The sequence below is a fragment of the Caenimonas soli genome (assembly GCF_013155545.1).
GTDB lineage: Bacteria > Pseudomonadota > Gammaproteobacteria > Burkholderiales > Burkholderiaceae_C > Ramlibacter > Ramlibacter soli.
On record NZ_JABJVV010000012.1, the window covers coordinates 108,148 to 165,818 of the forward strand.

The window sequence follows — 57,671 nt, forward strand, 5'->3', positions numbered from 1 at the left end:
GCGTGCGGGTATTGGCCTTTCTGCTGGTGCGTCCAAGCGTGTGCTCGCCTACATCGAGGAGCGGCTGGACACGCCGGTGAGCCTGGCCGAGCTGGCGGACCTGGCCCGCATGAGTGTGCGGCACTTCTGCCGGGCTTTTCGTGCGAGCATGGGCTGTTCTCCCCACCAGTACCTCCTGCGCGCCAGCGCGTCGAGCGAGCCAAGTCGTTGATCGCCACACGGGAGATGGCACTGTGCGACATCGCGCAGGCGGCCGGTTTCACCGACCAAAGCCAGTTGACGCGCACGTTCCGAAAGCAGATGGGCATCACGCCCGCCGCCTACCGCGCCGGCCGCTAGCCGCCCGCCTACCCGGCCATGGCCGGATTCGGCCACCCTGGCCCGAAGCGCCAAGACTCCACGGATGCCCGCGCCTAGATTGGGGCCCGTCCGGGCATCCCGCCCGGCCCGCACGAAAACGCCGGAGACAAATTATGAAGTGCAGAATCACCTTTCACACCGCCGCCGCCATCACGCTGGCCGCAACGATCGCCGGGTGCGGCGGCGGGAGCGGGGCGGCCGCATTGAGTTGCGAAGCCATCACCAGCGCGTCGCTCGGCATCGCCGGCCTGAAGGTCGCATCGGCCGTCAGCGTGGCCGCGAAATCCGACGGCGCGACGGCAGCCGAGAACTATCCCGCGCATTGCCGCGTGCAAGGCAGCATCAACGATCGCACCGGCATCGACGGAAAACCCTATGCCATCCGCTACGAAGTCCGCTTGCCGGAGGCCTGGAACGGCAAGTTCTTCTTCCAGGGCGGCGGCGGCACCAACGGCTTTCTGGCACCTGCCGTGGGAAGCCTGGTCAATTCCTCCGAGTCCAATGCATTGAGCCAGGGCTACGCGGTCGCCAGCACCGACGGCGGGCACAACGGAGGGCAGGCCGACGTAAGCTTCGGCCTCGATCCGCAAGCGCGATCGGATTACGGCTACAACGCGGTCGGCACTTTGACGCCCGCGGCCAAGCAGATCATCTCGCGAAGGTATGGGCGCGCGCCGGACCGCTCGTACCTGATGGGCTGCTCCAACGGCGGGCGCGATGCGATGGTCGCGGCCACACGCTTCGCCGACCAGTTCGACGGCATGGTGGCCGCCAACCCGGGGTTCAACCTGCCCAAGGCCGCCATCGCCCAGCAGTGGGACACGCAGCAGTTCATGTCCGCGGGCGCAGGCCAGCTCCCGAAAGACGCCTTCCCGCCATCGGTGCTGAGCGCGGTGTCGAACCGCATCCTCGCGAAGTGCGACGCGCTCGACGGCGCGGCTGACGGCATCGTCAACAACCGCAGCGCTTGCCAGGCGGCGTTCAACCTCGACACCGACGTTCCCACCTGCACCGGCGCGCCCGATGGCACCTGCGCGACCGCGGCCCAGAAAACGGCGCTGCAGAAAGTCTTCGGCGGGGCGAAGAACGGCGCCGGCCAGGCCCTGTATGCCTCGTTCCCGTGGGACGCCGGAGTTTCCGGCGCCAACTGGCGCTTCTGGAAGCTGGACGCGGGCTTCGCACCGCTGCCGTTCAACACCTTGATCGGCGCCGGCGCGATGGGCTACATCTTCACCTCGCCGCCCGATGCCCCCAACCTGGCCGACGCGGGCCTGGGCTACCAGCTCGGCTTCAGCATGGACACCGATGCGCCGAAGATCTTCGCGAAGAACGCCGTGTTCAAGGAGTCGGCGATGGACTTCATGACGCCCGTGAATGCGACCCAGCTGTCGGCCTTGAAGAACCGCGGCGGCAAGCTGATCGTCTACCACGGCACGGCCGACCCGGTCTTCTCGCCCAACGACACCATCGCGTGGTACGACGCCCTCAACGCGGGCGACAGCACAGCGCAGGGATACGCGCGCCTGTTCCTCGTGCCGGGCATGAACCATTGCAGCGGCGGCCCGGCGACGGACCGGTTCAACATGCTGGCGGCCCTGGAGAACTGGGTCGAACGCGGAACGGCGCCCGAGTCCGTTGTTGCGAAGGTCAATCCCGCCGACCCTGACGTTGTGACCAAGGGATGGCCCGCGACCCGCACTCGCCCGCTGTGCGCCTATCCCAGGCAGGCCATGCTGAAAGCCGGGGCGACGGATCTCGAAAGTGCGAGTTCCTTCGTCTGCCAGTGAGAAGCCGCGAGGCGGGCATCGGCGTAGTCATGTATCCAGCCAGACGTGTTCGGCGAACGTATAGCCCATCATCCCGCCGAGCGGGATCGGCGTCAGCCCCTTGAGCTTCTTGCTGTGGCCGTCGATGTTCGACATGAAGAACGGGATGCCGATGCCGCTGCCCTCGTGGATCATCACCTGCATGTCGGCGTATATCTGAGCGCGCTTTGCAGTGTCGGGCTCGCCGCGCGCGGCGACGAGCAGCTGGTCGAACTTCTCGCTCTTCCACGCCGATTCGTTCCACGGCGCATCGGACTTGAAGAAGGACGTAAGGAGGACATCGGCGCTGGGGCGCGGGTTGACCGCGCCGAATCCCACCGGATGCTTCATCCAGTGCTGCGACCAGTAACCGTCCGCCGGCATGCGGCGCACGTCGAGGTTCATGCCGATCTGCTTGGCCGCGTACTGCAGCACCAGCCCGATCTCGACCGAGCTGGTCGCGGCAGGCGACACCACCATGGGCACCACCGTGCTGCCGATGCCTGATTTCTGGAAGTGGAACTTCGCCTTGTCGGGGTCGTACGCCCGCTGCTTGAGGCCGTTGAAGTAGAAGCGGTTGCTGGGATCGATGGGTTGGTCGTTGGCCACCACCCCGCGACCGATCATGATCGACTTGAGCATCTGCTCACGATTGAACAGGTACTTGAGCGCCTTCACGAAGTCCGGGTTGTTGCCGGGCGCGCTGTCCAGGCGAACCACCATGTCCGTGTAGGTGCCGGCTTTCGTCTCGAAGATCGCATGCTTGCCGGTGGCGGTGATGCGATCGATCGAGCGCGGGTTCACCGATCCGACCAGATCCAATTCACCTGCCAGCAGTGCATTGATGCGCGCCGATTCATCGCCGATTCCGACGTATTCGATCTCGTCGACGTAGGGCCGGTTCGGCTTCCAGTAGTTGTCGTTGCGGATGGCCAGAGAGCGCACGCCGGGCTTGAATTCCTTGACCTTGTAAGGCCCCGTGCCGATGCCGGCGTTGAAGTCGGTTGTGCCGTCCTTGACGATGTGGAAGTGATACGTGCCCAGGACCACCGGCAGGTCCGCGTTCGGCGTTGCGAGGCGGATCGTCACTTCATTCGGACCGGTGGCGGTCACCTCGTCAATGGGGTCGGCCAGCACCTTGGCCTTCGAGGCCGTCGCGGGATTCTTGTGGCGCATGATCGAGAAGATCACGTCTTGCGGCGTCAGCGGCTTGCCGTCGTGGAAGGTCACGCCCTTGCGCAGCTTGAACACCCAGGTCTTCGCGTCCTTCGTCGCGAACTCCTCGGCCAGGGACGGCTGCGGCGTCAGGCTGCCGTCCAGGTACGTGAGCCCGTTGTAGAACATGAACCCGCGGATGTAGTCGGTGTGGTTCGACTGCTTCGCCGGGTCGAGCGTGTCGCTCACAGCTGCGGTGGCGCCCGCCACCTTGATGCGCCCGCCCTTCTTCGGCGTTTCGGCAGCGTGCGCGTTGCTCGCCACTGTCGCAATGCCGCTCGCAAGCGCGGCCTGCATGCCGCCGGCCATCAGCATCGTGAGGACGTCGCGCCGGCTCGCCCCACGCTTCAACGCGTCGTGGATGCGCGTGCTGTCTGCCGGACCGATCAATAGATCGAGCTCTTTGCGTTCGTTCATGTCATGTCTCCGGTAGGGTTGGAGGGTTGGAGGGATCAGAAAGGCGCGAGTATCTTGTTCCTAGACGGTGATCTGGGCTTCCTTCACCATGACTTTCCAGCGATCGACTTCCTGTTTCATGAAGGCGTTGACCTGCAGAAGCGACATGTCGGGCATCAAAGGTGTTCCCTGATCCTCGAATTGCTTCACCAGGGTGGCGTTCTTCCGGCCTGCGCCGATCCCCTCATGCAAGCGAGCGACGATGTCGCCTGGTGTGCCTGCGGGCGAGGCGCTTGCCGGCTGTCGCGCCAAGCGCGCGCAACCGACCGGCGCGCACGAGCGGACCCACGACGGACCAGGAATCGACGGCGAAGGTGAGACGGCCCGCCATGACCTCCGACATGACGCCTTGCGATCCTTGCTTGAAAGGCACGTGCAGGAGGTTGGGAACGCCCAGGCGGTTGGCGAGCAGCTTGCATGCGATGTGGCTGCTCGCACCCACCCCGTTGGAGCCGTAGTTGTGGCGATCCGGAGCGGCCTTGATGCGGGCGGAGAGGTCCTGGAAGGTGCGGATGTCGCTGTCGCCACTGACCACCAGGACCGTGGGTACGCTGGTCGTCACCGCGACGGGCAGGAAATCGTGAATGGGCTGGTAGGCCAGGTCGGGGTAGATGAACGGCGCGATCGCCCAGGTGGTGGCCGTGCTGTAGAGAAACGTGTACCCATCGGGCGCCGACCGCGCGGCAGCAGTGGCCCCAATGTTGCCTCCTGCGCCCGCGCGATTATCGACGATGACCGAAGCGCCACCCAACTGCTTGCCGATGACTTCGCCCCAAATCCGTGCGGCGATGTCCGTACTGCTGCCTGGGCCGAATGGGACGATCAGCTTGATGGCGCGATTCGGATAACGATCTTGCGCCGTCGCGGCCGCCGATCCAAGGATGCCGCTTGCCGCCAAGGGCAGGCTGGCCAGGGAGCTCAAGAATTTTCTACGGGTAGCATGCATGGTCTGTTGTCCTCTGTGGATGGCTCGGGGCATGTGCGTCCATTCAACCGCAGAACTTGCGCATGGCACGCAGCCAGCTGCCGCCGAGCAAGGCTTTCAAATCGCTTTCCGAGTAGCCGCGGTCGAACAGGCCTTGGGTCAGGTTCGGAAGCTTACGAACCGACTCGACACCGATCGGATAGGACTGGCGGCCAAAGGCAGCCAGCGGCCCGAAGATGTCGGGACGGCGGGTACGCCAGGTCACGACGCTCGGCGGGGCCACCACGGTTGCGGCTTCCTGGAAGGCCTCGACATAGTCCATCCCGATACCAACGTGGTCGACGCCTACGAGCTTCACGAAGTGATCCATGTGGTTGAGCAGGTCGTCAAGGGTCGGCGTCTCGTCGGCCAGCGATTGCGGCAGGCCGCAAACGCCGATCATTCCGCCCTTGGCGGCCATCGCCTTGACGGTGGCGTCGGTCGTGTTGCGACCGTTGCTGCGCAGTTCGTCGCTGTTCGAGTGGGTGCAGACGGGTGCCCGTGCCAGTGCCGCCGCTTCCGCCCGGGTGCGATGGCCGCAGTGCGACAGGTCCAGCATCAGCGGCAGGGTATTGACCAAGGAGATCAGTTCCTCGCCCAGATAAGTGAGGCCCGCGTCGCGCTTCTCGCCGCAGCCGTCGCCGAGCGCGTTGGCCGTGGTGTAGGCGAGACCCAGGAAGCGCAGGCCCATCCGGGTCATGGCTTCAATGCGCCAGAACTGGTCCTGGTCCTCGATCATGCTGGCACCTTGGGTGCCGATCACGATGCCGAGTTTGCCTTTCTGCTTGGCGGCGAGAACGTCGTCGGCCGTCTTGCACAGCATCAGAAGTGGGCTCTTGTCGATCTTGGCCAGGTGGCGCTCGAAGTTCTGCAGCGTCTTGTCCCAGTTCTCCTCCAGCGCGAAGGTCACGTTGGCGGCGTTGACACCCCCCTCGATCGCGCGTCGGGTGAACTTCTCATCGAGCACATAGGCGATCGCCAACCCATCGAATACGAGGTTGCTCTCGTGGAAACGGCGCGCCTTGTCGTCGGCGACAAGGGATTCTGCGGGGTTGACGGTCACTGACATCGGTAAAGCTCCGGGAAGTATGTTGGGAATGCGTCAGGCAGTTGCCTGCGCAGCGGGGGAGGCGGGCGCCCATGAGGACACCGGCTGGACGGCAAAGCGCCGAATATGGAATGGCTCGATCGGCGTGCTGGTGGCGCCGGTGGCTATCAGTTCGGCCATCACGTCGCCGACCCCGGGGCCGAGCTGGAACCCGTGACCGCAGAAACCGAAGGCGTAGTACAGGCCGCTGACCCGGCCGCTGGGGCCCATGACCGGCAGCTCGTCGCGCATGTAGCCCTCGATGCCGCTCCAGGTGCGCAGCACCTGCAGCTTGCCAAGTGCGGGCGCCAGGCGCCGCAGCTCGCGCAGTTGAAGCAGGGTGTTCTCCGGCAGCACGTAGGCTCGCTTGATGTCCGGGTAGGCGGGGCCGCGCCGGCCGCCGCCGAACACGATATTCCCGCGCTTGACCTGGCGGAAATAGACCACCTCATGGGGCACCTTGGTCGACACGCCAACCACAGGGACGATTCCGTATGGCACCGGCTCGGTCACGCCCATCGTGGGCCCGTGCGGCGTCATCGGCACCGGCTCGCCAAAGGCGGCGGACAGCTTGTCTCCCCAGGCGCCGGCGCAGATGAGGGCGCACGGCGCGCGGAAGGTCCGGCCGTCGGCTGCCTGCACGCGAAAGTCCCCGCCGTCCTTGTCGACGGAAAGCACTTCGCAGTTCTCGATCACCTGCGCGCCCGCGCGCGCCGCGGCTCGACCGAAGGCCGGTGCCGCCAGCCGGGGATTCGCGTGGCCGTCGTTCGGCGAATAGGAGCCGCAGATGACGTCGGGGCCGAAGAAGGGAAAGCGGCGGCGGAAGTCGCTTCCACCCACAATTTCAAGGTCCAGTCCCCAACCGCGTGCGTCGCTGGCGTACTGCTCGACCACCGCTGCCTGCGCCTCGTCGTACACGCCACGCACATGGCCGGTGGCAAGGAACTCGGCGTCCTCGCCGATCAGCTCGTTCAGCTGGCCCCAGATGGCCCGCGAGCGGTGTGCCAGCGGCAGTTGCGGCAGGTATCGGCCCTGGCGCCGCACGTTGCCGAAGTTGACACCGCTGGCCTGCTGGCCGACCAGCCCGCGCTCCAGCAGGATCACCGAGCGGCCGCGCCTGCGCAAAAAGAATGCGCTGGCAGCGCCCATCAGGCCACCTCCGATGATGACGACGTCGGCCTTTCGATCATCAGACATTGACGCCTCCCGCGTTCTCGAGCGCCGCCATCGGCAAGGGCTTGACGGGCCCCTGTCCGCGCAGGCGGCCAACCGTCTCGATCGGGATGCAGGCGGCGTGCGCCACCACTTCGGCCGCCGCATGGCCGCAGAAGCGCCCCTGGCAGCGGCCCATGCCGACGCGGCTGAACGCCTTGGCGCGGTTCACTTCGCTGCCGCCCATCTCCTTGACCACTCGCCGCAGTTCTCCGGCCGTGATCGTTTCGCAGCGGCAGACCACCGCCGAATCAGGCAAAGCAGCAGCCTGCGCATGAGGCCAGGGAAACGCCTGGATCAGCCCACGCCGGAAACGGTCCATCTTCTCCAGCGTGCGCCGCAGCGCCGGCATGGGGTCCGGGGATGCCGGCCGACCGAGATCGGACAACACGGCGAGCGCTGCCAGGCGGCCGGCCGCTTCGGCGCCATCGGCGCCGAGAATCCGCGCTCCGTCGCCGGCGAGGTACACACCTGCGGTCGTGCTGCGTCCATCGCTGTCGATCTTCGGCAGCCATTGGCGCGACCCGCTGTCGAACTGGAATTCGCAGCGCGCCAGATCAGCCAGCTGGCTTTCCGCACGCAGGTGGTAGCCCAAGGCAACGGCGTCGCAGTCGATGTGCAGTTCGCTGCCATCACGCTTGCGCACCGTCACGCCTTGGACACCCAATGCGGCAGCACCCGTTATGCGCAGCGGCGTGACACCGCTGTGAATGGCGACACCGGCCTTCCGAAGCGCGCGGTTCAGCGCCACTCCCTTGAGCAGCAGGCCGGGCCGGGCGGCCAGAGCGGGCAGGGCTCGCAGCCGCTGCGAAAACGGCGACGTGTCGAGCACGGCAAGCACCGTGGCACCGGCCTGGACATACTGGGAGGCGACGAGGTACAGCAGCGGCCCGGTCCCCATGAAGACGACCCGCCGGCCAATGGCACACGCTTGCGATTTCAGCGCGATCTGGGATGCACCCAGGCTGTAGCATCCGGCGAGGTTCCAGCCCTCGACCGGCATCAGCCGGTCGGTGGCACCGCTGCAGACAACCAACGCATCGAACGGCAGCGTGGCCGTCTGGTTGCCGTCATGCAGCACGTGTAGCGTGTTCGCCGTCACGTTCCAGGCCAGCGTTTCGGCCCGGTAATCCACCTGGGGGCGAATGGCCTCGAAGCTGCGGTGCAGGTCTTCGGCCTTCTTTGCCTCGCTGCCGTATAGCTTGGCATAGGGACGCTTAAAGCCCTCGGGCTGGCGACGGTAGATCTGGCCCCCATCGCGCAGGCCTTCGTCGATGACGGTCGGCCTCAGGCCTGCCTCGACCAAGGCCTCGGCGCAGCGCACGCCGGCCGGGCCGGTGCCAACGACAATCACGCGCGGTTGGGCCATCTCGCCTCCAGTGGTTCGGTCGTGACGCGCAATCCTTCGCGTACCACCGTTGTGCAGGCGCGCAAGCGTTCGCCTTCTTCGGTCCAGACCCAGCAGTCCTGGCAGGCGCCCATCAGGCAGAAGCCAGAACGCACGCCATCGCCGAATTCGGAGTGCCGCAGGTGCGCAACGTTGCCGAGCAGGGCAACGAGCAGGGTGTCGCCTTCAAGGGCGGCGATCGGCTTGCCATCAGCTACAAGCTGTACCGAGGGACGCAAAGTTTCTGCCAGGCGGATGAATCGGCCGGCCGTCATTTCTTGATTCATGCAGTCGATTCTGGGCAGGACGGCCCGCTCGCGCCAATATCAAGTGTTTGGAAATACCAAACCTTTGGTTATGCTTGTGCGAATGAACGCTCGCCAGCTTGAAGTATTTCGCGCGGTCATGCGCAACCGCTCACTCACCGCCGCCGCCGAGGCGCTTCATGTTTCGCAACCGGCGGTCAGCAAGCTGCTGCGCCACTTCGAATCCCAGATCGGCTACACGCTGTTCGAGCGCCTCGGTGGCCGATTGGTGCCGACCGCGGAGGCCCAGCTGCTCTACCGCGACGCCGACCGGATCTTTCGTGAGATCGAGGTCCTCAAGGGCCTGTCGGACCGCATCCGCGACAAGCAGCTCGGGTTGCTTCGCGTCGGCGCGAGTGCGCCACCGACCTTTGCCTTGCTCCCTTACGCCACGGAGCGCTTCCGCCAGCGCAATCCTGGGCTACGTGTCGTGCTGCAGACCCTGCCTGCCGAGGCCATCGATGAACACATCTTGCTGGGCGATATTGATCTCGGCGTGACCATGCGCTGGTCTGCCGAGGCGCAGGTGCGATGCGAGTCTCTCGGAAAAGTGGGGATTGTCGCGCTGATGCGGCCGGACTCGCCGCTGGCGCGCCTCAAGGTGGTGAGGCCGGAGGATCTGGTCGGGCAGCCCCTGATCAGCTACGACGCGCATACGGCGCCGGGAAAGTTGCTTGAACAGGCATTCCGCGAGGCGGATGTGCTGCCACAGGTGCAGATCGAAGTCTCGCTGTCGATCGCCGCCTTGCCCCTTGTCCAGCAGGGTTTGGGGATTGCATTGGTAGACGGGCTGGTCCCGTGGCGCAACTTCGGCGATCTGGTGGTGCGCCCGTTCCACCCGGAAGTGGTGATGGAGATCGTCCTGTCACGCAGCGGTCTGCGGCCGCAGACCCGGTACGGGCGTGAATACGCGCGCGACCTGCGCGCCGCTGTCGTGGCGATGTCAAGCCGGACTTGATCTGACCCCGCAGGGCACAACCAGGGCGAGCCGGCCACCGCCTCGCTCAATCAAAGAAGTCGAGTGCCCGGTAATACGCACCAACGAAAGGCAAGAACCACGGCGGCCCGAAATGGCCCGGCACGCAACGCCAGCGCAGGTCACGCAGCGGGTTGGCGGCCGGATTGCCTGCAATGGTCTGCGCCATGGCATCGCCCATCAACGTCGCCAGCTGCGCGCCGCTTCCGCTGTAACCCATTGCGTAATGCAGTCCGCCGGCGCTGCCCGCACGGGGCAGGCGGTCGATCGTCATGTCGAGCACGCCGCCCCAGCAATAGTCGATGTCCACCCCATGCAATTGCGGAAACACCTTGTGCAGCGTGCGCTGCAGGATCGCGCCGCTTTTCGCGTCCGAGTCGGGGCTGGACAACGCAAAGCGGGCGCGGCCCCCGAACAGCAACCGGCGCTCCGGCGTCATGCGGAAGTAGTTGCCGACGTTCAAGGTCGTGGTTGCATTGCGATTGCCTGGCATCACCGAGGCCGCCAGTTCCGGCGAGAGTGGCTCGGTAGCGATGAGGAAGCTGCCCACGGGAATGATGCGGCGCCGGAAATAGCCGAACGGACCTCGCTGGCAGGTTCCCGCGGCGACGAGCACCTGGTCCGCCTCGACCCGGCCGTGTGGAGTTTGCAGGCGAAACCTCCCGCCCGAAGCACGTTCCAGGGCGGTCACCGGCGTGTGCACGTGGATGCGCGCTCCCTGTCTCGCCGCCGCATGGGCCAGGCCGACGCCGAAGCGTCCCATATGCATCTGCGCACTGCGTGGCCACACCAGCCCACCGTGGAATTGGTCGGACCCCACTTCGCTGCGGATCGATGCCGGCCCGACCAGGACCATGTCCGGATCGATATCGCCGTGCAATTGCCGGTGCGCGGCTTGCAGTTTCCCGAAGTGGTGAGGCCGTGCGGCGAGCTTGATCTTGCCGGTGCGCCGGAAGTCGCAGTCGATCTGCTCGCGGGTCACCAGCCGCTCGACGCAGTCCACACCTTGGCCGTAGAGCTGGTAGAGCGCACGCGCTTGCTGATGGCCAATTCGTCGCGACGCAGCGCCGAAGTCGAAAGGCATTCCGGTATTGCAGTGGCCACCGTTGCGGCCCGACGCCTCCGCCACCACTTGGCCTGCTTCGAGCACCACGACGCTGGCGCCATGCCGGGCGAGCGTGAGCGCGGCCGAGAGCCCTGTGAAGCCCGCCCCGATGACGGCGACGTCGGCACGCCGATCCAGCTCGCCGGGGCTGGCCGCCGCCTCGAACGGAGGGGCTGTTTCATGCCAGTAAGAGCTGTTCTTCATTCTGTCGTCAGCAGACGCCGCAGGAAGTCACGGGTGCGCGGGTTCTGCGGACGACCGAGCAGTTCCGCGGGCGGCCCCTGCTCGACCAGCACTCCGCCGTCGAGGAAGAGCACGCGATCCGCCACCTCCCGCGCGAAGCCCATCTCATGGGTGACGACGACCATCGTCATGCCTTCGTCGGCGAGCGCACGCATCACGCTGAGGACTTCTCCGACGAGTTCCGGATCGAGCGCCGAGGTCGGCTCATCGAACAGGATCGCGTCCGGGTTCATGCAGAGGGCGCGGGCTATGGCGACGCGCTGTTGCTGGCCGCCCGAGAGCTGCGCCGGATAGGCGTCGATCTTGGCGCCAAGGCCGACGCGTTCCAGGAGTTCGCGCGAGCGGGCGAGAACTTGCTCGCGCGGCTCCTTCTTCACGTGGATCGGGCCTTCAGCGACGTTCTCCAGCGCGGTGCGGTGCGGGAACAGGTTGAAGCGCTGAAACACCATGGCCACCCGGGTGCGGACATGGCGGATCCGGCGGGAAGCGCTCTCGACCCGCTCGCCATGGACGGTAATCTCGCCCCCCTGGTAGGTCTCCAGCCCGTTGATGCATCGCAGCAGCGTGGACTTGCCCGAGCCGGACGGGCCGATGATGCAGACCACCTCGCCCTTCTCGACCGAGAAGGAGACGTCGTGGATCACCTCCAGCGAACCGAACGACTTGCGGATGTTGCGCAGTTCGACGATGCTCATTGGGATCGCCTCATCCGCCGTTCGAGCCAGCCGTTGAACGCCGTGAGCGGCAAGCTCATGGCGAGGTACATCAACGCGACCATCGTGAACACCGTGGTGTTCTGGAAGGTGGAAGAGGCGAGAAGCTTGCCCTGCAGCGACAACTCGGCGACCGTGATCGTCGAGGCGAGGGAGGAGTCCTTCAGCAGCATGACCATCGTGCTGCCGTAGGGCGGCAGCGCAACGCGGGTCGCCTGCGGCAGGATCACGCGCCGCATCAGCAGGCCCCAGCCCATGCCGATGGACAGGGCCGCTTCCGTCTGGCCTCGATCGATCGCCTCAATGCCGGCGCGGAACATCTCGGCCATATACGGGGAGTAGGCGATGCCGAGACCGAGGATCGCCGCCTGCACTGCCGTGAGCGAGAGCCCGAAGTCCGGACCCACGAAATAGATGTAGAACAGCGTGACCATGCCGGGAATGCCGCGCACGACGACGATCACCGTGCGCGCCGTCCAGGCGAGCTGGGGGATGCCGCCCACCCGCATGAATGCCAGGACGAGGCCCAGGACGGTTGCAAGTGCGAAGGCGCCCAGCGTCACCAGCACGGTGAGGTAGACGCCATGCATCAGGATCGGCAGGAACCCCGATGCCTGGTTCAGGACTTGGGAAATGATGCTCTCCGGGGCCGGGCTCAGAGGCCCCACTTCTTCAGGATCGCGTCGAGCCGGCCGTCCTTCTGCATAGTCTCCAGGCTCTTGTCGATCTTGGCCAGGAGTTCCTTGTTGCCCTGCTTCACCGCGATGTTGATCGGCCCGATCATCCCCGGCTTGTAGGATTTGACGAGCCGCACCTGCGGGAAGTTACCCTGGGCAAGGTTGTAGGCGAGGATCGGGTAGTCGCCCACGCCGGCTTCCAGGCGGCCATTCGAGACGTCGCGCAGGATGTCGGCCAGCGAATCGTAGGCGTTGACCTGGGCGGCTCCGCTCTGCGCCTTGAGGAATTCGAGATAGCGCGTGCCGATCTGGCCGCCGACTTTCTTTCCCTTGAGGTCCGCGACGGCGGCATAGCCCACACCGTCCGCCGCCGGCACGACGAGTCCTTCGCCATAGGAGTAGACGTTCTTGCTGAAGTCCACGACCTTGGCGCGCTCGGGCGAGCCGGTCATCGCGGCCGAGATGATGTCGATCTTGCCCGAGGTCAGCGCCGCGATCAGCGTCGAAAACGGCATCGGTTGAATTTCGACCTTGAAGCCGCCGTCCTTGCCGATCTCCTCGATGACGTCGACCATCATGCCCTGAATGGTGTTGGTCTTCGCGTCGAGGAAGGTGAAGGGCACGCCGGTCGGGGTGGAGCCGACCTTCAGGACGGTCTGTGCCTGTGCGGTTGCAGCCACGGCGAGCATGCCAATCGTAATGAGAGCCCTCTTGATCCACATGGTAGTCATCCTCTTTTTGTGATGGCAGACGCCCGTCGCCTGCCGATTGGCATACACGTTGGTACGCGTCATGCCGGGGTCAAGTGTCCCAACACCGGGGACACCAAATCCACGGAAAGATGAGGAGGGGAAAGCACAAAGTTGCGCAATTCCGAGCTCGACGGCATCTTGTGCTTGGTCCGCGGCCCTACTCGATGCGCACGGCCTCGGCGCGGCAAACCTAGAAATCAGCCACCTTGCCCCAAGACGACTCGTCGAAACGAGCGGGGTTGAACGGCGCCGGATCGAAGATCGGTTGAGCCCCTGACACCAGGTCGGCGATCAGGTGGCCTGCGCCGGGGCCGATGCCGAAACCGTGTCCCGAGAAGCCTGCCGCCAGGATGAACCCGGGCACCTGCGGAATTTCTCCGATACCCGGCACGCCGTCGGGCGTGCTGTCGATGTAGCCCGCCCAGGTGTTCGCGATGCGGGCTTCGCGCAGCGCAGGCAACAAGTCGACGGCACGGCGGTGAGTTTCGCGCACGCCCGCGGGGTCGGGCTTCGGGTCGAGGATGCGCGCTCGCTCCATGGGTGTCGGAGCGTCCAGCTTCCATCGCGCGCGGGTTTCGTGGCCCCAGCGGATGCCTTCCAGGCCGCCGGGAAACACGTTGCGCCAGCGCTTGGCGAACATCGGAACGAACTGCGGCGCGAAACGCAGCAACTGCGCCGTGGGGTCGACGCGCCCCCGCCCGCTAATGGCCAGGATGTAATGGCCGTCGGGGCGCCGGGTGACGGCGACGTTGGGGCCCGCCAGGGCGTCCGGCAGGCGCTGCTCCACCGGCGCCAGACGCACGATGGATTGGCGCACCGTGGCGAGCGGAAACCGCACGCCGAGCTGGTTGCAGAACGACGACGCCCACGCACCGCCCGCCATCACCGCCGTGCGGGTCTTGATGGTTCCCGCTTCGGTGACGACGCCGCTGACGCGGCCGCCCTCGAGCTCGATGCCTCGCGCGGCGCAGTTCTGGTGGACGGTGCCGCCGAGTTTCATGAGCGCGGCTGCCACGGCCGGCGCCGCCTTGGCAGGATCGGCCGTACCGTCGCTGGGTGAGAAGACGCCGCCTTTCCAAGCGCGGCCGGTGGCCAGTCCTCGCTCCGAGGCTTCGCGGCCACTCAGCATGTGCGTGGTCACGCCAGTCGTCTTCGCGAATTCGCGCCACTTTGCCCAGTCGGCAATCTGGGCTTCGTCATCGCTGAGGTAGAGCAGGCCGTGGCGATTGAAGCCCGTGTCCTCGCCACTTTCCGCCGAAAATTGTTCCCAGAGCTCGAGGCTCCTGGTGGCCATGGGCAGTTCGCGCGCGTCGCGATTCTGCTGGCGGCACCAGCCCCAGTTCCGGCTCGACTGCTCCGCGCCGACGCGGCCCTTTTCGACCAGGGCGACCGACATGCCGCGCTGGGCCAGGTAGTAGGCGGTAAAGACACCGATGATCCCGCCGCCAATCACGACGACGTCGGCGCTGGCCGGCGGGTTGGGTGAAGTCTCGAGGAGGCGCAGGGGCTGGGACATGGATGGATTTTGATCGTTGTCTAGTGTCCGCGCTCTTTGTACCAAGGCCCCGGTCATGCTGTCTCCTCCTGTCCGAACCCCAGGATCGCTTTCGTCTCGAGGTATTCCTGAAAACCTTCCAGCCCGTATTCGCGTCCGTTGCCCGAACGCTTGTAGCCGCCGAAGGGCGCGTGCGGACTCCAGGCGGGGTTGTTGATGTGTACCTGCCCGGAACGGATGCGCGCCGCAACCGCGCGTGCTGCGGCGAGGTCCTGGCCCTGGACGTGTGCGCCCAGGCCGTACACGGTGTCGTTGGCGATCTCCACGGCTTCATGGACGCTGTCGTAGGCGATGATCGAAAGCACCGGCCCGAAGATCTCCTCCTGCGCGATGCGCATCTGCGGATCCACGCCCGAGAAGATGGTGGGGCGCACATAGAAGCCGCGCTCCAGGCCCTGCGGCCGGCCGGGACCGCCGCAGACGAGCCGCGCGCCATCGGCGATGCCGGCTTCGATCATTTCCTGCACGCGGTTGAACTGCGCGCGGTTGGCCATGGGGCCGTGAGTGGTCTGCGGCGAGCGCGGGTCGCCCACGACAAATTTGGACGCGGCCTCGCACGCGAGCCGCTCGACCTCTTGCAGGCGTTCGCGCGGCACAAGCATGCGGGTCGGTGCGCTGCAGGACTGGCCCACGTTGCGAAAGCCCGCCGCCACGCCGGCCGCAACGGCCCGTGCGAAGTCCGCATCCGGCAGGATGACGTTGGGCGATTTGCCGCCGAGTTCCTGCGCCACGCGCTTTACGGTGGGTGCGGCCGCCTGCGCCACCAGGACGCCGGCCCGGGTCGAGCCGGTGATCGAGATCATGTCCACATCGGGGTGCGCGGCCATGGCAGCGCCCACCTCCGGCCCGTCGCCATTGACGAGGTTGAACACGCCCGCGGGGACGCCGGCATCGTGCATCACCTGCGCGAAGAGCAGGGCGCTCAGGGGCGACAGCTCGCTGGGCTTCAGGACGACGGTGCATCCCGCCGCCAGCGCGGGGCCGACCTTGGCGGTGATCTGGTACAGCGGCCAGTTCCAGGGCGTGATCAGCGCGCAGACGCCGATGGCTTCGCGCACGATGGCGGTGTCTCCGCGATGGGTGAGGAAGGGATAACTGGCCACAATGTCCCGGGCCACGCGGATGTGCTCCGCCGCGACCGGCACCTGGGTTGCGCGCGCAAATCCGATGGCGGCGCCCATCTCGAGCGAGATCGCCTGGGCAAACATCTCGGCCCGCTCGAGGATCAGGCTGTGCACGCGGCCCAGGAGCGCCGCCCTGCTTTGAGGAGAGCTCACGGACCAGCTCGTGAAGGCGCGCCGGGCCGCATCCACCGCCGCAGCGACGTCTTGCGCGCATCCCAACGCGATCTGCGCGACAGGCTCTTCGGTCGACGGGTCGATAACGCTGGCACGGCCCAGCCCTGCGGGCAAGACCCACTCGCCATCGACGAAGATGCGGTCCAGATGCCCCGCGCTGGTGAGCTGCTGAATGACGGAAGTGTTCATGCGACCGCGCGCCGGACTTCCGGCTGATCCAGCACTTCATCCAGCGTGCGATTCAACCGCTCGAACATCTGCTCGAATTCCGCTGCCGTGTAGCACAGTGCCGGCGCGAACCCCAGGATGCAGTCACCGAAAGCGCGGAAGATCAATCCATTGCGATAACCGGCCTGTGCGATCCGCTCGGGCAGTTGCAGTGCCGGATCGAAACTCGCCTTGGTGTATTTGTCGCTCACCAGCTCCAGTGCGCCCAGCAGGCCGCGCGAACGCGCATCGCCCACCAGCGGATGCCGCAGCATCGCCTGCAGCCCGGCTTCGAAGTGGCGCGCCACTTTCCGGCCGTTGGCGAGGATGCCGCCTTCTTCATAAAGGCGGATCACCTCCAGCGCCACGGCGGCGCCGACCGGGTGGGCCGAGTAGGTGGCGCCATGCCCCACCAGGGCGCCGGCGGGCGTGCCGTCGGCGATGCCGGCGTACACGCGCTCGGAGATCAGCAGCGCGCCCATGGGCACGTAGCCGGACGTGAGGCCCTTGGCCACGGTCATCAGGTCGGGCGACACGCCTTCTGCTTCGCACGCGAACATCGGGCCGGTGCGGCCGAAGCCGGTGATCACCTCGTCGGCAACGAACAGGATGTCGAGTTCACGGCAGGCTTCGCGCATGGCCTTGAGCCATCCCGCGGGCGGCACGATCACGCCGCCCGAGCCCTGGATGGGTTCGCAGAAGAATGCGGCCACGTTCTCCGCACCCAGTGCGTGGACCTTGGCGCGCAGCGACGCGACCGAGGCGTCGATGACGGCTTGCGGGTCGTTGCCCACGGCGCTGCGGTATGGGTAGGGCGAGGGAATGTAGTGCTGCTCCGGCCGCGGCAGGTCGAAGCCGCGGTGGAAGGCGGGCAGCGCCGTGAGGCCCGCGCCCGTCGATGACGAGCCGTGGTAGCCCCGCTGGAGAGCGATGAATTGCTTTTTCTTCGGCCGGCCCGTGCTGTTGTAGTACTGCACGATCAGGCGCACTGCGGCGTCCACCGCCTCGGAGCCGCCGAGCGTCAGGTACACATGGTTCAGCCCGGCCGGCGCGATCTCCACCAGCTTGGCGGCCAGGCGGATCGCGGGCTCGCTGGCGTAACTGAAGTAGCCGGTGGCATAGGGCAGCTCGCGCATCTGGCGCGCCGCGGCTTCCACCACGCTGTCGTGGCCATAGCCGATGTTCACGCACCACAGGCCCGCGAAGGCGTCGAGCAGCTCGTGGCCCTCGGCGTCGCGCAGCCAGGCGCCTTTGCCGCTTTGCAGCACGGTCGCACCGCGCTGCTCGTGGCCGCGCCAGTTGGCGACGGGGTGCACCAGGTGGGCCCGGTCGAGCGCCACCAGCGATTCGTTCAGGGAGAGTTGGGCGGTAGGGATCATGCGATCAATCGTAGGTGCGGGTGCGCAGCGTGTGCTGCCGGTTCGCGGGTGGGATGCGACGGACGCTGCTGTTATTCGCGTGTGGAAAGGAGAATGTGCTTCGGGTCGGGCTTGTCATGGCATGACAGCAACTAGTAACCACGAAAACGGTCGATCAAACCTTGCAGCGGCTCCCCGCGCCGATGCCGGCGCAGGTTTTCAAGCAGGATGGGCGCGGCCGTGTCGGGCTGGGTCATGCTGGCCACGTGGGGCGTGACGAACACGCGCGGATGCGCCCACAAGGGATGGTCGGCCGGCAGCGGCTCAGGATCCGTCACGTCGAGGATGGCGCGCGACAGGCGGCCCGAATCCAGGGCCTCCAGCAGGTCGGCATCCACCAGATGCGGCCCGCGGCCCACGTTGATCAGGGCCGCGCCACGCGGCAGCATGCCAAGCAGGTCACGGTTCAGGATGCCCTGCGTGGCCGTAGTGAGCGGCAGCAGGCAGACGAGAACGTCGCAGCCGGCAAGAAAGGGCTGCAGCTGCTCGGCGCCCGCGAAGCTTTCCACGCCGTCTATGGGACGCAACGAGCGGTTCCAGCCGCGCAGCTGGAAGCCGTAGGTGGCCAGCCGCTCCAGCACGGCGCAACCGAGCACGCCCATGCCCATCACACCGATGGTGCGCGCCGATGCGGGCGGCACCTCCAGCGGGTTCCAGCTGCGCGCGGCCTTGGCTTCCACGTAGTCGAAGAAGTCGCGGTGCAAGGCCAGCACGGCCAGGCTCACGTACTCGACCATGCCGTTGATGATGCCGGGCTCCACCATGCGCACGATGGGGACGTGCGGCGGCACCGCGGCGAAGTCCAGGTGATCGATGCCGGCACCTGAGGAGAACAGCACCTTCAGCCGGGGCAGTGCGGCGAGGAACTCGCGCGGGGGCTGCCAGGCGATCAGGTATTCGACGTCTTCGAGGTTGCCGGCGTCCGGCCAGACGCGGAAGTCGAGGTCGGGTGCGTTCTCGGCGAAGTAGCGTGCCCAGGCGGCGCCCCGAGCCGCATCCGATCGGTAGAGGATGCTCATCGCCTACCAGCCCCCCACCCAGCCGTCGAACAGGCCCTCGGGCAGGGTCTGGTCATTCGAGCCGCGGAGGAAGTCGAAGTCGCAGCCGCGATGCGCCTGCTCGACGTGCTGGTCGTACAGCCTGCGGTAGCCACGCGCGTGCAGGCGCGCTGGCGCCTGCCAGGCTTTGCGCCGGCGCTCCAGCTCCTCGTCATCCACGCACAGTTGCAGCCGGCGTTCGGCGACGTCGAGTTCGATCCAGTCGCCGTCGCGAACGAGGGCCAGCGGGCCGCCGACGGCTGCCTCGGGCGACACGTGCAGCACCGCGGCGCCGTAGGCCGTGCCGCTCATGCGTGCGTCCGAGATGCGCAACATGTCGCGCACGCCGCTCTCCATCAGTTTGCGCGGCAGGGGCAGCATGCCCCATTCCGGCATCGCCGCGCCCACGGGGCCGGCGTTGCGCAGGATGAGCACGCTGTTCTCGTCGATGCCCAGCGCGGGGTCGTCGATGCGGTCGGCGACGGCCTGAACGTCCTCGAACACCACCGCCCGGCCGCGGTGGCGGAACAGCTTCGGGTCGGCGGCGCAGGCCTTCATCACCGCGCCCTCGGGCGCGAGGTTGCCCTTGACAACGACCAGGCTTTCGCCGGCCTTCACAGGCTTGTCCAGCGGGCGGATGACTTCCGTATCCAGCACCTCGGCGGTCTCGATGATCTCGCCGATGGTGCGCCCGTCGACCGTGCGCGCGTCCAGATGCAACAAGGGCATGAGCGTCTTCAGGAGCGCGGGCACGCCGCCAGCCGTCATCAGCCGCTCAGTCAGATGTTCCCCCGCTGGCTGGACATTGGCGATGAGCGGCACGCGGCGGGCGATCTCGTCGAAACGCTCCAGCGTCAACGGCACGCCCACTCGCCCGGCGAGCGCCAGCAGGTGGATGATGGCGTTGGTCGAGCCGCCCACCGCGCACAGCAGTGTGATGGCGTTGTCGAAAGCCCGCGAGTCCAGGATCTCCGCCGGCCAGGGGCCGCCCTCACCGGCCAGCCGCACGCTGCGGCGGCCCGCCTCGCGGGCGAAGTGGTCGCGCTTGCGGTCCACCGCGGGCACCATACTGCTGCCGGGCAGCGCCACGCCCAGCGCCTCGCAAATGGCCGACATCGAAGACGCGGTGCCCATCTCGGCGCAGTGGCCCACCGTGCCCATCACGTTGCGTTCGAAAGTGGCGAAGTCGCATTGCGACTGGCCGGCGCGCAGCTGGTCGACCAGGCGCCAGACGCCGGTGGCATTGGCCAGTTGGCCGCCGGTGGCCGAGCGCGGCGTCGCCGGACCGCTGGCCATGAAGACGAAGGGAATGCGGGCGCTCGCCGCGCCCATCAGCAGCGCGGGCTGTGTCTTGTCGCAGCCGCCGAGCAGCGCCACCGCATCGAACGGATAGCCGCGCAGCGTCTCCTCCACCTCCATCGCGAGCAGGTTGCGAAACGGAAAGGATGTCGGCTTGATGATGTTCTCGCTGATCGACATCAGCGGGACTTCGAAGGGGATGCCGCCCGCTTCCAGGATGCCGGTGCGCACCTCCTGCGCCAGTGCGCGCAGGTTGAGGTTGCAGGGATTGATGTCGGACCAGGTGTTGAGGATGCCGATGACAGGGCGCGTCATCAGGTCCTCGCGGCTCCAGCCCGCCGCGGCCAGCGTGGAACGGTGCACGAAGCCGGGCAAGTCGTCCTTGCGGAACCAGCGTGCGCTGCGCAGCGGCCGTTGGAATGGGGTGTCGTTGTCGCTCATGAAGGGCCCGGGAGTTCCTTGTGGACGGGCGATCTTGAGCGCCGTGCCCGCGTGGCGCTAGGACGAATTTGGCGTTGCGCCCGAACAGCACAAACAAGCCGCGTGCCGGGCCACTTCCGGTTTTTGCTGTGCCCGCCCTGGACATAACCGCAGCATCTGCGGCGGCCGCGGCATAGCATTCCTTCATCACGACAACCCCTTCCACAGGAGCCGTTTTCCATGACCTTCCGCCCGAAGTACATCACGTTCGACTGCTACGGCACGCTGACCTATTTCCCCATGCACCAGTTGGCCTACGACATCTACGAAGGCCAGTTGCCGCCGGAGAAGATGCGCCTCTTCGCGAAGGACTTCGCCGACTACCGCTTCGACGAGGTGATGGGCGACTGGAAGCCCTATCTGCAGATCATCCAGTCGGCGCTTCAGCGCACCTGCAAGCGCCACGGCCTCACCTACCGCGACGAGGACGCGAAGCGGGTCTACGACGCCGTGCCAACCTGGGGCCCGCACGCCGACGTGCCGCATGCGCTCACCCGCATCGCCAAGAAAATCCCGCTGGTGATCCTGTCCAACGCCATGAACGAGCAGATCCATCACAACGTGGCCAAGCTGCAGGCGCCGTTTCACAAGATCTACACCGCGGAGGATGCCGGCACCTACAAGCCGCGCCTGCAGGGGTTCGAGTACATGCTCGACCAGCTCGGCTGTGCACCCGAGGACGTCCTGCACGTGTCCGCCAACCCGCGCTATGACATCTTCCCGGCCCAGAACCTGGGTATCGTGAACAAGGTGTTCGTGAACCGCGGCCATGAGCCCCGCCCCGACGAAGCGTGGAGCTTTGCGGAGATTCGTGACATCAACGGGTTGCCCGCGCTGGTGGGGCTTTAACGGCTCGCCGCACACCATGCCGCCAGCCGTCCGCAAAACCGCAGTTTCAGCCAACCGCTCCAGCGCGATCGAGACACATTACTAACCGCCCGGTGCTCCAATGCGTCAAGAGCCTCTAAGCCAGCAAACCCGCCAGCCAACTATTCCTACAGGAGACAAGCATGGGACATGACAAACAGCTCAGCGGCCTGATCGGCCCCGACGAGAGCACGCGAATCCTCGGCGCCTTGCAGCGCGGCGCGAGCCGGCGCGATGTGCTGGCGATGTTGACGGCCGGCGGCATGCAGGCGGTTCTGGCCGGCAGCATCGCCGGGATCGCTACGAGCGCGCAAGCGCAAGCGCAAACGCAAACGCCGCGCAAGGGCGGCCGCATCAAGGTCGCCGGCGCGGCCTCCGGGGCGAGCGACACCTTGGATCCGGCCAAGCAGGCCAACCACACGGACTACATCCGCGGCTTCATGTTCTACAACGGGCTCACCTCGCTCGACGGCAACCTGAGGCCCCAGCCCTCGCTGGCCGAGGAGTTCACCACCAAGGACGCCAAGACCTGGGTCTTCAAGCTGCGCCGCGGCGTCACTTTCCACGACGGCAAGCCGCTCACGCCGCAGGACGTGGTCTTCTCCCTCATGCGCCACAAGAACCCGGCCACCGCGTCGCGCGCCAAGGTGCTGGCCGACCAGATCGAGGACGTGACCGCCAGCGGCCCGAACGAAGTCACCATCCGCCTCGTGTCGCCCAATGCGGACCTCCCGGTGATCCTGGGTACCTACCACTTCCACATCGTCAAGGACGGCACCACCGACTTCAGCGCCGGCATCGGCACCGGGCCCTACAAGGTCAAGGAGTTCAAGCCCGGGGTGCGCTCCATCGCCGTGCGCAACGAGAACTACTGGAAGCCGGGCCGTCCCTACCTGGACGAGATCGAGTACGTGGGCATCAGCGACGAGCCGGCGCGCGTGAACGCGCTGCTCACGGGCGAGCTGGACCTGATCGTGCAGGTCAACCCGCGCTCCATCGACCGCGTCAATGCCAGCGGCAAGCACGCGATCTTCGAGACCAAGGGCGTGTCGTACACCAACCTCATCATGAAGCGCGACGGCGGCCCCGGCAGCAACCCGGACTTCGTGCAGGGCATGAAGCTGCTGTTCAACCGCGAGCAGATGCTCAAATCCATCCAGCTGGGCCGGGGCATGGTGGCCAACGACCAGCCCATCGGGCCGGCCAATCCCTTCCACTTCAAGGGCCTGAAGCAGCGCCCCTACGATCCCGACAAGGCCAAGTGGCACCTGCAAAAGGCCAACCTGGGCAGCGCCGCCATCCCGATGGTGGCCTCCGCGGCGGCCACCAGCTCGGTGGAAATGGCGCTGGTGCTGCAGCACGCGGCGCGCCAGTCCGGCCTGAACCTGGAGGTGCGCAACATGCCGGCCGACGGCTACTGGTCGCAGCACTGGGCGAAGCACCCCATCAGCTTCGGCAACGTCAACACGCGTCCCACCGCCGACCTGGCGCTGACGCTGTTCTTCAAATCCGATGCGCCCTGGAACGAAGCGGGCTGGAAGAACGAGAAGTTCGACCAGTTGCTGGTAGCCGCACGCGGCGAAACCGACCAAGCCAAGCGCGCGCAGATGTACGCCGACATGCAGGTGATGATCCACAACGAAGGCGGCATCGGCATTCCGATGTTCCTCTCCAGCCTGGATGGCCACAACAAGAAGCTCAAGGGCCTCAGCCCCATCCCGCTGGGCGGCCTCATGGGCTCGAGCTTCGCTGAACACGTCTGGTTGGAAGCATGAACCTGACCATCCTGAAAATGGTGGCCGGCCGCATCCTGACCGGTCTGGGCTCGCTGCTGGCGGTGTCGGCGGTGGTGTTTGCCATCACCGCCGTGCTGCCCGGCGACGCGGCGGAAGAGAGGCTGGGCCAGGACGCCACGCCCGAGGCCGTGAAGGCCCTGCGTCACGAGATGGGCCTGGACCGAAGCCCGGTGCTGCGCTATTTCGACTGGCTGGGCGGCATCGCCACCGGTGACCCGGGCAAGTCGGTGGTCACGGGCGTGCCGGTCGGCGAGGCGGTCGCCAGCCGTCTGCCCAACTCGCTGCTGCTGGCCGCCGTCACGGCCGCCTTCGCCGTGCCGCTGGCCCTCGGGCTGGGCATCCTGTGTGCCCTGTGGCGCGGGTCGGCGTTCGACCGCTTCACCAGCATGACCGCGGTGGCGGTGGTTTCCGTGCCGGAGTTCCTGGTGGCCACGCTGGCCGTGCTGGTATTCGCCGTCCAGCTGAAATGGCTGCCGGCGCTCTCGTACGAGGTGAACCTGTCCTCGCCCGGCCAGATGCTGCATTCGTTCGCGCTGCCTGTGCTCAGCCTGGGCAGCGTGATCATGGCCCAGATGATGCGCATGACGCGCGCCGCGGTGATCGACCAGCTGGCCGCAGCCTACATCGAGATGGTGCGGCTGAAGGGTGCCACCGCCGCCCGCACAGTGCTGTTCCACGCGCTGCCCAATGCGATCGGGCCGATCGCCAACGCGGTGGCCCTCAGCCTGTCGTACCTGCTGGGCGGCGTGATCATCATCGAGGTGATCTTCAACTACCCGGGCATCGCCAAGCTCATGGTCGACGGCGTGGTCCAGCGCGACATGCCGCTGGTGCAGGCCTGCGCCATGATCTTCTGCGCGGCCTATCTGATCCTGGTGATGCTGGCCGACGTGTGCGGCATCGTCGCCAACCCCCGGCTGAGGCACCAATGAGCATCGCGACACTTGTCCCCCCCACCGCGGTGACCCGCAAGCGCGGCCTGCTCGCGGGCTGGTCGCGCGCCGGTAAACTGGGCCTGGCCGTGCTGGGCTTCTGGCTCATCGTGGCTCTCGCCGCGCTCTTCCTGGGCGACCAGGCCCTGGGCGAGATGTCCGACGCCGGCGTGTTCCAGGCCATGAGCGCGCAGCACTGGCTGGGCACCGACTACCTGGGTCGTGACATGCTCGTGCGAATCGTCGCGGGCACGCCCTATACCATCGGCGTAGCGCTGGTGGCTACGCTGCTCGCTTGCGGTGCGGGGGCGCTGCTCGGCCTGCTGGCCGCGGTCACGGGGGGCTGGGTGGATGCCACCCTCAGCCGCTTGCTGGACACGCTGGTTTCCATTCCCAGCAAGATGTTCGCGCTGGTGGTGATTGCCGGCTTCGGCTCGTCGGTGCCGCTGCTGATCGCCGTCGCCGCCATCGTCTATACGCCGGGCTGCTACCGGATCATCCGCTCGCTCGCCGTCAACATCAACGCGATGGACTATGTGACCGTGGCGCGGGCGCGCGGCGAAGGCCGCGCCTACATCATGCGCCGCGAAGTCTTGCCCAATATCACGGGGCCGCTGCTGGCCGACATGGGCCTGCGCTTCGTCTACGCGCTGCGCCTGCTGGCCAGCCTGAGCTTCCTCGGCCTGGGCGTGCAGCCGCCGATGGCGGACTGGGGCTCGCTGGTGCGCGAGAACCTGGGCGCCTTGCCTGTGGGCGGCGTTTCAGTGCTGGCGCCCGCGCTGGCCATCGCGACCCTGACCATTGCCGTGAACCTGGTGATCGACAACCTGCCGGGCCACACCGACGCCGACCGGGAGACACACTGATGGGTGCCACAGTTCTCGTGAACGATCTGCGCGTCGTGGTGCAGGCCGCCGGCGGCGGCGAAACCGCCATCGTCAAGGACGTTTCCTTCCGCATCGAGCCCGGCGAAGTGCTGGCGCTGATCGGTGAGTCCGGCTCCGGCAAGACCACCATCGGGCTGGCCCTGATGGGTTACGCGCGACACGGCTGCCGCATCGCCGGCGGCAGCGTGCGCATCGGCGAGACCGACGTGCTGGGCCTGTCGGACGCCGAGCGGCGCGCGCTGCGCGGGCGGCGCGTTTCGTACGTGGCGCAGAGCGCCGCGGCTTCATTCAACCCGTCGCGCACTATCATGGACCAGGTGGTCGAGACGGCGCGCATCCACAACCTGATGCCGCGCGAGCAGGCCGAGAAGAAGGCGGTGACGCTGTTCCGCGAGTTGGCGCTGCCGTACCCCGACACGATCGGCCAGCGGTATCCGCACCAGGTTTCGGGCGGCCAGTTGCAGCGCCTGATGGCGGCGATGGCGCTGATGAGCGACCCCGACCTGGTGATCTTCGACGAGCCCACGACGGCGCTGGACGTCACCACGCAGATCGAGGTGCTGCATGCATTCCGGCGCGTGGTGCGCGAGCGCAAGACGACCGGCGTGTATGTGACGCACGACCTGGCGGTGGTGGCGCAGATGGCCGACCGCATCCTGGTGCTGCGCGACGGCGCGCAGCGCGAGATCGGGTCCACGCCGCAAATCATCAGCCAGCCGCAAGACGACTACACGCGCATGCTGATCGCGGCCGCCGATCCGAAGCCGCGCTCCACCGAGGCGCCGGCCGTGGGCGCCCAGCCGCTGCTGGAGATCCGCAACCTCCTGGCGGGCTACGGCGCAATCGACAAGCATGGCCGGCCGGCTTCGCCGGTGCTGGACGACGTGAGCCTGCGCCTGCACCGTGGCCAGGCCGTGGGCGTGATCGGCGAGTCTGGCTCCGGCAAGACGACGCTCGCGCGCGTGGTGGCGGGCCTGGTGGCGCCGGCCGGCGGCCAGATCCTGTTCGACGGCAAACCGCTGCCGCGCCTGGTCGAAGGGCGATCGCGCGACGAGTTGCGTCGCATCCAGATCGTCTTCCAGATGGCGGACACGGCGCTGAACCCGTGCCACACCGTCGGCGAGATCCTGGCACGGCCCCTGCAACTGTACCTGGGCCTCAAGGGCGAGGCGCTGGACAGGCGCGTCGCCAAATTGCTCGACCTGGTGCAATTGCCGCAGGCCTGCGCCAAGCGGCTGCCGGGCGGCCTGTCGGGAGGCCAGAAGCAGCGCGTGAACCTCGCGCGCGCGCTGGCTGCCGAACCCGACCTGATCCTTTGCGACGAGGTGACATCGGCGCTGGACACGGTCGTGGGTGCCGCCATCCTGGACCTGCTGGCCCAACTGCGCAAGGAACTGGGCGTGTCGTACATGTTCATCAGCCACGACCTGAACACAGTGCGCGCGGTGTGCGACGACATCGTGGTGTTGTACGCGGGCCAGAAGGTCGAGGCCATGGGCCGCGCCGCCTTCAGCCACGCACCGCGCCATCCTTACTTCCACCTGCTGGCCACCTCAGTGCCCGAGCTGCGCCCCGGCTGGCTGGACCAAGTGGGCGCCGCCCAGCGCGCCGCGCTGCCCCTGGTGCAGGCGCCGGCCGACCGCACAAGGCTGTGCAGCTTCCTGGACCGTTGCCCGCTCCGCGTGGCCGGGGTGTGCGACAGCAAGATCCCGCCGCGGCGCGAGCTCGAAGGCGGCGTCGAGGTGTTCTGCCATCGCACCGCCGGCGAGCTGCTTTCGTTGCAAAAGACACCCAAGCCCGCGCACGAGTGCGTGGCCTGAACCGGACAGAAAGAACCCATGCACATCGAGCCTGAAGTTTTTTACCGCTTCGATCCGTCAGCGGCCGCCGTGCCCGTGGTCGTGGACGTGTCGCGAAGCGGGCGCTTCTATCCCATCGACTTCCGCTCCCCCGTGCCGTTCTCGGCGCTGCACGACAACGTTTCCATGTACGTGGACGAGATCTGGAAACACGCGCCGCAATATGGCGCCACCATGCTGCAAGCGCTGTTTCCCAACACCTACATCGACGCCAACCGACATGAGCTCGACATCGACCCGAGCCTCATCGAGGGCGAGTGGCCGGTGCCGGTTCAGTTCGTCTCCAAGAGCGGGCTGGGGTTGCTAAAGACCGTGTCCCGCTACGGCGAGCCGCTGCAGGAGCGCAAGCTGACGGTCGCCGAGGTGCAGCACCGGCTGGACCGTTACTTCCACCCGTACCACCGCGAGCTGGCCTCGGTGATGGATCGCATGCTCACGGCACACGGTTTCTACTACCAGCTCAGCTGCCATTGCATGTCGGCCGTGGGCGCGCCCACGCACGCGGATGCCGGCAAGGAGCGCATGGACTTCTGCCTGGGCAACCTGCGCGGCGCGTCCAGCACATCCGAGTTCATCGAGTTCGTAGCCGAGGTGATCCGCGCTCAGGGCTTCACCTGCTCGGTCAATACACCGTACACCGGCGGCGAGCTGAATCGTCGCTACGGCAACGCCGACGGTACCCGCGAGAGCGTGATGGTCGAGATCAACAAGAGGCGCTTCATGGACGTGGCTTCGTTCAAGAAGAACGAGGGCTTCGATGCGGTCCAGAACGTGGCGCGTGCAGTGCTGCAGGCCGTGACGCAGCGCGCGCGCGAGCGCATCGGCGCCATCGAGAACCGTTTCATCTGAACTGAACCGACATGGAAACACTGAACTTCATCGCGGGCCGCTGGCAAGCAGCCCAGGACGGCCGCCAATTCGAGGTGCGCAATCCCGCCGACGACAGGCTTATCACCCAGGTGGCCGACGGCGGCGCGGCCGACGCGCGGCTGGCCGCCGACGCGGCGGCGCAGGCCTTGCCCGCCTGGAAGGCACGCTCGCCGCGCGAGCGCTGCCTGATCCTCAAGAAATGGCAGGCGCTGATCGAGCGCGACGTCGACCCACTGGCGCAGCTGATCTCGCGCGAGCAGGGCAAACCGCTGGCCGAGGCGCGGGGCGAAATCGCCTACAGCGCGGGCTATGTGGAGTGGTTCGCCGAAGAGGGTGTGCGCGCCCACGGCGAGATCATCGCCGCGCCCGTGGCCAGCAAGCGGTACCTGGTGCTGCGGGAGGCTGTCGGGGTGGTGGCGGTGGTCACGCCCTGGAACTTCCCGGCCGCGATGATCGCGCGCAAGATCGCGCCCGCACTGGCCGCGGGTTGCACGGTGGTGGCCAAGCCGGCCGAGGACACACCGCTCACCTCGTTGGCCCTCGTGAAGCTGGCCGAGGAAGCCGGGGTGCCCCCAGGCGTGCTGAACATCGTGCCTGCCTCGCGCGAGCGCACCCCGGAAGTGGTGGGAGAGTGGCTGCGTGACGGCCGCGTGCGCAAGGTCAGTTTCACCGGCAGCACGGCAGTGGGCAAGCTGTTGGCGCGCGAGTCGGCCGGCACGCTCAAGAAGCTGTCGCTCGAACTCGGCGGCAATGCACCCTTCATCGTTTTCGAGGATGCGGACCTGGATGCCTCGGTCGAGGGCCTGATGGCCGCCAAGTTCCGCAACGGCGGACAGACCTGCGTGAGTCCCAACCGCGTGTTCGTGCACGAGGCAGTACACGAACGCTTCGTCGACAAGCTGGCGGCCCGGGTGGGCGCGCTGCGGGTCGGCCCAGCCGGCTGGCCGGACGCGGAGATCGGTCCGATGATCAATGGGCGCGCGGTCGACAAGATCGAACGGCACGTGAACGACGCCGTTGCCAAAGGCGCCAAGGCGGTGGTCGGCGGCCACCGCGTGCACACGGAAATCGCCAAAGGCCCCAACTACTACGCACCCACCGTCCTTACCGGCGCCACGCCCGAGATGGCCTTGTCGTGCGAGGAGACCTTCGGCCCGGTGGTGCCCGTGTTCCGCTTCGCCAGCGAAGAAGAGGTGATTGCACAGGCCAACGACACGCCTTTCGGCCTGGCCGGCTACTTCTTTTCCAACGACGTCAAGCGCATCTGGCGCGTGGCCTCGGCGCTGGAGACGGGCATGGTGGGCATCAACGAGGGCGCGATCGCTGCCCAGGCGGCGCCCTTCGGCGGCGTCAAGGAGTCGGGCTACGGCCGCGAGGGCTCGCACTGGGGCCTGGACGAGTACCTGCACACCAAGTACCTGTGCCAAGGGAATCTGGCATGAAAGTGCTGGTGCTCGGTGCCGGCGTGATCGGCACCACCACGGCCTACTACCTGGCGCGCGCCGGCCATGAGGTCACGGTCGTCGATCGCCAGGGCGGACCGGCGCGCGAGACCAGCTACGCCAACGCGGGCCAGGTCTCGCCCGGCTACGCGGCCCCCTGGGCCGCACCGGGCGTCCCGCTGAAGGCGATGCGCTGGATGTTCCAGAAGCACGCGCCCCTGGCGATCGGCCTGGACGGCTCCATGGCGCAGCTGCGCTGGATGTGGCAGATGCTGCGCAACTGCAGCCCGGACCGCTATGCGGTCAACAAGGAGCGCATGGTGCGGCTGGCCGAGTACAGCCGCGACTGCCTGGCGCAGCTGCGGGCGGACACTGGTTTGCTCTACGAAGGCCGGGAAAGCGGCACGCTGCAGGTGTTCCGTACGCGGGCGCAACTCGACGGCGTTGCCAAGGATATGGCGGTGCTGGAGTCGGCGGGCGTTCCTTTCGAGCTGCTTGATGCCGCTGCGCTGCGGCGCGCCGAGCCTGCCATCGCGGCCGAGCGCCTGGTCGGAGGCTTGCGGCTGCCGAATGACGAAACCGGGGATTGCCATTTGTTCACTACCCGTATGGGTCAACTTGCGCAGGCCTTGGGCGTGCGCTTCCAGTTCCATGCCACGGTGGATGGCATCGAGATGTCGGGTGGCCGGGTGGTCGGCGTTGCTCAGGGGCGCCAATTGCTCAAGGCCGATGCCTACGTGATGGCCATGGGCTCGTACTCCACCGCCCAGCTCGCGGGAATGCTGGACATCCCGGTTTATCCGGTCAAGGGATACTCCATCACTGTGCCGATCGCCGACGCGGCCAAGGCGCCGGTTTCCACCGTGCTGGACGAAACCTACAAGGTCGCCATCACGCGATTCGACCGCCGGATTCGCGTGGGCGGCATGGCGGAGCTGCGTGGCTTCGACATGCACCTGAACCCGCGCCGGCGCGAAACACTGGAGCTGTGCTTGGGCGATCTCTTCCCGGGCGGTGGCTATCCCGGCAAGGGCACCTTCTGGACCGGGCTGCGGCCCATGACGCCCGACGGCACGCCGCTGGTGGGCCGCACGCCCGTAACCAATCTGTACCTCAATACGGGCCACGGCACGCTCGGTTGGACCATGGCCTGCGGGTCGGCTCGGGTACTGTCGGACCTCATGAGCGGCCGCGCGCCGGAGATTCGCGCCGACGATCTTTCCGTGCTGCGCTATCCCCGGCCGCAACCCGCCTGGACAACCCCGTGGACCCAGCCTGGACTGAGCACATGAACTCCCCCGGCGCAGGCCGCTTCGCACCCCGTTCCTGGTGTTGAACCGGCTGAGCCGCGTGGCGGCTGCAGCATTTGACGTGCTCCGGCAACAGGGTCGAATAGCGCCCCGTCGCTGCACCGCAGCGAGCGTCCGAAAGGAGACATGAAATGACGAGCCGGACAATGACCCAATACGCCGCGCCGGCTGTGGGGCTTGCCGGATGTGCTGATGGGTATGGCCAGCGTGGGTGAGTCGGCGATGATCGTACGCGCACAGGGACCCGGTTTCGGCCAAGAGCGCGCATCGCCCTCCGCAGCGATGCGATTGCTGTTTGGGGCCTCCGCGGGTGATGTCGTGCCGGAAGATCGGACCGGGCAGTGCGGGGCCTCCAGGCTGCGTCGCTCAAGCGCGCTCGAAGCGATCCAGGTTCATGACCTTGGCCCATGCCGCGACGAAGTCGCGTACGAAGTGCTCCTGCGCGTCGCTGCTGGCGTAGACCTCTGACAGCGCTCGTAGCTGCGAGTTCGACCCGAACACGAGGTCCGCTACCGTGGCCGTCCAGCGCAGCCCGCCCGTGGCGCGGTCGCGTCCCTCGAGTACGCCTTCGGCCCCTGGCGCCTTCTGCCACTGGGAGCCCATGTCGAGCAGATTGACGAAGAAGTCGTTCGTCAGCGTCTCGGGCCGCCGGGTCAACACGCCATGCTTCGAGCCGTCTGAGTTGGCTCCCAGCACACGCAGCCCACCGACGAGCACTGTCATTTCCGGCGCGCTCAGGGTGAGATGTTGGGCCTTGTCGATCAGCAGCTCGGCCACAGCGCCTTCCATCCCTTTGCGCGCGAAATTGCGGAAGCCGTCGGCCAGCGGCTCGAGCACCGCGAACGAGGCAACGTCCGTTTGCTCCTGCGACGCGTCCATGCGTCCCGCAGCGAAGGGCACCTTCACGTCACGGCCGGCCTTCTTCGCCGCGGCCTCCACTGCGGCGCTGCCACCCAGCACGATCAGATCGGCCAGCGAGATCTTCTTGCCGCCGCGCTGGGCAGCGTTGAAGTCCTGCTGGATCTTCTGCAGCACGGCAAGCACCTCGGCCAACTGTGCAGGCTGGTTAACCTCCCAGTCCTTCTGCGGCGCCAGGCGGATGCGCGCGCCGTTCGCGCCACCGCGCTTGTCGCTGCCTCGGAAGGTGGCAGCCGATGCCCAAGCGGTGCCGACAAGACCGGCAATCGAAAGACCGGACGCGAGGATGCGCCCCTTCAGCGCCGCGATGTCCTGCTCGTCGACCAGCGGGTGATCGACCGCGGAGATCGGGTCTTGCCAGATCAGTTCTTCCTGCGGCACCAGCGGACCCAGATAGCGGGCGCGCGGGCCCATGTCGCGATGGGTCAGCTTGAACCAGGCCCGGGCGAACGCGTTGGCGAACGCTTGTGGGTCCTCAAGGAAGCGGCGCGAGATCTTCTCGTACGCGGGGTCCGCGCGCAGCGCCAGATCGGCGGTCGACATCATCGGCGCGTGACGCTTGTTGGGGTCATGCGCGTCGGGCACCGTCCCGGCACCGGCGCCTGCCTTGGGCGCCCACTGCTGCGCGCCGGCGGGGCTGCGCGTCAGCTCCCACTCGTAGCCGAACAGCGTCTCCAAGTAGCCATGGTCCCAGCGTACCGGATCCGGCGTCCACGCACCTTCGAGGCCGCTGGTGGTGGTGTGCACGCCATGACCGCCACCGAACGCGTTCTTCCAACCGAAACCCTGCTCCTCGACGGCAGCGGCTTCCGGCTCGCGGCCGACCAGGCCGGGGTCGCCCGCGCCGTGCGCCTTGCCGAAGGTGTGGCCACCGGCGATCAATGCCACGGTTTCCTCGTCGTCCATCGCCATGCGGGCGAAGGTTTCGCGGATGTCGCGCGCTGAAGCCAACGGGTCCGGATGGCCGTTCGGGCCTTCGGGGTTCACGTAAATCAGGCCCATCTGCACTGCGGCCAACGGCTTGGCCAGCTCGCGGTCACCGCTGTAGCGCTCGTCGCCCAGCCACTTGCTTTCCGGTCCCCAGAAGATGTCCTGGTCCGGCTCCCAAACGTCGGCCCGCCCGCCGGCGAAGCCGAAGGTCTTGAAGCCCATCGATTCCAGCGCGACGTTGCCGGCGAGGATCATGAGATCGGCCCAGGAGATCTTGCGGCCGTACTTCTGCTTGATCGGCCACAGCAGCCTGCGTGCCTTGTCAAGGTTGCCGTTGTCGGGCCAGCTGTTGAGGGGCGCGAAGCGCTGCGCGCCGTTGCCCGCGCCGCCGCGGCCGTCCAGCGTGCGGTAAGTGCCGGCGGAGTGCCAAGCCATCCGAATGAAGAGCGGCCCATAGTGGCCGTAGTCGGCAGGCCACCAGGGCTGCGAGTCGGTCATCAACGCATGCAGATCCTGGACGACCGCGTCCAGATCCAGGCTCTTGAACTGCTCTCGATAGTCGAATCCCCGCACCATCGGGTTCGACGCCGGAGAACGCTGATGCAGGACGGATAGATTCAATTGCTCCGGCCACCAGTTCCGGTTGCCTGCGTGTCCGCCCGCTGTCGGCTTGTGGGCGCTGTGGAACGGGCATTTCGACTCGATTGACATAGAAGACTCCTATTGATTGCTTCATATTGATAGCAATAGGAGTCTAGAAGCCGGCACGGCATCCCACAACAAAAACGCGCCAATGACGGCGATAGCCGCTACCGATTTAGCACGGGCAAAGCGCAGGTTGCCGCCGAAGCGGCGACCGCCACCCTCTGATTTAGCTAGGGGGTGAGACTGCTACGGGTTTCCAGCACGCGACGCGAAACGGCCCAGCCTCGCCGATGGTGCTGCCGCAGGATATCGCGCAGCATCGCGCCGGCGCGGTCGCGCAGCGCTGCTCGGCATCCTGGTCGGCGTGCTGCCAGGCCTGGGCGCGCCGAACGGCGTGACGCTGTTGCTGCCGCTCACGTTCACCATGTCGCCGGTGGCCGCGATCATCCTGCTCTCGTCGATGTACTGGGGCGCGCTGTTCGGCGGCTCCACCTCCTCCATCCTGTTCAACATCCCCGGCGAGCCCTCGTCGGTGGCCACAACCTTCGACGGCCACCCGATGGCGCGCAAGGGAGACGCCGCGCGCGCTGGCGGTGGCCTTCCTGGCGGCGCTCGCTGGCGTTGGCACCGACACCGTGTCGGGTGAAATGCGCCTGGCCTTCGGGTCGGACCATCTGGTGAGCGGCGTCTCGTTCCTCGCCGCGGTGGTGGGCCTCTTCGGCGGCGAACTGCTGGTGACGGTGGAGGGGGGCCTGGCTTTCAAGGGCCTGCATGCGCGCATGAGCTGGCGCACGATCTGGAACGCGGCCAAGGAAATGCCGCAGTACTCGTGGGCGCTCGTGCGTTCCACGGTGATCGGCTGCTGGATGGGGATCACGCCGGGCGGCCCCACGGCAGCCTCCTTCATGTCCTATGGCATCGCCAAGCGTTTCTCGAAGCGGCGCGCCAACTTCGGCCAGGGCGAGTCCGAAGGCGTGGTTGCGCCCGAAGCGGCTGACCACTCGGCCGGCGTGTCGGCGCTGCTGCCGATGCTGGCGCTGGGTGTGCCCGGCTCGGCGACGGCTGCGGTGATGATGGGCGGCCTGATGATCTGGGGCCTGCAGCCCGGGCCGATGCTGTTCATCGAGCAGCCCGATTTCGTGTGGGGCCTGATCGCCTCGATGTACATGGCCAGCGTGGTCGCGATCGTGCTGGTGCTGGCGACGATCCCGCTGTTCGCCGCGATCCTGCGCGCGCCCTTCGCAATCATCGGTCCGCTGATCGTGGTGGTCTGCCTGATCGGCGCGTACACCAGGCCATGGTGCTGGGCGACAAGACCGAGGACGCTTTCCGCCAGTCGATGCTCTTGTCCGACGGGTCGCTGCGCATCTTCTTCGCCAACGGCCTGGTCGGCACGCTGATGACGGCAGCGCTGCTGCTGCTGGCCTGGAGCTTCGTCAGCCCGCTGCTGAACAAGCGTCCGCGGGCCTACACGACAAGCTCATCGAACAAGCCCTCGTAGAGGTGCTTGCCGAACTGGGCGGTCCAGTTCCTGGATGCGTAGGTGGCCGTCCCATGGGGCCCGCGCACGCGGACATGCCCGGCAGGGTCGGCCTCAACCGAGAAGTCCGCAACAGTATGGCCGCTGAGCAGCAAGAGCGCCCGGAACATCTGTTCCTCTGATTTGGGGATTGAAGGCGTGTTGTTCATTCCCCAGCCTTAGCAAATATGGTGCCTGCAGCCTTCAGCAGGGCACGCCCTGTTCTTGCCCAGGATTAGCCCGCCTTTTGCCGCAACTCCTTCAACCGACCCTCCGTCCGAACACATTTGGGTAAATACAAAAGGCCTCAAATCTTAGTTCAATAAAACGCGATCAAAAAATACTTGCTTCAATCCAGGTGAATCATTAGACTTCGATCCAACGCGGGCGAGGTCGGTATGCCGCCCGAATCACTGAACGCGCAAGGAACCAATGGAAACCACTGAACAGCGGATGCTCACTGTGCGGATTTCGCGCGGCGTTGGCGAAGGCGAGTACTCCACGTACTCCGTCCCGTGGCGTGAGAACCAGACCGTGCTGGATGTCGTCACCGAAGTGCAGCGCCGCCTGGAGCCGACCCTTTCTTACCGTTTTGCGTGCCGCGTCGGCGTCTGCGGTTCGTGCGCCATGACGGTCAATGGAAAGCCGCGCTGGACATGCCGGACTCACGTCAGCCGCGTCGAGGAAGACGGGGTCATCGTCATCGAGCCGCTTCGCAACATGCCGCGGATCAAGGACCTGGTCGTCGACATGAAGGAGTTCTTCCAGAAATGGAAGAAAGCGGGGAATACCTTCGTCGGCACCTCCACTCGGGACGATCCGCCGGCGAACGTCTCGCCGACCAGCAAGAAGCGCAAGCTGGCGGACGCGGCGATCGAGTGCATCAACTGCGGCGTGTGCTACGCCGCCTGCGACGTGGTGTCGTGGGACAAGGAATACCTCGGGCCCGCGGCTCTGAACCGGGCGTGGACGCTGTTCAACGACGAACGGCACGCGGATCCCAAGGACGTGCTGCACAAGGCAACCTCGGGAAGCGGATGCAACTCCTGCCATACCCAGGGCAGCTGCATGACCCACTGCCCCGTGAGCCTGAGCCCCACCGGCAGTATCGCGGGCCTGAAGAAGAACGCATTGCTGCAGTTCCTCAAGGGGGGCTGAGATGGAGCAGCGCCTGTTCGCACTGCAGCGCTTGACGGCAATGATCATGGCGCCGTTCGTGCTGGTCCACCTCGGCGTGATCCTCTACGCCGTACGCGGCGGCTTGACCGCGGCCGAGATCCTGTCGCGCACCCAGGGAAACTGGGGCTGGATTGCCTTCTATGGCCTTTTCGTGGTGAGCGTCGCGGTGCATGTGCCGATCGGCGTCCGCAACATCCTGATCGAATGGACGAAGCTGGGGCGTGGCGCGGCGGGGATTGTCGCTGCCTTGTTCGGCGCCGTCTTGCTCGTTATCGGCCTGCGAGCCGTGTTTGCAGTGGGAGGTCCCTGGTCGTGAAATCCCCGCGCAATCACCAAGGCTACTGGGCCTTTCTCGGACACCGGCTTTCGGGACTTGCCCTTGCGATCTTCCTGCCCGCGCATTTCTATGTTCTCGGCATGGCGCTGGAACAGAGCCAGCGACTGGATTCCTTCCTGAAATTTTCCGAGATGGGCGCCGTCAAGTTCGGTGAATGGGGGCTGGTGCTCCTGCTGTCGCTCCACATGTTCTTCGGGATTCGCCTGCTGGCGCTGGAATTGTTGCCGTGGAGCACCACGCGCAATGCCCGCCTGTCCTGGGTCAGCTGGGGCGCCGCTCTCTCGCTGGGAATTGGTTTGATTTTTGTGGCTGGGGTTATCTGATGAACATCGAGAACTACAAGACCGACGTCTTGATCCTGGGAACAGGCGGCGCCGGCCTCTTCGCGGCGCTGCATGCGAAGAAGGCCAACCCCGCCCTGAAGGTTTCGGTCGCCGTCAAGGGGCTGCTCGGCAAGTGCGGCTGCACCCGCATGGTCCAGGGCGGCTACAACGTGGCTCTTTCGGCGGGCGATTCGGTCGAGCGCCATTTCATGGACACCATCGAGGGTGGCAAGTGGCTGCCGCGGCAGGATCTTGCGTGGCGGTTGGTGGAAGGCGCCGTCGAGCGCGTGCGGGAGCTGGAAAACGAGATCGGCTGCTTCTTCGATCGCAACCCGGACGGCACGCTGCACCAGAAGGCGTTCGCCGGACAGAGCTTTGACCGCACGGTGCACAAGGCCGACCTGACCGGCATCGAGATCATCAATCGGCTGATGGAGCAGGTGCGTGCCATCGATGTCGAGGAGCTGGAGGAGCATCGCGCCATCGAGCTCATCCCCGCCGCCGACCGGTCCGGCATCTCGGGCGTGTTGTTCATCGACATGCGCACCGGAGGCTACCGGTTCGTACAGGCCAAAGCAGTCTTGCTGGCGACCGGCGCGGGACCCACCATGTACCGCTATCACACGCCCTCGGCAGACAAAACCTGCGACGGCCTCGCAATGGCGATGCGCTACGGGCTGAAGCTGCGCGACATGGAGATGGTTCAGTTCCACCCGACGGGGCTACTCGGGGGGCCCGATACCCGCATGACCGGCACCGTGCTCGAAGAGGGGTTGCGCGGCGCCGGGGGCTACCTGATCAACGGCGACGGCGAACGCTTCATGGCGAACTACGACAAGCGGGGCGAACGTGCAACCCGCGACGTCGTCAGCCGGGGCATCTATTCCGAGATGCGCGCCGGCCGGACGGGCCCTATGGGCGGCGTCTACATTCAGATGAGCCACCTCGGTCCGGAGAAGGTCGCCAAGACATTCCCTGGCATGGTCAACCGATGCAAGGACTGCGGCTTCGATCTGGCCGGCGGGCGCGTTGAAGTGGTTCCGACTGCCCACTACCTCATGGGCGGCCTCGAGTTCAACGTGGACTGCTCGACTGCGTCCCCGGGCCTCTTTGCCGCGGGCGAGGACTGCGGCGGCGTCCATGGAGCCAACCGGCTGGGGGGCAACGGCGTCGCCAATTCCACGGTGTTCGGCGGAATCGCCGGAGACTCGATGGCTGCCTATGTCGGCAAGTCTGGTCAGTGGCGCGAGCCGGACCGTCGGGTGATATACGGCGGCGTCGAGCGTGCCGAGTATCCGTTCTCGCGCCGCGCCGGCGCCGTCCACGAACTGCGCGATGCCCTGGCGCAGACCATGTGGGATGACGTGGGTGTGCTCCGGACCCAAGCCGCGATGGAGCACGGCTTGGCCGCCATCGGCTCGCACCGGGGCTCGCTCTACGACATGGGCGTCGCAGACGGTGACCGGCGCTACAACGTGAGCTGGCACGACTGGATCAACCTCGAGAGCCTGGTCGACATCTCCAAGGTCATCACGGTTTCGGCGCTGGCCCGCGAGAACAGCCGCGGCGCGCACTTCCGCGAAGATTTCCCCGAGCCCGGCGACATGCACACGAGCCGCTACACACGGGTCAGCGCGGTCGGCGATGACGTCGAGCTGGAAATGGTGCCGGTCAAGTTCGACATCGTGCGACCCGGCGAATCCCTGATCACCGGCGAAGCCGGACAACCGCCCGCCAAACTGGCGGCGTAAGAGGACTGCAATGGCAAAGATACCGATTCGGAGAGTGGAAGAAGCCGCGCTTGAGATCATGAAGCGCGCGGCCATCGATATCCCCGAGGATTACAAACAGGGGATCAAGGAGGCGCAGAAGAAGGAAACCGGCAAGCTGCCCCGCTTTGTGATTCACGCGATGCAGGACAACTGGGACGCCGCGAGCGAAGACCGCCGGCCGATGTGTGCCGACACGGGCGTTCCGCGCTACTACGTCAAGGTCGGAAACAATGCTGCGGTGGAGTCCGGATTCGTCGCCGTGGAGCACGTACTGCGCAAGGCGACGGCGGACGCGACGACGGCGATTCCCCTGCGGCCCAATCGGGTGCATCCCCTCTGGCGTACCGACCACAACAACAACGTTGGCATCAACGCGCCCGAAGTTGAATGGACGTTCGAGCCGGACGCGGACTGGATCGACATCACGACGGTGCACAAGGGCGGACTGTTCGGCACGGATTACCGCATGCTGTTCCCGGGCGATGGCATCGACGGCATCAAGCGATTCGTTCTCGACACACTCATCGCCTTCGGCAAACGCGGCCTGGCCTGCCAACCCGCGATCGTTGGCATCGGCTTGGGGGGATCCAAGGACACCTGCATGCAGCTGGGAAAACAGGCCGCTTGCCTGCGGACGGTGGGAGACCGCAACCCCGATCCCAAGATTGCCGAACTGGAGCTGGAGCTGAAAGGTCTGGGCAACTCCATCGGCATGGGTGCCATGGGATTCGTCGGTTCCCAGATGGTGGTCGACTGCCACATCGAAGTGGGCTATACGCACACGGGTGGAATGCCCATCAGCATCCACACCTTCTGTCTTTCATCGCGCCGCGCCACGGCTCGCATCCATCCAGACGGCCGGATCGAGTACCGCACGGATCCCCAATGGTTCACCCCTTATCTGCGCCGGGAGACGGTCGAATGGTAGATCGCAACGATGATGACATGAAGGTGTTTCACCTGAACCTGCCGGCTTCACTCGAGGACATTGCCAAGCTGGAGCTTGGAGCAGCCGTCTATCTCAATGGCGTCGTGTACACGGCACGGGAAGGCGTCTACAAGAAGGTGCTCGACCAGGGCCTTCCGCTGCCGGTGGAGAACCTGGCCGCTATCAGCAACGTGAACTTCCATTGCTCTCCGGCGGCCGCCGAGGATGGGAATGGCGGCTACAACGTCGGGGCGGTCACCGCGACGGCCAGCTTCCGCTTCTCCAAATGGATTCCGCAATGGATCGAGCGCACCGGCGCCCGCATCATCATCGGCAAAGGTGGCATGCCGGCCGAGGACTACAAGAAGGTTCTGGCGCCGGGCGGGGCCATCTACCTGACCACGGTGGGGTACGGCACCGGGGCTCTGCTTGGCCGTGGCATCAAGCGCGTGCGCGAGGTGCACTGGCTCGGCGAACTGGGCATCGCCCAGGCGATGTGGATATTCGAGGTCGAGAACTTCGGCCCCTTCATCGTCGAGAGCGACCTGGAAGGCAACTCGCTGTTCGCCCAGCATGGCGAAGTGATCAACGCCGGCATCGAGAAGCTGTACGCAGGCTTGAAACCGCCCGCGCTGCATCGATACGGCGAGACCAATGACCGCAAGAACGAAGTGATGTAAGGGCCACGACGATGATCATCGATTTTCGACTTCGGCCGCCGGTCGGCGGCTTTCTCAACACGCTCATGTATTCCGCTGGCGAGCGCCGCGACGGTTTCACAAGGACGGTCGGCTTCGAGCCTTCTCCGGCGGCGCAGAAGCAGTCGATGGAACTGCTGCTCAAGGAGATGGACGAGGCGGACATCACCAAGGGCGTTGTCGTCGGCCGGCTGGCGGGCGTGCTTGGAAGCGTGCCCAACGAAGACGTCCAGCGCATCGTGGCGGATTATCCCGACCGGTTCATCGGCGCGGCCTCGATCGACCCCACCAACCGCGTGGCCGCGTGCCAGACCATTACGTCGGCCGTCAAGAACGGCTTCAAGCTGGTCAACATCGAGCCCGGTTCCTATCCCGTGCCGATGTATGCCGACGATCGCAGGCTCTACCCGATCTACGCGCACTGCGAAGACCTCGGCGTCCCCGTGATCATGATGGTCGGTGGAACGGCCGGGCCGGACCTGAGCTACTCGGACCCGATCCGCACGGACCGGGTGCTGGCCGATTTTCCCAAGCTGAATGTGGTCGTGGCCCATGGCGGCTGGCCCTGGGTGAACGAAATCCTGCACATCGCCTTCCGCAGGACGAACATGTACCTGTCTCCGGACATGTACTTCTCGCGCATGCCCGGATGGGAGGAGTACGTGAAGGCTGCCGACACCTTCCTGTCGGATCGCATGCTGTATGCGAGTTCCTTCCCGTTCTGCCCGGTCAGGGACTACAAGCAGTGGTTCGAGAAACTGCCGCTGAAGCGCGAGAACCTCGAGAAGGTGATGGGCGGCAATGCCAGGAAGCTTCTGAAGCTGTAGACATCACAATGAGGCCCACCGAAGGGACTCACATGGACGTCAAGACACTCTACACGCTCATCGCCATTGCAGATCGCGGCAGTTTCGCCGAGGCGGGCAACGCCATTGGCTTGTCGCTTTCCGCTGTCAGCATGCAAATGCGAGCCCTGGAAGAGGAGCTCGGGACAACGCTCTTCGATCGGAGTCGCCGTCCTCCGGTGCTCACCGACAGCGGGTTGGCACTGACGCAGCGCGCCCGGGAATTGATTGCGCATTGGGAGAGCATGAGCGAAGCCCTCAAGCGCGACGCTTCCGGTGGAGTGCTGAAACTCGGCTCCGTGCATACGTGCGTCTCCGGAGTTCTTCCGTTGGCGCTGAAGCGGATGCAGCAGCAGGGGCACGGCATCGACATCCTTCTGACAACCGGGCTGACCCATGAACTGGAGAAGGCCGTTCACCACAGGCAGTTGGATGTGGCGATCGTGACCGAGCCCGAGATGTTTCGCAGCGATCTCGAGTTCCTTCCATTCGCGGACGAGGAATTCGTTGTCATCACGCACAAGACGAACAAGGGCGACACCGACAAGAAAGTCCTGGAGTCCACTCCTTATGTCCGCTTCAATCGCTCGGCCAGGGTGGGATACCTCATCCAGGAGGAGATGTCGCGGCGGAAGATTTCCGTGCGTTCGATCATGGAGATCGACAACCTGGAAGGCGTGATCGCAATGGTCGCCAACGGGCTGGGGTCTTCGGTGGTGCCGGCGAGGGACGTCAAGCGGGAGTTTCCGGCCTCGATCAGGGCGATCCCGTTCGGAACGCCGCCCCTCACCCGCCGACTCGGGGTGCTGGTGCCGCGCGACAACCCGCGTTCGCACCTCTCGCAAATCCTCCTCGAGGCACTCCGGGAAGTTTCCGCCAAGGGAAACGGTTCAAAGCTCGCCGCGTCGAACGACGCTCATGCGTCGCGGCGATAAATAGCCATCACAGCAGTGCGAATCACGCTCCGGCAACTCGAGATCTTTTCGGCGGTCGCACGCGCGGGCTCCACTGCAGCAGCAGCGGACGAGGTGTCGCTTTCGCAGTCGGCCGTCAGCGCCGCTGTTAACGACCTCGAACTCAGCCTGGGGCTCCTGTTGTTCGACCGCATCGGGAAGCGTCTGATTCTCAACGACCTGGGCCGCTCCCTGCAGGCACGTGCCGACCGGCTGCTGGACTCGGCGCGGGCGGTCGAGAAAGACTTTCGCACGGGGGAAAGCCTGGCCCATTTGAGGATAGCTGCCAGCACCACGATCGGGAACTACCTGATCCCCGGCTTGCTGGCGTCCTATATGGACCAACATCCGGGCGCGAAAGTCGAGGTGAACATAGGCAACTCGCAGGAAGTGGCGAAGGCGGTCAGCGAATTCAGGGTGGACGCCGGGGTCATCGAAGGGCCAAGCCGAATCCCGGGTCTGACGCTGCGTCACTGGCGGGATGACGAGATGATTGTCGTGGCCGCGCCAGGCCATGAGCTAGCCGGAGTCCAGAAGGAATCGGCTCATCCCATTCCCGTCGATCGTTTGAAGAGTGCGACCTGGCTGTTCCGGGAGGACGGCTCCGGTACTCGGGATGCCGTCGCCGCCGCGTTATTCCCGCATCTCGGGGACCTCGCATCCAGCATCGTGCTGGGAAGCTCTGAAGCGATAAAGCGAACCGTTGGCCTGGGCTTGGGCGTTAGCTGTCTGTCCCGATTGCTTGTGCAGGAGATGCTGGACCGCGGAGATCTCGTCGAACTGATCACCGAACTGCCGGAGATCGTTCGCCCACTGCATGTCGTGGTCCATCCGGAGCGTGCAACTTCCACATCCGTGTCGGCTTTCCTGCAATGCAACGGTGTTTCTTACCTCGATGGATGACCACCGCAAGAGGTTGTTCACACCTGAATTAGTCGTTTCATTTTTGGGCTCGCGCTCAGTACAGTGAAACTCGCGGCGCTAGCGCCAAAACCAAAAACCCCTCTCCTGGAGACTCTATGAACTGGACCACGATCTTGAGCGCGACCAAGCGCAAGCCGCTCGTTTCATCGCTGGCCTGCATCGCCGGCGCCATGCTGTTCGTAAGCCCGGCTTCGGCGAATGAGTGGCCCAAGCAGCCGGTCAAGCTCGTTGTTCCGTTTTCCGCCGGTGGGGCGACCGATCTGCTGGGCCGCGCCCTTGCAAACGAGCTGGGCAAGATCTGGAAGCAATCGGTCGTCGTCGACAACCGTCCGGGTGCCGGTGGCGCGCTGGGCGCCGAAATTGTGTCCAAGTCGCCTTCTGACGGATACACGTTGCTGCTTGCCTCGGGCAGCATGTTCACCGTCAATCAGTTCATCTATCCCAAGCTTTCCTACACGCTCCAGAACTTCGATCTCATCACGAAGGTGGCCAGTGGTCCGATGGTCATCACGGTGAACGGCAATGTGCCTGCAAAGAACGTTCAGGAACTGGTCTCCCACGTCAAGGCCAACCCCGGAAAGGTGAACTTCGCGTCCGCCGGGAACGGGAGCCAGGTGCACATGGCCGGTGAAGCCTTTGCCGACGCGAGCGGCATCGACATCGTGCATATCGCGTACAAAGGGGAAGGCCCCGCTTACGCAGACCTGCTGGCCGGAACGGTGCAAATGGCGGTCGGCAACATCAATGCCATCACTCCGCTGCTCAAGACGGGGAAGATCCGCGCACTCGCCGTTACGGGCAAGGAGCGTGCCGCCCTGCTTCCCGACGTGCCCACTGCTACTGAAGCGGGCCTCCCGTTCGAGTTCACGGGGTGGTTCGCGCTGGCGGCTCCGGCCGGAACGCCCAAGGAACTGATAGCGAAGATGTATGCCGACGTTCAACAGGCGATGCAGCAGCCGGGCATGAAGCGCTACCTCGCGGATCAGGGCATGTCGGCGACGATCTCCGCACCCGGAAAGCTTGGCGAGGACATCTTGAAAGAGGCCGCTCGCTGGAAGGTGCTGGTCGAAAAGCGCAAGATTTCTGCTGGCTGAGCAGCTGACAAGCCCCAAAAAGCTCGGTTCACCCCATGAATGCAGTCGTCTTGGCGGGCACATCCGTCATGCGCAGATGGCCAGGCACGCTCGTGTGCGTCCTGATCGCACTGGCCGCCACGTTTGTTTCGGAACACTACGGCGGTCCGCAGCTGATCTACGCGCTTCTGATGGGACTGGCGTTCCACTTCCTTCATGGAAATCCCCAGGTCAGCGCCGGCGTTGACTTCTGCGGGCGAACCTTGTTGCGAATCGGCGTCGCCTTGCTGGGAGCCAGGATCACACTTGACCAGGTGGCTCATCTCGGGTGGAAGACTGCGGCCGTAGTCGCCGCAGGTCTTGTGCTCACCATCGCGTGCGGAGTCCTTCTGTCGCGCCTGATGCGCCGCCGCCTGGAAGAGGGACTTCTGTCCGGAGGCGCCGTCGCCATTTGCGGCGCCTCGGCCGCGTTGGCCATCTCGTCAGTCTTGCCCCAGACCCGCGAGAACGAGCGCATCACCTTGTTGAACGTCGTCGGCGTCACAGTGTTCTCGACCGTCGCGATGATCGCGTATCCGTTCGCACTGCGATTCCTGGAGCTGAATCCAACCCAAAGCGGAATCTTCCTCGGTGGCACCATCCACGACGTCGCGCAGGTCGTGGCGGCCGGCCTGCTGTTGGGGCCGGAGGCGGCCGACACGGCCACCGTCGTCAAGTTGTTTCGTGTGTTGCTGCTGATGCCGGTTGTGCTCATGATCTGCATCCTGGTCCGCCGCCGCGGCGTGGCTGACGCTGCCACGGGTGTCAGTCGCAAGGTTCCTCTCGTGCCGGGATTCCTGCTGGCTTTCGTCGGCCTCGTTCTGCTTTCGAGCACCGGCATCCTGCCGCCGGCAGCCATCAAGCTCGCCGGTGATAGCTCGCGATGGTTGCTGGTGATTGCCATTGCGGCCGCGGGAGTCAAGACGTCGTTTGAAGATTTGCTCAAGCTCGGTTGGCAGCCGATCGTGATGCTCGTGGTGGAGACACTCTTCATCGCGGCATTCGTCGCACTTGCAATTCTGATGCTCAACCTCGGTGTCGCTTGACCTTGTCTCCTGCCGACTATCTACCGATGGCTGCGGCAGTATGCGCGGCCTATACGGTATTCGGCTTGACGGGCTTCGGCGCTGCGATGGTGGCGGTGCCTGTGCTCGTGCAGTTCGTCCCTCTTCATTTCGCGGTGCCGCTGGTTCTCCTGCTCGACGTGGTGTCGACCACGATTGTCGGCTTGAAGAACCGGGCGATCGTCTCAAGGCGCGAACTGATGCGCCTCGGCCCATTCATGTTTGTGGGAATTGCTATCGGCGCGACGGCACTTGCCCGGCTCGATTCCAAGTGGCTCCTGGTGGGTCTTGGGATATTCGTCATCGTGATGGCGCTTCGCAGCCTGGCAACCCAACCGTCCAAAGAGTCAGGCCTGGCGGGCATCTGGGCGCTGCCGGCGGGCGTCATCGGCGGCGTCTTCAGCGCACTCTTCGGAACCGGCGGTCCCATCTACACCCTCTATCTTGCGCGGCGGTTGCCTGACGTGAATGTGTTCAGGGCCACGATCTCGGCTGTGATATTCGTGAGTGCCGTCGTCAGGCTGGGTGCCTTCGGCATGACCGGGCTGCTGCAGCAAGAAGGACTCTGGCAAAGTGCCGCTTCCGTGCTCCCGTTCTGCGTCGGCGGGGTCTGGGCTGGATCGAAACTGCGCGAACGCTTTTCACCGATCGCTGTGAAGCGACTGCTCCTTGTCTTCCTGATGGCTGGTGGTGCAGGAGTGATTGTCCGGGGAATGGCCTGAGGGGGCAGGGCAGCCGGCGCAGTAGCGCTTGAAATCACCGCAGTTCCACCTAGCATCTTGAGTGGGCCCATTCGCCCGAAGAGCTGGAGAAAATCATGAACACGTGGTTCTTCGAAGCCGACTATTTCACCGCCTGCAATTGCGACTGGGGCTGCCCCTGCAATTTCAACGCACGCCCGACTGAAGGCCGATGCATGGGATGGGGCGCGTAAGCCATCACGAGCGGCCAGTTCGGGGAGATTGCGCTCGACGGCGCGCGGTTCGCGGTGTACTACAAATTTCCGGGTCGCATCGAGGAGGGCGACGCTCGACACCAAATTCGCGGCCATCGAGTTCGAGATGCAAGATCTCTACGCGACGCACCCCATCTAGGGCGCGGACCGGCACTGTCAATCGCTCGCGCAGGCCGCCGGCGCAGGGAGCCACACCTGGCGCGCTTACCTGAGCACACAGGCACCGAGCCTGAACAACCCGGGCTTTGTGAACGCACGCGACCGGATCGGCGCCGGCCCCTGGCGCAATGCCAAGCGCGAAGTGGTCGCACGCAGCGTCGACGACCTGCACTCGGCCAGCAACAACCTGACCAAGCAGACTGCGCTGGACGAAAAGGGACAGGCCGTGAACAGCCGAACCGAGACGCCGAGCAAGCACGACATCCTGACCGGCTCGCGACCTGACGGAACCGCCTTCCCTGGCGCCCCGTTCGCGGACATGACCTGCGGCAACTGGACCAAGGGCGGGGCCGACGGCTCCGCGATGACCGGCCATTTCGACCGAGGCGGACCCATCGCCTCACCGTGGGCTACCTCCTGGAATTCCTCTCACCCGACGCTGGGCTGCAGCATGGAGCGCATTCGCCCGACGGGTGGCGATGGACTGCTCTATTGCTTTGCGGTGCAGTAGCTCCGCGCTGAGCCGGGGATTCTTACAGCAGGCCGCGCCGGGCGCCCACCTTGGACGCGCGGCTTTCATGAGAGGCTGTTCCGTGTCCAGTCACGGAACGCCCCATGACCCAGTCCCTCTTTTTCGCGATCGCGCTCGTCGGCCTGGGCTTGGCCGCGTCCGGCACGGCCGCGGAGCAAAAGGCTGAGAGCGGGCAAGCCAAACTCGACCGCTCCGGGAAGAAGCAGGTCGGAAAGGCCTCCTTCTACGCCCGCAAATTCACGGGCCGGAAGATGGCGGACGGAACGCGCATGGACCCGCGTGATGACAACGCGGCCAGCAAGACCTTGCCGCTGGGGACGACCGCGAAGGTGACCAATCTCGAAACCGGCGATAGCACCGTGGTCACGATCCAGGACCGCGGTCCCTATGTGTCCGGGCGCATCGTCGATCTTTCGCCGGCCTCGGCAGAGCAGATCGGCCTGAAGCGGGAAGAGGGCATCGCACGGGTGGAAGTGGCGCCCATCGCCGTGCCCCTGCCAGGCGGAAGCGTCAAGCGGGGCGCCGGCGCGAAATAGTCGCTTCGGCAAGGGACCGAAACTGCCTCCGCGCGCAGGGCCCCACGGACAGGCGGGATCGCTCCATAATCATCGTTCAACTCAACAGAAGACCTGACCTTGAATTCACTGATGAGTTCCCGCCGTGACGACACCCTCGAGGGCAAGCTGCAGCTGCTGATCGAGGCCGTGATCGACTACGGCATCTTCATCCTGGACCCCCAGGGCTTCATCATGTCCTGGAACACGGGCGCCGAGAAGCTGAAGGGCTACAAAGCCAGCGAAATCATCGGCCGGCACTTCTCCACCTTCTACAGCCCCGAGGCCGTGGCCAGCGGATGGCCCGAGGAAGAATTGCGCCGGGCAGTGCGCGATGGGCGCGTGGAGGACGAAGGCTGGCGCATCCGCAAGGACGGCAGCCGCTTCTGGGCCAACGTGACGATCACGCCGATCTACGGCGACGACGGAGTCCTGACGGGTTATGCCAAGGTCACGCGCGACCTGACCGAACGGCGCGCGCACGAGGAGCAGTTGCGGGCGAGCGAAGAACGCTTTCGCCTGCTCGTCGAGAGCGTGCGTGACTATGCGATCTTCATGCTCGACCCGGACGGAATCGTGCGCAGCTGGAATGCGGGCGCGCAGGCCACCAAGGGCTACACCGCCGACGAGATCATCGGGCGCCATTTCAGCGCCTTCTATACGCCGGAGGACCGGGAGTCGGGCAAGCCGGCGCGGGGCCTGAGGACCGCCATCGCCGACGGCCGGATGGAGGACGAAGGCTGGCGCGTGCGCAAGGACGGCTCCGTCTTCTGGGCCGACGTCGTCATCACCGCGATACGCGGCCGCACCGGCGAGCTGATCGGCTTCGCGAAGGTGACTCGCGACATGACCGAGCGCCGCCGCTTCGCGGAACTGGAGCGCTCGAGCCAGATGATGAACGAGTTCCTCGCGATGCTCGCGCACGAACTGCGCAATCCCCTGGCCCCTATGCGCAACGCGGTCACGGTGATGCAGCTCGAATCGCTGCCCAGCCCGGCGCTGCGCAATTGCCGCGACATCATCGACCGCCAGCTCACGCATGTGACGCGCCTTGTGGACGACCTGCTGGACATCGGCCGGCTGACGACGGGCAAGGTCAAGTTGCACAAGGAGCTCGTTCGCGTGGGCGAGGTGGTGTCCCGCAGCGTGGAGACCGTCGGCCCGCTGGTCGAATCCCGACGCCACAGCTTGACGGTGGATCTGCCCGAGCAGCCGATCTACGTCGATGGGGATGCCACCCGCCTGTCCCAGATCCTGCAGAACCTGCTGATCAACGCCGCCAAATACACACCCGAGGGCGGGCGTATCGCCTTGAAGGTCGAAGCCGCGGACGGCCTCGTCATGACCTCGGTGTCCGACAACGGACGGGGGATTGCACCGGACGACCTGGAGACCATCTTCGAACTTTTCAAGCAGGGTGTCCATGAGACGCCGCACGAGAGCGGCTTGGGCATAGGGCTCACGCTGGCCCGCTCGCTGGCCGAAATGCACGGCGGCATGCTTGAAGCGCGCAGCCCCGGTCCGGGGCAGGGCAGCACTTTCACGTTCCGCATGCCGGTTGCCGACACCGCGGTGGGCTCCGAGGCGGCCGCGGCGACCGAGGCCGACAAGACGGTTCGCCGCGTCATGGTGGTGGACGACAACCGCGACGCCGCCGACACGACCACCGCCATCCTGCGCCTCTTGGGCAACCAGGCGGAATGTGCGTACACGGGCCGGGAAGCGCTGGAACTCGCCAAGCGGTTTCGCGCGAACGTGGTGTTCATGGATATCGCCATGCCCGGCATGGATGGCTTCGAAACGCTGCGCGCGCTGCGTGCGCAACCAGGGTGGGCCAATGTCTTCGCGATTGCGGTGACGGGCTTCGGCACCCAGGACGACAAGAAGCGAACCTTGGCGGCGGGCTTCGACGGCCACCTGACCAAGCCGGTGGAACTAGATGCGTTGGTGGCGCTGCTGAATCAGTCAAGCGGCCTGTCTTAGGGCATTCACTGCGTTTGGCCGGTGGTTTGTCAGCCCCGTCCTACGTCGAGCGCGAAAAACAGCAGAGACACTACGGTAGGCGCGACAACCCTCGCGCTGAAGTTCCGAAAAATAGTCTCAGGGAGTCCGCATGGACCAGGCCGTTCAGCCGAAGCTCAGAAAGAAGACCCAGAAATCCACTGCTTCCATCCCTGATCCGCCAACGTCGCCTGGTGCCGCTGAGGCCCAGTCGCGCCAGATCCTGGCGGCCATGATGGCGTTTTCGGCGGGCGATTTCAGGGTGCGCCTGCCGGCGGGCTGGTCCGGCACCGACGGCCGCATCGCCGAGGCCTTCAACCACGCCATCAGCAACGCCGAACGGGTGACCGGCGAGGTCGCCCGCCTGAGTACGACGGTGGGCAAGGAAGGCCGGCTGTCGCAGCGCATGTCCGCGCCCGGCGCCATCGGCGGCTGGGCCGCCCAGGTCGACTCGCTCAACACGTTGATGGATGACCTGGTGCGACCCACGACCGACATCGCCCGCACCATTGGCGCCGTGGCCAAGGGCGACCTCGGCCAGTCGATGGATCTGCAGGTGGATGGCCGCGCGTTGAAGGGCGAGTTCCTGCGCTCGGCGAAGCTGGTCAACACCATGATCGAGCAGTTGTCGGTGTTCACCTCCGAGGTGACGCGGGTCGCCCGTGAAGTGGGTACCGAAGGCAAGCTGGGTGGCCAGGCCCAGGTCAAGGGCGTCTCGGGCGTCTGGAAAGACCTGACCGACTCGGTCAACCAGATGGCAGGCAACCTGACGGCGCAGGTTCGCAACATTGCCGAGGTGACCATCGCGGTGGCCAACGGCGATCTGTCCAAGAAAATCACCGTGGACGTGCGCGGTGAAATCCTGCAGCTGAAAGAAGCCACCAACACCATGGTGGACCAGTTGCGTTCTTTCGCATCGGAAGTGACCCGGGTGGCGCGAGAGGTCGGCACCGATGGCCGCCTCGGCGGCCAGGCCGTGGTGCCGGGCGTGGCCGGTACCTGGAAGGACTTGACCGACTCGGTCAACTCGATGGCGAACAACCTCACCTCGCAGGTGCGCAACATCGCAACCGTGACCACGGCCGTGGCGCGTGGCGACCTCTCCCGCAAGATCACGGTGGACGTGAAGGGCGAGATCCTGGAGCTGAAGGAAACCATCAACACGATGGTCGATCAGCTCAATGGCTTCTCGTCGGAAGTGACCCGGGTGGCGCGCGAAGTCGGCACTGAAGGAAAACTCGGCGGCCAGGCCCAGGTGCCCGGCATCGCCGGCACCTGGAAGGACTTGACCGACTCGGTGAACTCGATGGCCTCTAACCTCACGGGCCAGGTGCGAAACATCGCCGGCGTGGCGACCGCCATCGCCAAGGGCGACCTGTCTTCCAAGATCACGGTGGAAGTGAAGGGCGAGATCCTGGCGCTGAAAGAAACCATCAACACCATGGTGGACCAGTTGAACGGTTTCGCTTCCGAGGTGACGCGGGTGGCGCGGGAAGTGGGCACCGAAGGAAAGCTGGGCGGCCAGGCCCAGGTGCCCGGCGTCGCCGGCACCTGGAAGGACCTGACCGACAACGTCAACTTCATGGCGTCCAACCTCACCGGTCAGGTGCGCAACATCGCCGAGGTGACCACGGCCGTGGCCAACGGCGACTTGTCCAAGACCATCACGGTGGACGTGAAGGGCGAAATCCTGGAGTTGAAGAACACCATCAACACGATGGTGGACCAGCTCAATGGCTTCGCTTCGGAAGTGACGCGGGTGGCGCGGGAAGTGGGCACAGAAGGCAAGCTCGGCGGCCAGGCGCAAGTGCCCGGCGTGGCGGGCACCTGGAAGGACTTGACCGACAGCGTCAACTTCATGGCTTCCAACCTCACGGGCCAGGTGCGCAACATCGCGGAAGTGACCACCGCCGTGGCGCGGGGCGACCTTTCCAAGAAGATCACCGCCGACGTGCGCGGGGAAATCCTGGAGCTGAAGAACACCATCAACACCATGGTGGACCAGCTCAACGGCTTCGCCGGCGAGGTGAGCCGGGTGGCGCGAGAGGTCGGCACCGAGGGCGCGCTCGGCGGCCAGGCCCAGGTGCTGGGCGTGGCCGGCACCTGGAAGGACTTGACCGACAACGTCAACTCGATGGCGTCCAACCTCACGGCCCAGGTGCGCAACATCGCCGACGTGGCGACCGCCGTGGCCAACGGCGACCTGTCCAAGAAGATCACGGTAGACGTGAAGGGCGAAATTCTGGAGCTGAAGAACACGCTCAACACCATGGTGGACCAGTTGAACGGCTTCGCCTCCGAAGTGACGCGGGTGGCGCGCGAGGTGGGCACCGACGGCAAGCTGGGCGGACAGGCCCAGGTGCGCGGCGTGGCCGGCACCTGGAAGGACCTGACCGACAACGTCAACTCCATGGCCAATAACCTGACCGGCCAGGTGCGCAACATCGCCGACGTGACCACGGCCGTGGCCCGCGGCGACCTCTCGCGCAAGATCACGGTGGAAGTGAAGGGCGAAATCCTGGAGTTGAAGAACACCATCAACACGATGGTCGACCAGCTCAACGGCTTCGCCTCCGAAGTGACGCGGGTGGCGCGCGAAGTGGGCACCGAGGGCAAGCTCGGTGGCCAGGCCGCGGTGCCCGGCGTGGCCGGCACCTGGAAGGACCTGACCGACAACGTGAACTTCATGGCCTCCAACCTGACGGGTCAGGTTCGCAACATCGCCGACGTGGCCACGGCCATTGCCCGCGGTGACCTCTCGCGCAAGATCACGGTGGAAGTGAAGGGCGAGATCCTTCAGCTGAAGCAAACCATGAACACCATGGTGGATCAGCTCAACGCCTTCGCCGGTGAAGTGAGCCGGGTGGCGCGCGAAGTGGGCACCGACGGCAAGCTGGGCGGCCAGGCCGCGGTGGAAGGCGTCGCGGGCACCTGGAAGGACTTGACCGACAACGTCAACTCCATGGCGTCCAACCTGACGGGTCAGGTGCGAAACATCGCCGAGGTGACGATCGCCGTGGCCAACGGCGACCTGTCCAAGAAGATCACGGTGGACGTGCGCGGCGAAATCCTGGAGTTGAAGGAAACCATCAACACCATGGTGGACCAGCTGCGCTCGTTCGCAGCCGAGGTGAGCCGGGTGGCGCGGGAAGTGGGCACCGACGGCAAGCTGGGCGGCCAGGCGCAGGTGCCCGGCGTGGCCGGCACCTGGAAGGACTTGACCGACAACGTCAACTCCATGGCCAACAACCTGACGGGCCAGGTGCGCAACATCGCCGACGTCGCCACGGCTATCGCGCGCGGCGACCTGGGCCGCAAGATCACGGTGGACGTGAAGGGCGAGATCCTGCAGCTCAAGGAAACCATCAACACCATGGTGGACCAGCTGTCGGCTTTCGCCTCCGAAGTGACGCGGGTTGCGCGCGAGGTGGGCACCGAAGGCAAGCTGGGCGGCCAGGCCGCGGTGCCCGGCGTGGCCGGCACCTGGAAGGACTTGACGGACAACGTCAACTCCATGGCGTCCAACCTCACGGGCCAGGTACGGAACATTGCCGAGGTGACCATCGCCGTGGCCAACGGCGACCTGTCCAAGAAGATCACGGTGGACGTGCGCGGGGAGATTCTCCAGCTCAAGGAAACCATCAACACGATGGTGGAGCAGCTGCGCTCGTTCGCTTCCGAGGTGACGCGGGTGGCGCGGGAAGTGGGGACCGAAGGGCGGCTGGGCGTGCAGGCCGTGGTGCCTGGCGTGGCCGGCACCTGGAAGGACTTGACCGACTCGGTCAACACCATGGGCGCCAACCTCACTTCGCAGGTGCGCAACATCGCCGAGGTGACCACGGCCGTGGCACGCGGCGACTTGAACCGCAAGATCACGGTGGACGTGAAGGGCGAAATCCTGGAGCTGAAGAACACCATCAACACCATGGTGGACCAACTGAACTCGTTCGCCGGCGAAGTGACGCGCGTGGCGCGGGAAGTGGGCACCGAAGGCAAGCTGGGCGGCCAGGCCCAGGTGAGCGGAGTGGGCGGCACCTGGAAGGACTTGACCGATAACGTGAACTTCATGGCCTCCAACCTCACCGAGCAGGTGCGCGGCATCGTGAAGGTGGTGACCGCCGTGGCCGACGGCAACCTGAGCCAGCGCCTCACGGTGCAGGCCAAGGGCGAGGTGGCGGCGCTGGCCGACACCATCAACGGCATGACCGATACGCTCGCGACTTTCGCCGACCAGGTGACCAACGTGGCGCGCGAAGTGGGCGTAGACGGCCGGCTCGGCGGGCAGGCCAACGTGCCGGGCGCCGCGGGCACGTGGAAAGACTTGACGGGTAACGTGAACCTGCTGGCCGCCAACCTGACCACGCAGGTGCGGGCCATCGCCGAAGTCGCCACCGCGGTGACCAAGGGCGACTTGACGCGTTCCATCCAGGTGGACGCCAAGGGCGAAGTGTCCGAGCTCAAGGACAACATCAACACCATGATCTCGAACCTGCGCGAGACCACCGAGAGCAACCGCGAGCAGGATTGGCTCAAGACCAACCTGGCGCGCTTCACCGGCATGCTGCAGGGCCAGCGTGAGCTGAGCACGGTGGGCAAGATGCTGCTGTCCGAGCTGGCGCCGCTGGTCAACGCGCACCAGGGAAGCGTCTATCACTGCAGCACCGAGTACGAAACCGGCGAGCTGGCCCTGCTATCGAGTTATGCGCAGAGCGGCAACGTCCGCCTGGCCCAGACCATCGGCCTGGGCGAAGGCCTGGTGGGGCAGTGCGCCGTCGAGAAGAAGCGCATCCTGCTCACCAACGTGCCCACCGATTTCGTCACCGTCGTCTCCAGCCTGGGTGAGGCCCGGCAGCTGAGCGTGGTCGTCCTGCCGGTGCTGTTCGAGAACGAGACCAAGGCCGTCATCGAGCTGGCTTCGCTGCACCCCTTCACCGTGGTCAACCTGAACTTCCTCGACCAGCTGGCGCTGGGCATCGGCGCCGTGTTCAACACCATCGAAGCGACGATGCGCACCGAGGGCCTGCTCAAGCAGTCGCAGCAGCTGACGGCGGAACTGCAGTCGCGCCAAAGCGAGCTGCAGCAGACCAACGAGGAGCTGGGCACCAAGGCGCGGCTGCTGGCCGAGCAGAATGCCGAAGTGGAGCGCAAGAACCGCGAGGTGGAACAGGCCCGCGGCGCGCTGGAAGAGAAAGCCTCCGAACTGGCGCTCACCTCGAAGTACAAGTCCGAGTTCCTGGCCAATATGTCGCACGAGTTGCGCACGCCGCTCAACTCCATCCTGATCCTGAGCCAGCAGCTCGCCGAAAATGCGCCGGGCAACCTGTCGGGCAAGCAAGTGGAGTTCTCGCGGAACATCAATTCCTCGGGCACCGACCTGCTGCACCTGATCAACGACATTCTCGATCTCTCGAAGATCGAGTCCGGCACCGTGACGGTGGAGGTCGAAGAGATCAGCTTCGCCGCCTTGCGCGACAACATCGACCGCAACTTTCGCCACGTCGCCGAGGCCAAGAGCCTGCCTTTCCATATCCGCTTCGCGGACGACCTGCCGCGTGCGATGGACAGCGACCCGAAGCGGCTGCAGCAGATCCTGAAGAACCTGCTCTCCAACGCCGTCAAGTTCACCTCCCACGGCCAGGTGGAAGTGCGCGTCGGCCTGGCGGAAAAAGGCTGGAGCCAGGACCACCCGGTGCTGCGGCAGGCCCAGCACGTTGTTGCTTTCGCGGTCGAAGACACCGGCATCGGCGTCGCGCCCGAGAAGCAGCGGCTGATCTTCGAAGCGTTCCAGCAGGCCGATGCCGGCACTTCGCGCAAGTACGGCGGTACCGGCCTGGGCCTCGCGATCAGCCGCGAACTGGCGGTATTGCTCGGCGGCGAGATTCGCCTGACCAGCGTGCACGGCCAGGGCAGCATCTTCACTCTGTACCTGCCGCTTCACTACTCCGGCCCCGAGGGCTCTACCGTATCGCGCAGCGCCGACAGCAACGCGGACTCCCGCTCCGTCATCGCCTTGCCCATGCCGCGGGAGGAACACATCCTGGACGATCGCGACAGCATCGTGCCGGGCGACGCCGTGTTGCTGGTGATAGAAGACGATCCGCACTACGCACGCATCTTGCTGGGCCTGGCGCGCGACAAGGGCTTCAAGGGCATCGCCGCCACCAAGGGTACGCACGGGCTCGCGCTGGCTCGCCAGTACCAGCCCACGGCGATATCGCTCGATATCTTCCTGCCCGACATGCTGGGCTGGACGGTGCTCAACCAGCTGAAGCTCGATCCAGCTACGCGCCACATCCCGGTTCAGATCGTGACGATGGACGAAGAGCGCCAACACGGCCTGGCGCATGGCGCCTTCGCCTATCTCGTCAAGGAGCCGACCACGGCGGGCCTGGAGGTGGCGTTCGACCGTATCAAGAAGTTCGCCGCGCCTCGCACCAAGCGGCTGCTGGTGGTGGAAGACAACGACATTGAACGCGACGCCGTGCTGGAGCTGCTCGGGCACGAGGATATCGAGATGGTGGCCGCAAGCACCGGCGATGAGGCCCTGGCCGCGATGCGCGACCAGCCGTTCGATTGCGTCGTGCTCGACCTGCGCCTGCCCGACATGACCGGGTTCGAGTTACTGGAAAGGGTTCAATCAGAACCCGACTTGGTAACGGTGCCGGTGGTGGTCTTCACGGGCAAGGACCTGAGCCGTGAGGAGCAAGCCCGGCTGAACTCCATGGCCAAGAGCATCGTGCTGAAGGACGTGCAATCGCCCGAGCGGCTGCTCGACGAAACGGCGCTTTTCCTGCACCGGGTCGTGACTCAGCTGCCACTGCACAAGCAGGCGATGCTCGAGCGGCTGCACAATTCAACGGAAGTGTTACGCGGGCGCAAGGTGTTGGTTGTGGACGACGATGCGCGCAACATTTTCGCGCTCACTTCGGTGCTCGAGAATCATGAAGTGGACGTCATCAGCGCGACCAACGGCCGGCAAGCCATTGAAACCATCCACAACACGCCGGAACTGGCCATGGTACTAATGGATATCATGATGCCCGAGATGGATGGCTACGAAACCATGCGCGAGATCCGCAAGGAGCCGCGGTTCCGCAGCCTGCCCATCCTGGCACTGACCGCGAAGGCCATGAAGGGCGACCGCGAGAAGTGCCTCGACGCCGGCGCCAGCGACTACATCGCCAAACCCGTGAATACCGATCAATTGCTTTCGCTGATGAGAGTGTGGCTGTTCCGCTGATGCCCCATAACCCAAAAAAAGACACGCCGGCCCCCGACGATCAGGTCAACATCCTGATCGTCGACGACGAGCCCAAGAACCTCACGGTGCTGGAAACCGTGCTGGACGATCCCAGCTACCGCTTGGTGCGCGCGGGCTCGGGGGAACAGGCGCTGCTCGCATTGATGGCCAACGAGTTCGCGGTGCTGGTGCTCGACGTGCGCATGCCGGGCATGACCGGCTTCGAGCTGGCGCAGATGGTCAAGGATCGAAGGAAAACGGCCCGCGTGCCCATCATCTTTCTGACTGCTTATTACAACGAGGACCAGCACGTCCTCGAGGGCTACGGCAGCGGCGCGGTCGACTACCTGCACAAGCCGGTGAACGCGGCAGTGCTCCGCTCCAAGGTCGCGGTTTTCGCCGAGCTGCACCGCACGAGCCGCGCGCTGGGGGTGGCGAATCGGTCCCTGCTCGCCGAAGTGAACGAGCGCCGATTGGCCGAGACACGCCTGAGCGAGTTGAACGAAACGCTGGACCGCCGGGTGACCGAGCGGACCAATGAGCTGCAGGCCAGCGACGCGCAGTTGCGCGAGGCCAACCGCCGCAAAGACGAGTTCCTGGCCACTTTGGCGCACGAACTGCGCAATCCGCTGGCGCCGGTGCGCAACGCAGTGCAAGTGCTGCGGCTCCAGGGCGCGGCGAAGACGCCCGAGGCGCAATGGGCCTCTGACATCATCGAGCGGCAGGTGCAGGCCATGAGCCGGCTCATCGACGACCTCATGGACGTGAGCCGGATCAACCAGGGCAGGATCGAGTTGCGCCGCGAGCGGGTGGATTTGGCGACCGTTCTGCAGGACGCCGTGGATACGAGCCGCCCGCTGATCGACGAATTCGGCCATCAGCTCGCAGTGTCCCTGCCACCGCTGAAGCTGCCCGTCGACGCCGACCCGACCAGGCTGGCGCAAGCTTTCATGAACCTGCTCAATAACGCGGCGAAATACATGGACCGCGGCGGGCGTATCGAAGTCAGCGTCCGGCGCGAAGACGACGAGGTGCTGGTGGCCGTGACCGACAGCGGCATCGGCATCGCGCCTGAACGGCTCGACAGCGTTTTCGAGATGTTCTCCCAGGTCGAAACCGCCTTGGAGCGCTCACGCGGCGGGTTGGGAATAGGGCTGTCGTTGACCCAGCGGCTGGTCGAGATGCATGGGGGCAGCGTGAAGGCACGCAGCGGAGGATTGGGCAAGGGCAGCGAGTTTCTGGTGCGACTGCCGCTGGCGCCGGCGCTCGTCGATGAGCCTGCGACCGATGCGGCCGCGCATCATCCCCCCGCTGTGCCCGCGATTGCGACCGGCACCGAATTGCGCGTCCTGGTAGCCGACGACAACAAAGATGCGGCCGACACCTTGTCGATGTTGCTGCAGGCATTGGGCCATAGCGTTCGGCAAGTGGCCGACGGCGAGGCGGCTGTGCGCGCCGCCCTAGACTTCAATCCGCAGGTGGTCTTGCTCGACATCGGCATGCCCAAGCTCAACGGTTATGAGGCCTGCCGCCAAATTCGCACCCAACCTGGAGGCGAGGCCATGAGGC

The 57,671-nt window shown here is 65.7% G+C and carries 47 protein-coding genes and 1 pseudogene (2 of these 48 only partly in view); 31 read left to right on the forward strand and 17 right to left on the reverse strand.

Annotated elements, in window-relative coordinates; translation table 11 throughout:
• From HNE04_RS18955 to HNE04_RS18965, 3 genes are all read left to right on the forward strand, one after another.
• Nucleotides 1-211 carry the final stretch of a helix-turn-helix domain-containing protein gene (locus HNE04_RS18955; protein WP_172222612.1) on the forward strand. It extends 524 nt beyond the left edge of the window, so 211 of the gene's 735 nt are visible here — the last part of the coding sequence; the start codon falls outside the window, past its left edge; its stop codon occupies nt 209-211.
• A gap of 14 nt (nt 212-225) precedes the next feature.
• A complete protein-coding gene (locus HNE04_RS18960; RefSeq protein ID WP_235965168.1) occupies nt 226-339 on the forward strand; it encodes an AraC family transcriptional regulator in 114 nt (37 codons plus the stop codon).
• A gap of 134 nt (nt 340-473) precedes the next feature.
• Complete coding sequence (locus tag HNE04_RS18965; RefSeq protein WP_172222616.1) at nt 474-2,147, forward strand: tannase/feruloyl esterase family alpha/beta hydrolase; 1,674 nt, start codon at nt 474-476, stop codon at nt 2,145-2,147.
• Between the two features lie 27 nt (nt 2,148-2,174).
• Here HNE04_RS18965 and HNE04_RS18970 read toward each other — a convergent pair whose 3' ends face one another.
• The 6 genes from HNE04_RS18970 to HNE04_RS18995 all read right to left on the reverse strand — a co-directional run bounded on the left by HNE04_RS18970 (nt 2,175) and on the right by HNE04_RS18995 (nt 8,773).
• The gene (locus tag HNE04_RS18970; RefSeq protein ID WP_172222618.1) at nt 2,175-3,797 is read right to left on the reverse strand and encodes an ABC transporter substrate-binding protein; all 1,623 of its coding nucleotides are present in this window, start codon (nt 3,795-3,797) and stop codon (nt 2,175-2,177) included.
• Between the two features lie 223 nt (nt 3,798-4,020).
• Nucleotides 4,021-4,758 (reverse strand): Bug family tripartite tricarboxylate transporter substrate binding protein, encoded by a 738-nt coding sequence (locus HNE04_RS18975; RefSeq protein ID WP_328700361.1) that lies wholly within the window; start codon nt 4,756-4,758, stop codon nt 4,021-4,023.
• 67 nt (nt 4,759-4,825) lie between these two features.
• On the reverse strand, nt 4,826-5,869 hold the full coding sequence (locus HNE04_RS18980; RefSeq protein WP_172222620.1) for a membrane dipeptidase: 1,044 nt from the start codon (nt 5,867-5,869) through the stop codon (nt 4,826-4,828).
• Nucleotides 5,870-5,902: 33 nt separating this feature from the next.
• A complete protein-coding gene (locus HNE04_RS18985) occupies nt 5,903-7,084 on the reverse strand; it encodes an NAD(P)/FAD-dependent oxidoreductase (RefSeq protein WP_172222623.1) in 1,182 nt (393 codons plus the stop codon).
• Nucleotides 7,077-8,468: an FAD/NAD(P)-dependent oxidoreductase gene (locus HNE04_RS18990; protein ID WP_172222624.1), complete on the reverse strand. Its 1,392-nt coding sequence runs from the start codon at nt 8,466-8,468 to the stop codon at nt 7,077-7,079. The genes HNE04_RS18985 and HNE04_RS18990 overlap by 8 nt, the downstream gene beginning before the upstream one ends.
• Complete coding sequence (locus tag HNE04_RS18995; RefSeq protein WP_207717626.1) at nt 8,450-8,773, reverse strand: (2Fe-2S)-binding protein; 324 nt, start codon at nt 8,771-8,773, stop codon at nt 8,450-8,452. The genes HNE04_RS18990 and HNE04_RS18995 overlap by 19 nt, the downstream gene beginning before the upstream one ends.
• Before the next feature lie 82 nt (nt 8,774-8,855).
• Between HNE04_RS18995 and HNE04_RS19000 the strand changes: the two genes are divergently transcribed.
• Nucleotides 8,856-9,749, forward strand: a complete 894-nt coding sequence (locus HNE04_RS19000) for a LysR family transcriptional regulator (RefSeq protein WP_172222627.1) — start codon at nt 8,856-8,858, stop codon at nt 9,747-9,749.
• Nucleotides 9,750-9,795: 46 nt separating this feature from the next.
• Here HNE04_RS19000 and HNE04_RS19005 read toward each other — a convergent pair whose 3' ends face one another.
• The 9 genes from HNE04_RS19005 to HNE04_RS19045 all read right to left on the reverse strand — a co-directional run bounded on the left by HNE04_RS19005 (nt 9,796) and on the right by HNE04_RS19045 (nt 20,512).
• Nucleotides 9,796-11,076, reverse strand: a complete 1,281-nt coding sequence (locus HNE04_RS19005; protein WP_172222629.1) for an NAD(P)/FAD-dependent oxidoreductase — start codon at nt 11,074-11,076, stop codon at nt 9,796-9,798.
• Entirely contained in the window at nt 11,073-11,804 is a 732-nt protein-coding gene (locus HNE04_RS19010) for an amino acid ABC transporter ATP-binding protein (protein ID WP_172222740.1), read from the reverse strand. Before HNE04_RS19010 ends, HNE04_RS19005 begins: the two co-directional genes overlap by 4 nt.
• A gap of 2 nt (nt 11,805-11,806) precedes the next feature.
• A complete protein-coding gene (locus HNE04_RS19015) occupies nt 11,807-12,463 on the reverse strand; it encodes an amino acid ABC transporter permease (RefSeq protein WP_407926611.1) in 657 nt (218 codons plus the stop codon).
• A gap of 20 nt (nt 12,464-12,483) precedes the next feature.
• The gene (locus tag HNE04_RS19020) at nt 12,484-13,236 is read right to left on the reverse strand and encodes an ABC transporter substrate-binding protein (RefSeq protein ID WP_207717628.1); all 753 of its coding nucleotides are present in this window, start codon (nt 13,234-13,236) and stop codon (nt 12,484-12,486) included.
• 211 nt (nt 13,237-13,447) lie between these two features.
• A complete protein-coding gene (locus HNE04_RS19025) occupies nt 13,448-14,773 on the reverse strand; it encodes an NAD(P)/FAD-dependent oxidoreductase (protein ID WP_172222632.1) in 1,326 nt (441 codons plus the stop codon).
• Nucleotides 14,774-14,826: 53 nt separating this feature from the next.
• Complete coding sequence (locus tag HNE04_RS19030; RefSeq protein ID WP_172222634.1) at nt 14,827-16,299, reverse strand: aldehyde dehydrogenase family protein; 1,473 nt, start codon at nt 16,297-16,299, stop codon at nt 14,827-14,829.
• On the reverse strand, nt 16,296-17,696 hold the full coding sequence (locus HNE04_RS19035) for an aspartate aminotransferase family protein (protein ID WP_172222637.1): 1,401 nt from the start codon (nt 17,694-17,696) through the stop codon (nt 16,296-16,298). Before HNE04_RS19035 ends, HNE04_RS19030 begins: the two co-directional genes overlap by 4 nt.
• 131 nt (nt 17,697-17,827) lie before the next feature.
• A complete protein-coding gene (locus tag HNE04_RS19040) occupies nt 17,828-18,754 on the reverse strand; it encodes a 2-hydroxyacid dehydrogenase (RefSeq protein WP_172222644.1) in 927 nt (308 codons plus the stop codon).
• Nucleotides 18,755-18,757: 3 nt separating this feature from the next.
• The gene (locus tag HNE04_RS19045; RefSeq protein WP_172222645.1) at nt 18,758-20,512 is read right to left on the reverse strand and encodes a dihydroxy-acid dehydratase; all 1,755 of its coding nucleotides are present in this window, start codon (nt 20,510-20,512) and stop codon (nt 18,758-18,760) included.
• 219 nt (nt 20,513-20,731) lie between these two features.
• On the opposite strand from HNE04_RS19045, the gene HNE04_RS19050 reads away from it, so the two are divergent.
• From HNE04_RS19050 to HNE04_RS19085, 8 genes are all read left to right on the forward strand, one after another.
• Nucleotides 20,732-21,400 (forward strand): haloacid dehalogenase type II, encoded by a 669-nt coding sequence (locus tag HNE04_RS19050; RefSeq protein WP_172222647.1) that lies wholly within the window; start codon nt 20,732-20,734, stop codon nt 21,398-21,400.
• A 161-nt stretch (nt 21,401-21,561) separates the two neighbouring features.
• Nucleotides 21,562-23,193, forward strand: coding sequence for an ABC transporter substrate-binding protein (locus HNE04_RS19055; protein ID WP_172222649.1), 1,632 nt, complete (start codon nt 21,562-21,564; stop codon nt 23,191-23,193).
• Nucleotides 23,190-24,146: an ABC transporter permease gene (locus tag HNE04_RS19060; RefSeq protein WP_172222651.1), complete on the forward strand. Its 957-nt coding sequence runs from the start codon at nt 23,190-23,192 to the stop codon at nt 24,144-24,146. The genes HNE04_RS19055 and HNE04_RS19060 overlap by 4 nt, the downstream gene beginning before the upstream one ends.
• Nucleotides 24,143-25,012, forward strand: a complete 870-nt coding sequence (locus HNE04_RS19065; RefSeq protein WP_172222652.1) for an ABC transporter permease — start codon at nt 24,143-24,145, stop codon at nt 25,010-25,012. Before HNE04_RS19060 ends, HNE04_RS19065 begins: the two co-directional genes overlap by 4 nt.
• Nucleotides 25,012-26,853: an ABC transporter ATP-binding protein gene (locus HNE04_RS19070; RefSeq protein WP_172222654.1), complete on the forward strand. Its 1,842-nt coding sequence runs from the start codon at nt 25,012-25,014 to the stop codon at nt 26,851-26,853. The genes HNE04_RS19065 and HNE04_RS19070 overlap by 1 nt, the downstream gene beginning before the upstream one ends.
• 18 nt (nt 26,854-26,871) lie before the next feature.
• A complete protein-coding gene (locus tag HNE04_RS19075; protein ID WP_172222656.1) occupies nt 26,872-27,741 on the forward strand; it encodes an N-formylglutamate amidohydrolase in 870 nt (289 codons plus the stop codon).
• 11 nt (nt 27,742-27,752) lie between these two features.
• Entirely contained in the window at nt 27,753-29,204 is a 1,452-nt protein-coding gene (locus HNE04_RS19080; RefSeq protein ID WP_172222657.1) for an NAD-dependent succinate-semialdehyde dehydrogenase, read from the forward strand.
• Nucleotides 29,201-30,496, forward strand: coding sequence for a D-amino acid dehydrogenase (locus tag HNE04_RS19085; RefSeq protein WP_172222659.1), 1,296 nt, complete (start codon nt 29,201-29,203; stop codon nt 30,494-30,496). The genes HNE04_RS19080 and HNE04_RS19085 overlap by 4 nt, the downstream gene beginning before the upstream one ends.
• A 384-nt stretch (nt 30,497-30,880) precedes the next feature.
• Here the strand turns inward: HNE04_RS19085 and katG are convergent, their stop codons facing one another.
• Nucleotides 30,881-33,073 carry a catalase/peroxidase HPI gene (gene katG / locus HNE04_RS19090; RefSeq protein ID WP_172222660.1) on the reverse strand — a complete coding sequence of 731 codons (2,193 nt, stop codon included), beginning with the start codon at nt 33,071-33,073 and terminating at the stop codon, nt 30,881-30,883.
• A 277-nt stretch (nt 33,074-33,350) separates the two neighbouring features.
• On the opposite strand from katG, the pseudogene HNE04_RS19095 reads away from it, so the two are divergent.
• Nucleotides 33,351-34,508, forward strand: a pseudogene (locus tag HNE04_RS19095) (tripartite tricarboxylate transporter permease).
• Here HNE04_RS19095 and HNE04_RS19100 read toward each other — a convergent pair.
• Entirely contained in the window at nt 34,475-34,657 is a 183-nt protein-coding gene (locus HNE04_RS19100) for a hypothetical protein (protein ID WP_172222662.1), read from the reverse strand. The pseudogene HNE04_RS19095 and the gene HNE04_RS19100 sit on opposite strands and share 34 nt — an antisense overlap.
• 301 nt (nt 34,658-34,958) lie before the next feature.
• On the opposite strand from HNE04_RS19100, the gene HNE04_RS19105 reads away from it, so the two are divergent.
• The 18 genes from HNE04_RS19105 to HNE04_RS19190 all read left to right on the forward strand — a co-directional run.
• Entirely contained in the window at nt 34,959-35,684 is a 726-nt protein-coding gene (locus HNE04_RS19105; protein WP_172222665.1) for a succinate dehydrogenase/fumarate reductase iron-sulfur subunit, read from the forward strand.
• 1 nt (nt 35,685) lies between these two features.
• On the forward strand, nt 35,686-36,021 hold the full coding sequence (locus HNE04_RS19110; protein ID WP_172222668.1) for a succinate dehydrogenase: 336 nt from the start codon (nt 35,686-35,688) through the stop codon (nt 36,019-36,021).
• Nucleotides 36,018-36,365: a succinate dehydrogenase gene (locus tag HNE04_RS19115; protein WP_172222670.1), complete on the forward strand. Its 348-nt coding sequence runs from the start codon at nt 36,018-36,020 to the stop codon at nt 36,363-36,365. Before HNE04_RS19110 ends, HNE04_RS19115 begins: the two co-directional genes overlap by 4 nt.
• Nucleotides 36,365-38,116 (forward strand): L-aspartate oxidase, encoded by a 1,752-nt coding sequence (locus HNE04_RS19120; protein ID WP_172222673.1) that lies wholly within the window; start codon nt 36,365-36,367, stop codon nt 38,114-38,116. Before HNE04_RS19115 ends, HNE04_RS19120 begins: the two co-directional genes overlap by 1 nt.
• 10 nt (nt 38,117-38,126) lie before the next feature.
• Entirely contained in the window at nt 38,127-39,065 is a 939-nt protein-coding gene (locus HNE04_RS19125) for a fumarate hydratase (protein ID WP_172222675.1), read from the forward strand.
• Nucleotides 39,059-39,745 carry a fumarate hydratase C-terminal domain-containing protein gene (locus HNE04_RS19130; protein WP_172222678.1) on the forward strand — a complete coding sequence of 229 codons (687 nt, stop codon included), beginning with the start codon at nt 39,059-39,061 and terminating at the stop codon, nt 39,743-39,745. The genes HNE04_RS19125 and HNE04_RS19130 overlap by 7 nt, the downstream gene beginning before the upstream one ends.
• 11 nt (nt 39,746-39,756) lie before the next feature.
• Nucleotides 39,757-40,590, forward strand: a complete 834-nt coding sequence (locus HNE04_RS19135; RefSeq protein WP_172222680.1) for an amidohydrolase family protein — start codon at nt 39,757-39,759, stop codon at nt 40,588-40,590.
• Between the two features lie 32 nt (nt 40,591-40,622).
• Nucleotides 40,623-41,543, forward strand: coding sequence for a LysR family transcriptional regulator (locus HNE04_RS19140; protein WP_172222683.1), 921 nt, complete (start codon nt 40,623-40,625; stop codon nt 41,541-41,543).
• Between the two features lie 15 nt (nt 41,544-41,558).
• Nucleotides 41,559-42,464 (forward strand): LysR family transcriptional regulator, encoded by a 906-nt coding sequence (locus tag HNE04_RS19145; RefSeq protein ID WP_172222685.1) that lies wholly within the window; start codon nt 41,559-41,561, stop codon nt 42,462-42,464.
• Nucleotides 42,465-42,580: 116 nt separating this feature from the next.
• A complete protein-coding gene (locus tag HNE04_RS19150) occupies nt 42,581-43,579 on the forward strand; it encodes a Bug family tripartite tricarboxylate transporter substrate binding protein (protein WP_172222687.1) in 999 nt (332 codons plus the stop codon).
• A 35-nt stretch (nt 43,580-43,614) separates the two neighbouring features.
• Entirely contained in the window at nt 43,615-44,643 is a 1,029-nt protein-coding gene (locus HNE04_RS19155) for a YeiH family protein (protein ID WP_172222690.1), read from the forward strand.
• Between the two features lie 26 nt (nt 44,644-44,669).
• Nucleotides 44,670-45,383, forward strand: a complete 714-nt coding sequence (locus HNE04_RS19160) for a sulfite exporter TauE/SafE family protein (protein WP_172222692.1) — start codon at nt 44,670-44,672, stop codon at nt 45,381-45,383.
• A gap of 95 nt (nt 45,384-45,478) precedes the next feature.
• Entirely contained in the window at nt 45,479-45,595 is a 117-nt protein-coding gene (locus tag HNE04_RS19165) for a DUF1326 domain-containing protein (RefSeq protein ID WP_172222695.1), read from the forward strand.
• 268 nt (nt 45,596-45,863) lie between these two features.
• The gene (locus HNE04_RS19170) at nt 45,864-46,286 is read left to right on the forward strand and encodes a hypothetical protein (RefSeq protein ID WP_207717630.1); all 423 of its coding nucleotides are present in this window, start codon (nt 45,864-45,866) and stop codon (nt 46,284-46,286) included.
• A gap of 104 nt (nt 46,287-46,390) precedes the next feature.
• Nucleotides 46,391-46,843 carry a septal ring lytic transglycosylase RlpA family protein gene (locus tag HNE04_RS19175; protein ID WP_172222697.1) on the forward strand — a complete coding sequence of 151 codons (453 nt, stop codon included), beginning with the start codon at nt 46,391-46,393 and terminating at the stop codon, nt 46,841-46,843.
• A gap of 111 nt (nt 46,844-46,954) precedes the next feature.
• A complete protein-coding gene (locus HNE04_RS19180; protein WP_172222700.1) occupies nt 46,955-48,844 on the forward strand; it encodes a PAS domain-containing hybrid sensor histidine kinase/response regulator in 1,890 nt (629 codons plus the stop codon).
• 250 nt (nt 48,845-49,094) lie between these two features.
• Nucleotides 49,095-56,102 carry a HAMP domain-containing protein gene (locus tag HNE04_RS19185; RefSeq protein ID WP_172222745.1) on the forward strand — a complete coding sequence of 2,336 codons (7,008 nt, stop codon included), beginning with the start codon at nt 49,095-49,097 and terminating at the stop codon, nt 56,100-56,102.
• Nucleotides 56,102-57,671: the 5' portion of a response regulator gene (locus tag HNE04_RS19190; RefSeq protein ID WP_172222703.1), read on the forward strand. It continues 143 nt past the right edge of the window; the window shows 1,570 of its 1,713 coding nt (coding positions 1-1,570); its start codon is at nt 56,102-56,104; its stop codon lies off the right edge, out of view. The genes HNE04_RS19185 and HNE04_RS19190 overlap by 1 nt, the downstream gene beginning before the upstream one ends.

What these genes read in the sequence shown, in the direction of transcription:
- HNE04_RS19140 (WP_172222683.1), top strand. Translation starts at nt 40,623, where the DNA reads ATGGACGTCAAGACACTCTACACGCTCATCGCCATTGCAGATCGCGGC.
- HNE04_RS18980 (WP_172222620.1), bottom strand. Translation starts at nt 5,869, where the DNA reads ATGTCAGTGACCGTCAACCCCGCAGAATCCCTTGTCGCCGACGACAAG.
- HNE04_RS19005 (WP_172222629.1), bottom strand. Translation starts at nt 11,076, where the DNA reads ATGAAGAACAGCTCTTACTGGCATGAAACAGCCCCTCCGTTCGAGGCG.
- HNE04_RS18995 (WP_207717626.1), bottom strand. Translation starts at nt 8,773, where the DNA reads ATGAATCAAGAAATGACGGCCGGCCGATTCATCCGCCTGGCAGAAACT.
- HNE04_RS19020 (WP_207717628.1), bottom strand. Translation starts at nt 13,236, where the DNA reads ATGACTACCATGTGGATCAAGAGGGCTCTCATTACGATTGGCATGCTC.
- HNE04_RS19150 (WP_172222687.1), top strand. Translation starts at nt 42,581, where the DNA reads ATGAACTGGACCACGATCTTGAGCGCGACCAAGCGCAAGCCGCTCGTT.
- HNE04_RS19160 (WP_172222692.1), top strand. Translation starts at nt 44,670, where the DNA reads ATGGCTGCGGCAGTATGCGCGGCCTATACGGTATTCGGCTTGACGGGC.
- HNE04_RS18970 (WP_172222618.1), bottom strand. Translation starts at nt 3,797, where the DNA reads ATGAACGAACGCAAAGAGCTCGATCTATTGATCGGTCCGGCAGACAGC.
- HNE04_RS19080 (WP_172222657.1), top strand. Translation starts at nt 27,753, where the DNA reads ATGGAAACACTGAACTTCATCGCGGGCCGCTGGCAAGCAGCCCAGGAC.
- HNE04_RS19130 (WP_172222678.1), top strand. Translation starts at nt 39,059, where the DNA reads ATGGTAGATCGCAACGATGATGACATGAAGGTGTTTCACCTGAACCTG.
- HNE04_RS19075 (WP_172222656.1), top strand. Translation starts at nt 26,872, where the DNA reads ATGCACATCGAGCCTGAAGTTTTTTACCGCTTCGATCCGTCAGCGGCC.
- HNE04_RS19185 (WP_172222745.1), top strand. Translation starts at nt 49,095, where the DNA reads ATGATGGCGTTTTCGGCGGGCGATTTCAGGGTGCGCCTGCCGGCGGGC.
- HNE04_RS19065 (WP_172222652.1), top strand. Translation starts at nt 24,143, where the DNA reads ATGAGCATCGCGACACTTGTCCCCCCCACCGCGGTGACCCGCAAGCGC.
- HNE04_RS19180 (WP_172222700.1), top strand. Translation starts at nt 46,955, where the DNA reads ATGAGTTCCCGCCGTGACGACACCCTCGAGGGCAAGCTGCAGCTGCTG.
- HNE04_RS19105 (WP_172222665.1), top strand. Translation starts at nt 34,959, where the DNA reads ATGGAAACCACTGAACAGCGGATGCTCACTGTGCGGATTTCGCGCGGC.
- HNE04_RS19030 (WP_172222634.1), bottom strand. Translation starts at nt 16,299, where the DNA reads ATGAACACTTCCGTCATTCAGCAGCTCACCAGCGCGGGGCATCTGGAC.
- HNE04_RS19000 (WP_172222627.1), top strand. Translation starts at nt 8,856, where the DNA reads ATGAACGCTCGCCAGCTTGAAGTATTTCGCGCGGTCATGCGCAACCGC.
- HNE04_RS18960 (WP_235965168.1), top strand. Translation starts at nt 226, where the DNA reads ATGGCACTGTGCGACATCGCGCAGGCGGCCGGTTTCACCGACCAAAGC.
- HNE04_RS19125 (WP_172222675.1), top strand. Translation starts at nt 38,127, where the DNA reads ATGGCAAAGATACCGATTCGGAGAGTGGAAGAAGCCGCGCTTGAGATC.
- HNE04_RS18990 (WP_172222624.1), bottom strand. Translation starts at nt 8,468, where the DNA reads ATGGCCCAACCGCGCGTGATTGTCGTTGGCACCGGCCCGGCCGGCGTG.
- HNE04_RS19040 (WP_172222644.1), bottom strand. Translation starts at nt 18,754, where the DNA reads ATGAGCATCCTCTACCGATCGGATGCGGCTCGGGGCGCCGCCTGGGCA.
- HNE04_RS19055 (WP_172222649.1), top strand. Translation starts at nt 21,562, where the DNA reads ATGGGACATGACAAACAGCTCAGCGGCCTGATCGGCCCCGACGAGAGC.
- HNE04_RS19050 (WP_172222647.1), top strand. Translation starts at nt 20,732, where the DNA reads ATGACCTTCCGCCCGAAGTACATCACGTTCGACTGCTACGGCACGCTG.
- HNE04_RS18985 (WP_172222623.1), bottom strand. Translation starts at nt 7,084, where the DNA reads ATGTCTGATGATCGAAAGGCCGACGTCGTCATCATCGGAGGTGGCCTG.
- HNE04_RS19110 (WP_172222668.1), top strand. Translation starts at nt 35,686, where the DNA reads ATGGAGCAGCGCCTGTTCGCACTGCAGCGCTTGACGGCAATGATCATG.
- HNE04_RS19175 (WP_172222697.1), top strand. Translation starts at nt 46,391, where the DNA reads ATGACCCAGTCCCTCTTTTTCGCGATCGCGCTCGTCGGCCTGGGCTTG.
- HNE04_RS18965 (WP_172222616.1), top strand. Translation starts at nt 474, where the DNA reads ATGAAGTGCAGAATCACCTTTCACACCGCCGCCGCCATCACGCTGGCC.
- HNE04_RS19085 (WP_172222659.1), top strand. Translation starts at nt 29,201, where the DNA reads ATGAAAGTGCTGGTGCTCGGTGCCGGCGTGATCGGCACCACCACGGCC.
- HNE04_RS19035 (WP_172222637.1), bottom strand. Translation starts at nt 17,696, where the DNA reads ATGATCCCTACCGCCCAACTCTCCCTGAACGAATCGCTGGTGGCGCTC.
- HNE04_RS19120 (WP_172222673.1), top strand. Translation starts at nt 36,365, where the DNA reads ATGAACATCGAGAACTACAAGACCGACGTCTTGATCCTGGGAACAGGC.
- HNE04_RS19060 (WP_172222651.1), top strand. Translation starts at nt 23,190, where the DNA reads ATGAACCTGACCATCCTGAAAATGGTGGCCGGCCGCATCCTGACCGGT.
- HNE04_RS19025 (WP_172222632.1), bottom strand. Translation starts at nt 14,773, where the DNA reads ATGTCCCAGCCCCTGCGCCTCCTCGAGACTTCACCCAACCCGCCGGCC.
- katG (WP_172222660.1), bottom strand. Translation starts at nt 33,073, where the DNA reads ATGTCAATCGAGTCGAAATGCCCGTTCCACAGCGCCCACAAGCCGACA.
- HNE04_RS19135 (WP_172222680.1), top strand. Translation starts at nt 39,757, where the DNA reads ATGATCATCGATTTTCGACTTCGGCCGCCGGTCGGCGGCTTTCTCAAC.
- HNE04_RS19045 (WP_172222645.1), bottom strand. Translation starts at nt 20,512, where the DNA reads ATGAGCGACAACGACACCCCATTCCAACGGCCGCTGCGCAGCGCACGC.
- HNE04_RS19155 (WP_172222690.1), top strand. Translation starts at nt 43,615, where the DNA reads ATGAATGCAGTCGTCTTGGCGGGCACATCCGTCATGCGCAGATGGCCA.
- HNE04_RS19100 (WP_172222662.1), bottom strand. Translation starts at nt 34,657, where the DNA reads ATGTTCCGGGCGCTCTTGCTGCTCAGCGGCCATACTGTTGCGGACTTC.
- HNE04_RS19070 (WP_172222654.1), top strand. Translation starts at nt 25,012, where the DNA reads ATGGGTGCCACAGTTCTCGTGAACGATCTGCGCGTCGTGGTGCAGGCC.
- HNE04_RS19165 (WP_172222695.1), top strand. Translation starts at nt 45,479, where the DNA reads ATGAACACGTGGTTCTTCGAAGCCGACTATTTCACCGCCTGCAATTGC.